The sequence below is a fragment of the Segatella copri DSM 18205 genome (assembly GCF_025151535.1).
Classification (GTDB): domain Bacteria; phylum Bacteroidota; class Bacteroidia; order Bacteroidales; family Bacteroidaceae; genus Prevotella; species Prevotella copri.
Map to the genome: position 1 here is coordinate 296,394 of NZ_CP102288.1, position 57,671 is coordinate 354,064.

Genomic DNA, 57,671 nt, shown 5'->3' on the forward strand with positions numbered 1-57,671 from the left:
CCTGAATGCTGCACGCACTTCAGCAATTGGAATGCCTGGGGTATCGGTCACGCCATGCCTGAGTTTGCAAAGAAGAGTTTTCATCAATTATGGAAGGAGGGAAAAGTAAAATGAAGAAAGAAGATTTCCTGAACAAGTTGCGTAAGAATACGCATGTTCAATTCGATATGCCTGCCGTAGATGTGAAGGGTATCCAGTATGAGGATACGCTGAAACAGTTTATTGAGATGACGGAATCGGTAGGTGCCCATGTGATAGAGGCGAAGGAGGGTGAGAGTCTGGATGAGCTGGTGAAGAAGGCTTATCCGGAAGCCAAGGTCTTTGCTTCTCATCTGCCAGAAATCACGATTGCCCAGAAGAATCCTGATACGGTGGCTGAGGCTAATGACCTGAATGGTACTGATGTGGGTATTGTTCGTGGTGAAGTGGGTGTTGCCGAGAATGGCTGCGTCTGGATTCCTCAGACCATGAAGGAGAAAGCGGTGCTTTTCATCTCGGAATACCTTGTGATATTCCTCGAAAAAGAGAAGATTGTGAACAATATGCATGAGGCTTATGCCCGTATTGAGATGGATCCGAAGTACAATTTCGGTACTTTCATCAGTGGTCCTTCCAAGACTGCTGATATCGAGCAGGCACTGGTAATGGGTGCGCAAGCAGCCAGAGGCGTAACCGTAGTGCTTTTGTAAAAGAAGTATTGAATCTTAATCTATACGAATAAAGCCCACCAAATCGGTGGGCTTTATTCTTATCTCTGCTCAGTTAGATTTCCCATTGGTATGTGTCGTAGATGACCCCTCTTCCTCCGAATCCTTCCTTTTGGTGGATGAGATTCTTGTTGAGATACTTGCCCGCATCTTCTGTGGATTTGCCGAAGTCGAAGTATGGGACATTCCATGGGCATTTGTGGAGGATAAAGTCGAAGAGGGCATCCAAAGCTCCCAGTTCCTTGCCCAATTCGTTGGCAGCGATATACTGGGTATGAATTACTTGGGGGGTAGTATATACGATGCTTCCACCAATAATCGTTTCATCTTTCTTTACCACAAAGCAGAGAATGTGGTCTGGAAAACGATGCATAAGTAATTGCAGTTCCTCTTTCGAGTGTACAGGATGAGTATTATGCCTCTGCCAAAGATTCTTGTCCAATAAATCCCAAAAGTCTGTGATGTCCTTTGGAAATTTTGTAAATCCAACACTTAGTCCATGGCTCACAGCTTTCTTGATGCCTCTTCTTCTCTGCTCGCTGAATCGTAAGGGGGCATTGAGAAAAATGGTAGTGGAAATCTCTCTAGCTATCAACTTTGCCTTCCCAATATAGGAGAGAGCATAGAGGTCCTCTTCCGAAGGGATGCTCTGGTATATCCATGGCATTGCCTTGTAGATACATAACTGGAAATCATTTTGCAGGAGATAGTCCTTAAGAGCCTGAAAGATGTCGATGCAAACTTCTGCTGTTACCTTGGAACAAGTCAGTAAGCCTCCATACGTCAGTCCTTGGTGAGAATAGAGAATCTTCTTGTCCTCATCCGCAGTTTCATTGGCAGGAAGAATGGCATACAAGCGTCCTTTATAATAGAACATCAAGGAATGGTCATGAAATCTGTCTTGATGATAGTCCATATAGTTTCTGTCGAAGAGGAAGGTGCCTTGTCTGGATTTCCAAACAAAGTTGTTCCATTCGGCAGCGTCTTTTGGGGTATATCTTTTGATTTCTATCATGGCTCTGATGTTGTGCTATGTGTGGTATGGATGTATTTCAGAAATTCATCGTATTCATACAGATAGTCTTCTGGCTCATAAAGTTCAGAGGCAAGCACCAGGCATACGGCTCCCTCGGAGAAATCATCCAGTGTGCGCCATATCTCTGTGCCGAGATAGAGCCCCATGCCAGGATTGCTGAGCTGGTATTTCTTGGTCTCCTTGCCGTTGTCTAGGGATACGGTAAATGATCCATGCACGGCGATGATGACTTGCTGGAGCTTTTTGTGGGCATGACCGCCTCGGTTGCCACCCTGTGGCACATCGTATATCCAGTAGGCACGTTTCAAGTCGAAGGGAAGCTCGATGTTCTCCTCTGATACGGTCAGGTTGCCTCTAGGGTCGGATATGGTATGTAATTTGATGATTCTACCTAATTCTTTCATAAAGTTGTATTCTTTTATTTGATAACGCTCTTTTTCTTATTTTATTGCTTATTGCTGATCCTTCTTGGGCAACTTGATGCTGGCATTGAACTTACGATGGCTCATTTCCTTCTTAATTTCCTTGGAGTAGAGGCTTGCACCTTCACGGTTCAGATGGTTGGCATTGTGGAATAATGCCCTGTGATGGGTGTAGGCAGTGTCGCAATAATGGTTAAGGAATGGGATGCCTTCCTGTTGGCAGATAAGCTTGAACCTGCGAAATACTGAGTCGCTTTGGTAGGATAGCTGTGGCGATGCTGTGAATATGAGGCTGGTATGGCTCCTTTTGCATTCGGCTATCAACTTGTGCAGATATTCATATTTCTTTCTGTCGTGTTTGTTTTGGGGTAAGGTCTCCTTCTCGATGGCTTGGCATCCCTCGTAGGGAGAGTAACCCTTGGTATAGCTCATGGCTGGATGACGCCAGTCGGCAAGCAGCTTGAGTAACCTCGAATTATACTGATAGAAAGGAAAGAGCATCTTGATGCGCTCGGTGGAGTCCACGTCCCAGAAAATCTCTCGTATGCCTGGTCGGTGGTAATAGGGGCGCAGGTTGGTGAGATAGGTACTGTTGTCATCTTGCAGCAGGTCATAGTCTGGTTCTACATCGTAGATGAGCATGTGGGGCATGCGTCTTTGCTTGAGTAGTTGCAGTCTGCCCATGCTGAAGATGATGCCCATGCGGTCTTCTCCCACATTATAATAGTTGCCCAAGATGTCTGGGTCGTAGTGATGCAAGGCTCTCGACGACCCCATGATGATGGAGTCGGCTATCAGCTCATTGTGGATATAGCGCATCCTGCCGCTCTCGCCTTTTACCTGAAGGTCGAGATAACGAAAGGTTTGTGCCGTGATGATATATATGATGGTCAGCAAGATAAGAAAGACCATGATTTTACTTAAGAACTTTTTCATATTTCAGCTTACGATTTGTTTCAACTTACGTTTATTTCAGCTTACGATTTAGAAACCTGCGTAGATGAATTGCCCCGAATCGAATACACCGAAGAGGAAGATGCTGGTAGTTACCACGACGTATGTACACCATCTCACCCAGAGCTTCGGATGATGGAATGGATTTTGACCTGGGGTTACTTCAACGATGAGATCTTTGGCGAATACCATCAAGATGAATAAGAGGATGAATTTTTCAAATACCCAGAAGTTCATGTCTTGCTCAGTGAATATCTTGCCGATTACATGGAAGGCATCGCCCACGCTTGGCATTCGGAAGAATATCCATAGGAAGTTGATGAGCAGGAAGTTGATGAGGATGCTTATTCCTCTCCTCATTCTCTGCCTAACTTTGTGCTCGGTATTTCTACTCTCTTTGGTGAAGCTTAGCATCTTCTCCATCACTTGGAAGAATCCGTGAAGAACTCCCCAAAGTATGAAGGTCCAGTTAGCCCCATGCCAAATGCCACTGATGAGGAAGGTGATAATGATGTTGAGATAGGTTCTCCCCTTGCTGCATCTGTTTCCGCCTATGGGGATGTAGATGTAATCGCGCAGCCATTGGGAGAGACTGATGTGCCAACGATGCCAAAAGTCGGTGACGCTATGGGCAAAGTAGGGATTGTGGAAATTCTGTTGCAAGCGGATGCCGAGCATGGAAGCCGAACCGATGGCTATGAGAGAGTAGCCGGCAAAGTCGGTGTATAGTTGGATGGAATAGAGGACGGAGGCTGCCAGCAGTTCTGATCCACTGTGCTGCATATAGCCATCCAGCACGGGATTCACGTAGAGCAAGAGACGGTCGGCAATAACCGTCTTCAAGAACATACCCCACACTATCATCTTGGCACCATTTGCCAACTGCTGATAGTTAGGACGCACCAGCTGGCTCAGTTGGCATCTCAGGGCATCGTATCGGTTGATAGGACCTGCCGTGATGGATGGGAAGAAGGATATATAGAGCATGTAGGTGGGCAGATGATGCTCTGCTTGATACTTATCTCTGTAAACATCGAAGAGATAACTCAATGCCTGAAAGGTGAAGAAAGAGATACCCAGTGGTACTATGAGGGTATGGTGAGATGAGAGGCTATCCATGTAGAGCACCTCTGTGAGGATAAAGTCTGTATATTTGTAGAAGAGCAGGGGGAGGGTGGTGAGAAGGGCTCCTAAATAAACAATGAGTTTGCTTCTGTTGTTTGAGGTGCTGTTTGTTCTCTCCTTTCCCTTATTTCTTTCTATCAATAGAGCGGAAGTATATGAGATGAGTGTTACCACCAAAAGTATAGCTGCCAATGACTGGTTGTAATAGTAGTATAGGGCATAGGAAATCGCCAACAAAAAATACTTTTTGATGGCTTCCTTCTTGATGGCATGGAGCAGCAAGAAGAGGAAGGGAAATAAGGTGATGTATAGAAATGAATTGTAAATCATTGGAATAGTGTGGGCGAGTTTTCAATAAAAGAAGTACAGAAAACGAACTGTTAACTGTTAACAGTTAACTTTTCGCTTTCTGTATTCTTTGTTGCTGGGCAGGTAACAAATCTGCCCTCTCGGTATTTTTTAATGGGGGATGATGTCTATTTCTTCATGTATGGGTCGGTTCCCAATACAGTCTTTGCCAGGCGCTTTGCCTTGTCGCGGAGCTGGTTGAGGTCATCGCCCTTCTCGCCGTAGCAGAGTACGACGCCCATGCGGCGGCCTACGTGAGCCTCTGGCTTGCCGAAGATACGGATGCGGGTGTGGTCTTCCTTCAGCGCATCGAGCATATTGTAGTTTAATGGCTCGGTGCTTTCCTCTGGCGAGAGGATGACGGCAGAACAGCCGATGTGCTCCAGATGGATTCCGGCGATAGGCAAGCCCATCACAGCACGGAAGTGGAGCTCAAACTCGCTCAGGTTGGTGGTGTGACCGAGGGTTACCATACCTGTATCATGTGGACGAGGACTCAACTCAGAGAAGATAACCTCGCCCTGCTTGCTCAGGAAGAACTCTACGCCCCAGAGACCGGCACCTGTCAATGCCTTGGTTACTTCACCTGCAATGTGCTCAGCCTTCTTCAAAGCCTCTTCAGGAATCTGGAATGGCTGCCAGCTCTCGCGGTAGTCGCCGCCCTTCTGTACGTGGCCGATAGGTGGACAGAAGAGGGTAGGACCGTCTTTCTGGGTGACGGTGAGGAGGGTGAACTCAGAATCGAAGTCGATAAATTCCTCGATGATTACTTCCTTCACGTCGCCACGACCTTCTTCCATTGCCTCCTTGTAAGCCTCCTTCAGTTCATCATCGTTGTGAACATAGCTCTGACCATGGCCACTTGAACTCATCAGAGGTTTCACTACGCATGGGAAACCGATTTCATCGGCAGCGTTCTTAAACTCCTCGAAGGTCTTGGCATAGAAATACTTGGCGGTTCGCAGACCCAGTTCCTTGGCGGCAAGGTCGCGGATGGCACGGCGGTTCATGGTGTAGTTTACGGCACGTGCAGAAGGCACAACCTGGATGCCCTCCTTCTCGAAGTCGAAGAGTCGCTCGGTGCGGATAGCTTCAATCTCAGGCACGATGATGTCTGGGTGATGTTTCTCTACCACTGCGGTCAATGCGTCGCCATCGAGCATCGAGAATACTTCCCGCTCGTCGGCTACCTGCATGGCTGGTGCATTGTCATACTTGTCGCAAGCGATGACGTACTGTCCTGCTCGCTTTGCGGCGATGGTAAATTCTTTGCCCAGTTCGCCTGAGCCCAAAAGCATAATCTTCTTCATTTATATGATGTTTTATATTTTATGTCCCTAAAATTAATCCCTAATCACTAATAATTAATCACTAAGTCCGAACTTCTTTCTGATAAATTCTGCGATAAACTTCTCTGTTTCTTCGATTCCCAGATGGCTGCTGTTGATGCAGAGGTCGTAGCTCTCGCTGTGTCCCCACTTCTTGCCTGTATAGTAATCGTAGTAAGAGGCGCGCTGCTCCTCGTGGCTTTCGATAAACTTGCGGGCGCTGGCTCTGTCGATGTCCTTTCGCTTGCATACTGCCTTGATGCGGTCGTCGATATTGGCGGTGATGAAGATATTGATCACGTTCTTGTAATCACGCAGCACATAGTCGGCGGTTCTGCCCACAAACACGCAGTTGCCCTCATCGGCAGCCTTTCTGATGGCGTCGCTCTGGAACTTGTACAGACCTTCCTGCGAGAAGTCGTTGTGATAGAAATTGTTATCGCTCAGGAAGGGCAGATGGGTATGGAAGAGAGACTTGAAGAATCCCTTCTGCTCATCGTTCTGCTCGAAGAATTTCTCAGAGAATCCGCTCTCCTTGGCTGCCAGGTTCAGCAGCTCCCGGTCGTAGCATTTGCAACCGAAATCCTCCGCCAATTTCTCGGCGATGATATGGCCGCCGCTTCCTATCTGGCGACCCACGTTTATGATAATCTTATTCATAATTTATAATTTATATTTTATAGTTTATAGGGCAATCTTGCTAAACGGCAAAGCTGCTATTAACTATTAACTTTTAGCTGTTCTTGGTGTTGTCTTTTCAGCTTGTTCATGTACCACATCATTACGACTCCGGCGATGACTGCGGCAGCGAAGTCGGAGATAGGCATACTGTACCATACGCCGTCGATATCCCAGATCATCGGCAGAAAAGCCAGGAGCGGCAGAAGGATGAGCAACTGTCTCGACAAGGAGAGGAAGATACTGATCTTCACCTTTCCGATGCACTGGAAGAAGTTGGTGATAACCATCTGGAATCCGATGACCGGGAAGCAGAACATCACCACTCTGATAGCCTTGATGCCCAGGTCTATCAGATGCTTGTCGGTAGTAAACATTCTCGCGCAGTAGTAAGGCAGGAACATCGCTATCAGCCAGCCTACCACCATGATGGCGGTGGCAGCAATGATGCTCAGGTTCAAGACGCGCATCAGACGGTCCAGTTTCTGGGCGCCATAGTTGTAGCCGGCAATAGGCTGCATTCCCTGGTTAATACCAAACACGAACATGATGAACACCATCGCAATACCGTTGGCTATTCCGTAAGCTCCCACGGAGAGGTCGCCTCCGAATTTCACCAGCTGGTTGTTGATGAAGATGACGATGATGCAGGCGCACACGTTCATCAGGAAAGGCGAAATGCCGATGGAAAGGATTTTGTCCACGAGCTTTCTCTTCAGTTTATAGATGCCTTTCTTCATGTGGAGCAGCTCGTTCTTGTTGCTGAAGAGCTTGAACTGCCAGCACAGCGCCATCAGCTGCGATAGGATGGTGGCGATGGCGGCTCCCTGTATTCCCCATTTGAAGACGAGGATGAAGAGCGCATCCAATATCACGTTCATTACCACCGTGAAGATGGTGGCGTACATCGCCTGCTTCGGCTTGCTTGCCACCCTGAGCAGGGAGTTCATGCCGAAATACATGTGGCTCACCACATTGCCCAGCAGGATGATAACCATATACTCATGTGCATAGATGAGCGTCTGGTCGCTGGCTCCGAAGAATCTCAGGATAGGGTCGAGGAAGAGCAGACAGATGATGCTCAGTACGATACCGATGATGAGATTCAGTGAAATCGTGTTACCCAGAATGTTTTGCGCTGTGGCATAATCTTTTTGTCCCAACTTCACGCTGATGGCGGTAGACGCTCCTACGCCCACACCGGCTCCGAAGGCGGCGGTGAGGTTCATGAAGGGGAAGGTGATGGCGAGACCTGAAATGGCCATGGCTCCCACACCCTGACCGATGAATACACGGTCTACGATGTTGTAGAGTGAGGATGCGGTCATCGCAATCATCGCTGGCAGGGCGTACTGAACGAGCAGCTTGCCCACCGGCTTCGTTCCTAATTCTAATGTCGCTTGTTTATTTTCCATTTATATCTGTTTTTTCCTCATAGACGCTCGCTCAGCTTCTTTCAGAATGCAATTGCAGCGGCTACTTGTCTGCAAAAGTACAAAAAATATCTGATACCTTATTATATATATGAGAAAAACTTGCATTTCATGATAAAAACTTCCCTTTTCCTTTGGCGTTTTCGTACAATTTCTGTACTTTTGCACTTCAGAATAAACAATTCAACTGATTAATAAATGCAATACAAAAATATTGCAGCAACAACAATAACAAACCGGACTACCGATATAATGATGAAAAAATATTTGATGCTTTATGCATTTTTAATGACCGCTCTTTCTTTGTTTGCTCGCGAAGACAGGGTTAGCAATTTTGAGCAACTGATGCGGTTGCCCCGCATCACCGAAACCGATATGGTGTCGTATCCGGGAGGCAAGTGTATGATGTATCGTCTTTATCTCAGAGACAAAGACCTCAGTCACACTCCCTTTTCGGTAAGTCGCCCTGCAGATTTTCTCTCTCCCCGTTCCATAGAGCGCAGAAAGAGACAGAATCTGCCCATCGATGTTACCGATTTGCCTGTGGCTCCTGCTTATGAGCAGGCTGTAAGCGAGGCAGGCATCGAGATTGTGGGCAAGAGCAAGTGGAACAATACCCTGCTGGTCCGCATTCATAAGGAGAAGGAACTACGGAAACTGGATGAACTCGATTTCATCACCCGGAAGATGAAGGTCTTCTCTGCTCCCGATTCTGTCAGTCAGCGCGTCAGAAGTAGCGTTCGCAGGGGATTGAACGATTGGACTGGTGGAGTAGGCGAATATGGTGCTGCCGATGCGCAGATTCAGTCGCTCAACGGCAAGCGGCTGCATGGAACCGGACATTTGGGCAGAGGAATGATGATTGCTGTCTTCGACGGCGGATTCATGAATGTGGATAAGATTCCGGCGCTGCATAATATCAGATTGGCGGGCATTAGGGACTTTGTGGTTCCTCAATCCAAGAATGTTTTTGCCGAGATGGAGCATGGAACGATGGTGCTTTCTACGATGGCTGCCAACGAACCCGAAAGATTCGTGGGAGTGGCGCCTGAGGCTCAATATCTGTTGGTGCGCTGTGAAGATGAGCGCACAGAGAGTCTGGCAGAAGAGGATTACTGGGCTTTTGCGGCTGAATATGCTGACAGTTGCGGCGTGGATGTCATCAACTCTTCGTTAGGCTATCATGGCTTCGATGATGCGTCTACCAACCATCATTATTATGAGCAGGACGGCAATTCTACCCTCATCTCCCGCACCGCTTCGATGTGTGCTGACAAGGGAATCATCTGTGTCAATTCTGCAGGAAACGACGGAATGGGAAGCTGGAAGAAAATCAATTTCCCTGCCGATGCACGCAATATCCTTACCGTGGGCAGCGTAAACGAAATGGGCGAGAATGCGGCTTTCAGTGCCGTGGGACCTACTGCTGACGGCAGAATCAAGCCTGATGTGATGGCTTACGGAAGTCCTACCTGTGTGATTACGGGCCGTGGAAATATCATCAATGATAACGGAACGTCTTTCTCATCTCCGCTCATCGCCGGAATGGTAGCGTGTCTCTGGCAGGCTTTGCCTCAGAAGACGGCTAAGCAGATTATGAAACTCGTGAGATTGGCTGGTAATAATCAGCATCATCCCGATAATGTATTCGGATATGGTGTGCCTGATTTCTGGAAGGCTTATCAGACGGGAAAAGCGATTAAGTAGGCACGGAGAAAAATAAGGCACGGAGAAAAAATAAGGCACGGAGAAAAAAGAATAAGGCACGGATTACACGGATTACACGGAGGCTCGCGCCCTTGTTTTCTGATAAAAAATCCGTGTAATCCGTGTAATCCGTGCCTAAAAAAACGTGCCTAAAAAAATCCCGTGCCTAAAAAAATCAGTGCCAAAAATATAAGAGTATGAAGCAAAGATTTTCTCTCTATGAATTAAACTCCATGGTCCGCGACGTCATTTCGATGTCCTTGCCCGACAGCTATTGGGTGGAAGCGGAACTCTCCGAGGCTCGCGAGGGCTACGGCGGGCACTGCTATCTGGAACTCATCGAGAAGGATGAGCGGTCTAATACGCCCATTGCCAAGGCGCATGCCTCCTGCTGGCGAAACCGATGGATATTTATCAAACCGAATTTCGAGCGCATCACCGGACAGCGCATTCATGCCGGAATGAAAGTACTGCTCAAGGTACACGCGCAGTTTCATGAGAACTATGGCTTCTCCTGGATAGTAGATGATATTGACCCTAACTATACGATGGGCGATATGGCGCGCAAGCGGCTGGAAATCATCAATACGCTGAAAGCAGAGAGCGTATTCGAACTGCAGAAGGAGTTGGCGCTCCCGATGTTCTGCCAGCGCATTGCCGTCATTTCCAGTGCTACGGCAGCAGGTTATGGTGATTTCTGCAACCAGCTTGCCGATAACGATTATGGTCTGCAGTTTCAAACCCGCCTCTTTCCGGCTACGATGCAGGGCGAGGGGGTAGAGCAGAGTGTGATAGCTGCCCTCGACAGTATCAATGCCGAATGGGAACAGTTTGACTGCGTAGTTATCATCCGAGGCGGTGGCGCTACGAGCGATCTCTCGGGTTTCGACACCCTGGCGCTTGCCGAGAATGTGGCAAACTTCCCGCTGCCTATCATCACGGGAATAGGACATGAAAGGGACGAGAGTGTGCTGGATATGATTTCTTTCCAGCGTGTAAAGACCCCGACAGCTGCTGCCGCCTTCCTCGTTAATCATCTTACTGAGGTTTATGCCCGTGTAATGAATGCGCAAGAGGCTATCGTGCAGAATGTGAAGCATCGTCTGCAGGTGGAGAAGATGAGGCTCGACAGATTGAGCAACACGATTCCTGTCCAGTTTTCGCTGGTGAAGACGAAGCAGGGAGCCTATCTCGACCGCTTGATGAGCCGTTTAAGCACAAATGTCCAGTCGAAACTATCGGAGGCCCAGCGCCATTTCGAGATTCTTTCTCAGAATATTCAGCCGATATTGGAAAGGAAGATGCTCAACGAGAGTCATCGTCTACAGCTTCTTTCCCAGCGCATCCAGGCACAAGACCCCGAATTGTTGCTGAAACGTGGCTACAGTATCACGCTGAAAGATGGCAAAAGTATCCGTTCTGCCTCGCAACTGAAGTCTGGCGACATCATCGAAACGAGGTTTGCCGAGGGCAGCGTGAAGGCAAAAGTTGAATAATAGTTTATAATTTATTGAAGTTTTGCATGTGGTTTAAGTACGGGCTGAAGGCCCAAAAGCTCTTAGCCTAGGGCATCGCCCTGGGTAATAAAGGACGCAATCTTGTCGCCCTGTAAGGGCAAAAGCTTTAAAATATCCACTGTTAACTCCAAAACAAAAATAAAAAAATGGAAAAAGAAGAAATGAAATACGAACAAGCCGTAAGAGAACTTGAAGAAATCGTAGAAAGAATGGAGAATGATGAACTCGATATTGATCAGCTCTCTGAGCAGTTGAAACGTGCCAAAACCTTGGTGAAACTCTGTAAGGACAAACTCACCAAGACCGATGAGGAAATCAAGAAACTCCTCAGCGAGGATTGATTTTCTGCATCTTCCTCTGAACACGAATTGCACGAATTACACGAATATGTTGTTTGAGAACGAAAAAATCCCAACCCATAAGCTTTTTAGGACTTATAAGCTGGGATGATTCTGAACACGAATAACTCGAATAGCACGAATTTCTGGGAACTGTCCGGGCTTTCTAGAGATGGAAGTCGATTTCCTTCAGCCATTCCTTGACATCGAAGCAAGGACAGCTCTTGCGAACCCAGGGAAGGTCGCGATGACCTAGGATCTCGGCATCGGGATAGTCGAGGACGAGACTGTAGAGGAGGTCTTCTAGAGATGCTTTCTGGGCTGGAGTGCGAGTATCGGCAGGCTTGCCTTTCTCGTCGAGACCACCCTCGTAGCAGATTCCGATGCTATGGGCGTTGTAGTGGCGGGCGTGAGCGCCCTCCTCGCTTTCAGGACGGCATGGATAGACTACGCCATCCTTCGTAATGTAATAGTGGTAACCGATGGAGTGGAAACCACGTGCCTTGTGGCAGGCTTCTAAGGCTTCTACTGGGAAGTCCTGGTTAATACGTGTGGCACTGCAATGTACCACGATCAAATCGATTTTTCTTTGATTCTTCATTGGATTCTATGGATTTTAAAGGGTTAATGTTTGTCTCCCACAGATTGCACAGATTTTCACAGATTCTTGACTCCTTCGGAGTTTTTTCATTGAGGTTTGGTGATAACCGTTGCTTGCAACAAGATTATCTGTGTATATCCGTGAGATCTGTGGGAGAACTAAAATATCACTTGCAGCTCTGCACACAGAAGGAGCTGAGGACGGCAGTGAGGACGGTGATGACGAAGTTGATGACTTTCTGGATAGTTTCCTTTTTCATTGTTGTTAGTGATTAGTGATTAATGATTAATTTTCCCACAGATTACACAGATTTTCACAGATTATAGACTCCTTCGGAGTTTTTTGCAGTGAGACCTGATAAGTATAAGACTGTTGCTTGCAACGAAGAATTATCTGTGTAAATCTGTGAGATCTGTGGGGGACCAAGAAGGAAGCGGGCAGGATGAGCAAGTATCCGTTCAGGGCGATGATTTGACAATGTTGAATGGTGAGTGATGAACTCATTCCTGATGGGGCCCTCGGATTACTCCGGACTGCATCCTGCCGATGCGCTTTCTCTTGTTTCAGATGCGAGGCGGGCAGGGCTACTCTAAGCCGTCGCCTCCTCCTTCTCCAGTGGTTCCGCTACCGCCCTGGTCGGTGTTTTCGCCACCAGGGGTATCCTTTCCGGTATCCTTCCCGGTATCCGGAGTGGTATCTGGGGTGGTGCCATCACCTAACAGAGCAGAGGCCTTCTTCAGCGTAGCTCCGAGGTTGATGGTCTTGGCGCTGAACTCACCGGTGCCACGAGCACGGAGACGGAAACCGTCGATGTTCTTGGCGATGGTGAACTCCTTCTCCGAGGCGGCTCCCTCCTTGTTGCGGATGCCGATGGAGAAGATGGCGAGGTCGTCAATCTTCACAGCGAAACCCTGCAAGGTGAGTTCCTTGATGCACGATACCATATCGGTAATCATGCCCTTGATGGCTCCCTTAGAGAAAGGAGTGTTGTGGCTAGCCATGTGTTCGGCCAGGCCGTCGATACCTACCGTCTGCGTGATGACTGGATAGGCGTAGTACTTGCCGTATGCCTCTGGCATCTTGGCGTTCTGATTTAGTTTTAGTACGTAAAGCAACATAAGTTTTTAAGTGTTTAAATGGTTAATGGTTAATGATGTGTGGGCGCTGCGCAGTGCCTGATTCTTGAACACGAATCTATCGAATCGAACGAATCTTTGACTCCTCGCGGAGGTTTTGTTTTCCCACAGATTACACAGGTTTTCACAGATTTTTGACTCCTCGCGGAGTCTTTGCTGTGAGCCTTAGTGAGTACCGTTGCTTGCAACGAAGAGAATCTGTGCAAATCTGTGAGATCTGTGGGAGACTCTTTCTGAATCACAATGCAAAGATACAACATTTCATTTTCCCAACTCACCGATTCTCATTGTTGCTCACCGATACTCACCGATTATCACTGATAAATATCAGGGTTCTCCCAAATGGAAGAAAATATAGGATACTTGCAGCGGATTGAACTCCTTGCAGCTCTTGTTGTATCCACTCTTCAGCAGCTGCTCGTAGAGCTGGGTGCATCTTACTATCCATCTCATCAGATGGGCTCTTGCCACGTCCGGGTCGGAATCCGGAAAATAGAGCAGGGCTAACTCCTGCTTGGTGTAACTTCGTAAATCCATTTTCTTTATAATGTTGAATTTTCCCACAGATCTCACAGATTTTCACAGATTTTTGACTCCTCGCGGAGTCTTTGCTGTGAGCCTTAGTGAGAGTACCTGTTGCTTGCAACAAGATTATCTGTGTAAATCTGTGAGATCTGTGGGAGACTAAAAATAATATTGAATGTTGAATTTTTCCCACAGATTACACAGATTATCACAGATCTGCTTTACTGTGAGAGTTGATGTGTATAAGACCGTTGCTTGCAACGAGAGTATCTGTGTAAATCTGTGAGATCTGTGGGAGACTAAGATACCATCCGTAAATATGATACTTAGCCATCGTAACTATGATACTTAGCGGTCGTAACCAAGATACTTAATCCTCCACGGTATCGTTAGGATCGATGAAGGAATCGTTGTTGATTTCGCTACCTTCCTTCTCTATCACAGCCCAGCCGTTGCCGTTCTTCTTGTGAATCTTCTTGAATCCAAGACGCTTCATCACGTTACCGATGTTCTGGTTGTTCAGGTTCTGGCGAAGGGCAGGGTTCACACCTATCCTCTCCAGTATCTCAGCACTGTAGCGGAACTTGATAAACTGTAGCGGCGTATCAGGCTCCGGCACCCGGTAGTAACGGAGTATCTGCTCCTCGGCATAGTTGGCTACCATGAAGAGGCGGTTGTGACTGCGCATCAGTTCGATGTCATCCCTCGTCAACCAGTATGTCCACTCCAGGGGCTCGCCCTTAGGATGGTTCATCACCTCCTTACCCAGTGCCACTGCCTCGGCAAACACGTGGTCGTAGTCTATCGGGTGCTCTATCGGACTCTCGATGCTCTTTACCAGCCAAGGACAGTAGCGGCGGTTCTCCTCGTCGGTGATGAACTGCTGGTTGTTGGTGGTGCCGCAGAGCGATCCGCGGTGGGGCATCTCCGAACGGTACTTGTCGTAAGGTCGGCGGATGGAGAATGTCACCTTGGTCATGTTGCTCTTGAAGGCACTCAGGTTCTTGCCGAATACCATCTCAAACTCGTCGAGACAGAGCAGAGCCTTGCTGCTGAAAGCCTCCATGAAGTCCTTGTCGGTATAGGCTCCCGTCGAGTCGTTGAGGAAGTACTGGCGCAACTGTGGGGGCAACAGCATGTTGAAGAACGTGGTCTTGAAGATACCGCCCTTGCCCACGAAGATGAGTATCATCTGGTTCACCACCTTCAGCGTTACCCACGCCACCACCATCGCCACCAGCCACTTCTTGAAGAAATAGCGGAAGAGGCTCTGCGTATGCTCGTAGTCGGGCAGGTTCTCCACCTCTATGCGGTCGGCGAGCTGGTCGATGTAGTCGGGATCCTCTCCCTTCTTCCATTTCGGCAGACTGCGCAGGTAATCGTCCAAGGGGTCGAACGGCTCGCTGAAGTCGCTGTTGATGATGTTGTGCAAGGTCTTCTCCGGGAGATGCAGTCCCGACTCGTCCATCTCACTCCAGATGGAGTTCTCGATGTTGTCATCGATGCGGACCCAGTCAGGATACTTGCCGTCTAAAACGATGCGGCTCTCCACCTCGTAAAATCCCGTCAGCTCGTTTCGGCGGAACAGATAGTGGGTGAGTAGCCACTGCTTGATGCTCCTTACCGATGGCTTGCCGCTGCGGCCCTCGCCCTGGCGATAGAAGTGCCAGATGCCAAACTTATGCAGATGCTTGTAGCGAGACTTGACGACGGAAGCCGTATCCTGGTAGCTGGTGCCAAACTCACGGTCGGCGTAGGACTGGGCTTCTTCCAGCGGGATGCCATAGTAGATGCAGATGTCGGCAAAGTGCCATACATACTCGTTGTGATGCTCAGGCTCGAACCGATAGCCCCACAGGTCGAGCAGTTCCTTGATGTGGGAAGCCGCCTCCTCGATGGTAGGCGCACCCTTTTCGCTTGACTTCGCCTCCTCTTTCGCCTTGATGGTTCGCTTGCCGCCCTTGGCGTTTCGCCTGGCAGAATACTTCGCCTGCAACGCCTTCTTCGTGTAGAGGGGCTTCAGGTCCTTCGGTCCCAAGGCAAAAGGCTCGGCATCCCAACGGAAATAGGCATCCGGGTCGTAGGCAAGACCTGCGCATCGGGTGATGTCAACACACTGCTTGTCGGGAGAGATACCCAGGAGCTGGGTGTAGTAAGCCATCGCCTTCTGCAGCACGGCATCGAAGAGTTCCAGCACGCTGATGTCGTCGTCATCCACAGGACGGTAGGCGCAGAACACTCTGAATCCCCTGCCGCTCACGGTGATATACTCTACCATCGTATGACTGTCGCCTCTCACCAGTTGGATAAGCTGCTCCATATCTTCCTTCTTCACATGGTCGAAGTCGAGCTGTAACATGTAGGTAGGTTTGAGAAAGTCGGCAAGTTGTCTGCCGTAGCCGTCCATGAGTGCCGAAACCGTGATGGCAGGCATCTCAGGCTTGTACTGGTCGGCAAACTGCTTGCTGATGGTGAGGCGCTTGCGGTAAGTCTCGGTCATCATTCGAAGCTCAGGGCTAGAGGTAATCACGCTCTTGAGATACAACCAGTCGGCGAGTGGATGGCTCTCCGAAGATTTGATACAAGGGAAGTACGATGGCATCGTAGCTGTCCCATTCATGCTGTTGTTAGGGTCTTTTTCCATTTTTTTTAATTCTTAGTTGTTTATATACTATTCAGTCGTTTCTAACGTTCTCTAATTAAGAGTGTGGGTGAACACTTGACGATGAAGTCGGTGAAGGGTGAACCCTGATGCCAACCTTTAGCGTTAATAATGTGTTAAAAACACTATATAACCCATTATAATAGAGACTCTTATATTTCTAGCATGCGCTGTATATACAAAGTTCTTTTTATTAGGGTTCACCCCTGAGCCGAAAAGGTGAATGCTTGGGGCAAGTGTTCACCCCGCTGTTCACCAATCGGTAACTGTCAGCAAAGTTACGACAAAAGGGCGATATAGGAAATCGAAAATTACCACATTGTGGTAAAAATAAATAATTTAATTATTAATTTAATTTAAAACTTTTAAGGATGGAAAAAAGAAATTCCTTCTTTCTGCCGATGAGAAGTTGAAGCTCGCGGCTGAGATTTCGTCGAAGACTGCTGAGCAGCGTTTCGACAAGTTGTCAAACCAGTTAGTGAAGTCTGCCAAGCACATTTATTCAGAGAAGGCGACTTATCATGAGTTGATCGAAGGCATGCGTGCCTGGGTGTTGAAGAAGAGTGACATCAAGAAAGCGTTTCACCTGACTCGCAGTTTCTTCACTCATTTGAACAAGGGTGAGCATATGTTGCTCTCCGAGTTTGTTCGTTTTACCAATTGGATTTTCACCCATTATGCTAGCGAGGAGGTGCGCCTTAAGGTATGGATGGGTATTGGCACGGTGTTGTTTTGTCACACGAAGGAGAACGCCGATTACGGTTGGCATCCATTCTCCCGTCCTCTCGACCAGATCTACGAGGACATGATAGAGAAGGAAGTGAAGAAGCGAGTAGAGAAGGAGGAAAGAATCCGCGCTTTGAAGAAAGCCCAGGACGAGATAGGAAAATACTGATTTCACTTTTTTTAGATTGATTTAGAACCATTAAGGCGCCGCCTTCCTGCTGGTGAAAGCTGGCTGGAAGGGGGTGCTGTAAAACCAAAAGCTGTAGAGTCTGGAAGTAGTTTGAATCCGTGAGATCCGTGTGAGCCTGATTAGATACGAAAAGTAAAGATTTTAATCCAAGATTCAAAACTCCATACCTCTTGTTTTGAGTAGCTGCACTAACTCATGGGGCGTGGAATATGTTTTTATAAACGGAATTCTTGTTGCCATATACCCATAAAAACAAAAAAGCCCCACGCATTTGAGCATCGTTGAGAGGCTTGGTGGGAACTGACGGTGCAAAGATACGAATAATCATTGATAATACAAACTTTTCAGCAAGAAAAATCAAGCAAAAGTGGAATTCTTTGACATATTCATATTTAATAATGTTAAATCAGACCTTAAAATCATACTTTTCCAGCCAAATAAAGTGGTTTCCAAGATAAAATTGTTACCTTTGTAACGTCTATACCCATACCGAAAGTCCCGATGGGCAGAGGTTGGGCAGACATACATATGGTAAAAGGCGTTTTTGTACGCTTTGGTTTTGACGTGTAGGAATCTGGCAGTTCACGACACAATTTGTCAAAAACAAAGCAATGCAGAACGCCTCATGAGGTGTATTATATATTGTCCTCATTGGCTTCGGACGTTTTTTCGTTCGTTGTCAAGGGTGCATTCTATATACTTACACAGGCGTGGGGCTTTCGGCGTTGCTCGTTTCGACAAATTGGGCGATGCCAGAGCCTCTACACGTGGAACGAGTGACAGAACAGGCTCCGCGCTTTTTTCGTATGTATAAACAAAGTACATAATTTTTGCCAAGGTAGCCAGCAGTATCAACTGAGCAATAATGAGTAATGACTACTATCAGATATTGAACTTACATAGGCGATGGGGAATTCTAATCGCCATTTTCTTATTTTCTTCTTTCGTACATGCACAAAAGATTTCAGTTTCACGTTTTGTGCTGGCAGAGTCTGACCTTACGGCTCAAAATAAAAGCACCTTGGTTGAAGACCAGAATGGAGATAAATGTGCATTGATTCGGGTGCAAACTACGCAAAAAGGATTTTCGTTTGATGTAGGATCTGCAGGTGTTCAAAAGGTTGATGACAATCATATTGGAGAAATATGGTTGTACGTGCCTTTTGGTGTACGGCACATTAGTATCCGACATCCACAACTTGGTTCACTTGTAAATTACAGTTTTCCTATAAACATAGAAAAGGCAAGGACTTATATCATGGAGATAACGTCAGACAAAGTGTTTGTGAACTATTATGATGACTCAAGAAAGCAAAAATTGAATATAAGAGTGTTTCCCGCAAATGCTTCAATTACGCTAAACGGTATGAACATCAAATTAAATTCCAAGGGTGAAGCTTCACAGGAATTGTCATTTGGAACGTATACTTATAAGGTGGTAGCCGATAGGTATTATTCCAAGGAAGGACAGGTCGTAATAAACGATTCTGTCCATATTCAGCAACTTGTCGTGAATGATTTAAAGCCTATTATGGGTAAGATAAGTGTACATACCAATCCCTACAATGCGGAGATTATGCTTGATGGAGTTTCTATCCCTTCGAACACCTCTCTAACACCATATGCAACACAGATTGGACATCATAAACTAATTGTGAAACAAATTGGATACAAGACAGAAGAACGAGACATTAAAGTAGAGCAAGACAAAATAACCGATATAAATATCATTTTGAGTCAATTAGCCATGTTCTCATTTAGAAGTGATCCAACTGGAGCCATAGTGTCTGTCAGCGGAGAAAAGTTAGGAACGACTCCATGCCAAAAAGAACTGAAAACAGGCTCTTATGAGGTTTTTGCCCAAAAAGTAGGATACAAAGATTATAAAAAGAAAATGGATTTAAGTAGTTCCAGTCCTAATGTCAATATTTCCTTGAGCAGAATATACAACTACAAGAATGAGTTTTACGCAGAGGCTGGGGTTCGTGTAGGAACTTTTGTCTCTTTCGGCGGAACTATTGGTGGCTATATTTCCAACGTAAACATAGAAGCATCTGCTTTTTATGGGACAGGGAATAGTGAAACTATTTATTGGAGTGGAAACGACACGAAACCTATTTCAAGCATCTACCACCCAGAATTTGTGGTAAGCGGTAAGGTCGGATATGGAATAGCTGCAGGAACAAGATTCAGGATTACCCCACAATTGGGAATCAATTATCTGAGTCTGAAAGAATCAATGCAAGAGGAGAGCAATGTGACACCTGCAAATGGGAGCAATGTGACGAGTGCGCTTTTCGGAGTGCGTTTTTCGGCTATCATTACCAATCATTTTGGAGTGAGTTTGTCCCCTGAATATTCTTTTGGAGTAGGAAAATCCAATGGCTATAAAGAGTTGGAGGCCGTGTCTTCAAAAATCAAAAATTGGGGACAAGGTTTTAATGTGAAATTAGGATTAATGATAGCGTTTTAAGATGAAACATATTGGTTTATACATATTGTTGGTATGCATAGTATTTGTTGGGTGTTCAGACAAATACTCGCCAGATTTGGGACTGAAGCCTACATTGACTCCAAGATACCTTAGGGTATCTCCTACGTCACTGTCGTTTTCTGCCAATCAGGCATCAAGCCAAAGTGTGGACATTGAAACGATGGAAACACCTTGGAAAGTTGACAATGCCATAAATTGGGTGTCTATTTCTGCAACAAGTGGTCAGAGTAATTCCAATATAAATGTCAGTGCGTCCGAGAATAAAGATGCCAATGCGGCAAGAACTGGTGTGTTTTATATAAAAGCGGATGTCAACGATTGGAATTATGAAAAGGGTATTTCCGTCTCGCAAGCTGCTGCAACACCTTATATTAATGTGTCTCAATCAAACATCACATTAAAAGGAACCGCTTGTACATCAACATTTGACGTAACATCAAACTGTTCTTATACGGTGACAAATGATGCAGATTGGCTTACACTATCCCAAAAGGACAATAGTTTTGTTCTCAATGCTACGGCAAACGAAACCAGTCAATATCGCACGACAACAATATTGTTTTCATACAATGGAATTGACCAGGCAAGCAACAAACTTGTTGTAACTCAGGCTCCAGCTTCCATCAATGCCTCTACAGAGACTTTGACGTTCGGGAATACAGCTGGAGAGATTAAGGTTGAAGTTACTTCCGAATCAAAATGGACCGCATCCACATCTTATAGTTGGATTGATGTAACACCAGAAAGTGGAGAAGCTGGAACGTCGTCCATAACAATTTCCGTATCCCCAAATACTTCTGTTAATGAGCGGACTGGATATGTAATTCTTTCCATAGGCTCGGAAGAAAGAATACAAATTCCTATCAAACAACGAGGCATTTATATTGAGACCGACAAATCACAATATGATTTTGAGGCATCATCTGGGACACAAACAATCCAAGTCAATAGTAATACTTCATGGCAGGTATCGTCTGTTCCGTCATGGGTAAAAGTAGACAAGACAAGCGGGACAGGGAATTCTGCAATAAAAGTCACAGTCGAAGACAATCCCAATACAACTGAAAGGAATGGTGAAATTGTGGTTTCTCAACCGGGTTTAAGTGCAATGGCTACGATTAAAATACATCAGAAAGGTAAAACATTCGATGTGGCTACCACGACATTGACATTCAATGACAAAGAAGAATCGCAAACAATCACCATTGCTACAGATGGAACTTGGCGAGCATTTAGTAATGCCGATTGGATTAAAGTCTCACCAGAGACGGCAACAGGAAATTCCATTTTAACCATCACCGTTCAAGAAAACTCTACGGATGGAGAAAGAAGCGGTTCTGTAAACATCCTGATGGGTGATGCTTCCGCAACAGTAGCTATCGTCCAAAAAGGTAAATATTTTACTATAGATAATAGCTTACTTGATTTTACAAGTAAAGGTGGCGAACTTAAAGTAACTTTGACTACTAATGCGCCATGGTCTGTGAGGAAAGATGATACGGTCAACTGGTTGTCTATATCACCGACTAACGGCACAGACAATGCTAACGTAAAAGTAACAGCTTCGGACAATGCTTCTGTCAACAAACGTTCTGCAAATGTTTATTTTGATGCTTTGGGTAGAAGTGTGAATATCCTTGTGTCCCAAAAAGCACGGTACTTGACTGTGGATGCAAATGAATTGTTGTTCTATTCCAAGGGTGGCACGTCAAATGCTGTGACCATATCCACAGATGGAACTTACTCCATAAACTGTTCAGATAATTGGTTGACAATATCAAGAAACGGAGACACCTTTACTGTCACTGCATCGGAAAATGACACAAAGGATGCCCGTATCGGCGAGATTACTATCTCGTTGACCGATTTGAAGGAAGGCTCTTATTCTGTCACGTTGACTGTCACCCAATTAAACTATGGAGGAACTTTTCTGCGTAAAGATTTTGAGGAAGACAAAGATTATGACAGCAATGGTTCTTCAACAGGAAGTCTGACTATAACAGATTATGGGAGCGATACCAATTATGACACGAGTAGCCAAAGTGGTACTAAGTTGTCTGTGGTAGGTTTTAAGTCGGATGCATGTTGGGATAGTTCTACAGCTTCAAGTGCCAAAGTAACGATAACGGGATATGAGCAAGACAAGAATCTTGATTCAGACACAAATTCATCGGGAACAGTAAATAAAGATGGTTACTCCGATGACAACAACTGGAATTAATAAACAAAGAAAATATAAATAGTAAGAAATATGAAACAAACAAGAATGATTACTCACAAGCTCATGGCAATGGCAATAGCATTGGTTATGGGTTCATGTTCGTCAGATGTTTTGTCTGACATGGGACAAGAAAGTCAAGGTAAGCATACTACCAAGATGGAGTTTGTAGGAAAGGTAATTGGTTTTGACCAACAAGTTTCCACTAAAGCTAAAATGCAATCAAGAGCAGCAAGTAGTAGCACTTCATGGAAAGATGGCGATAAAATCTACATAACTTTCTATAATGGTACCAACATTATACCTGGCGAAGCTACTTATAGCAGCACATCTGGTTGGTCTGTAAGTTACGATGGCGATTTGGCGACAGGAAGCAACTTGAAATGCGAAGCTCGTTATTTTGTCAATGCGACCTTCACAAGCTCTTCTCTTGTTTCGCTCAATTCAAATTCTGAGATTTATGAGGATTTAAATGCGACATACGCTTACAGTAATGGTTCTTTGACAGTAACAGCAACTCTATCACCAAAGACGGGACGTATCCGCTTAACAGGAAAAGCTGGGGAGAAGATTTACACAACTGGAATTTCCGTATATACCACATTTGCACCTGCCATTAATACTTTCTCCACCTCCAATGCTATAATAACATCGACGGTGGCTTCAAACGGCTCAACACCTTATATATATGGTTACTTTACAGATGATGACCGTAGTCTTGGACTTGTAGGCTCAGATTATGCATTTACAAGAACTTGTACAAGCAGTATGTTCAATAAGGGCGAAAGTGGTTATATGGCAATACCGTCAGAAGCATCTCATAATAATTGGCGAAGTGGATTGTATGTTAAGGCAAGCGGCGTGGAATTCAAAATGATTCCTGTTGCTGGGTTGGAAAGTGGTTTCTTTTTGATGGCAGAAACAGAAACTACAGAAGCTTTATATAAATCAGTCAATGGTACATCTTCAACCTCACAATTGCCTGTTGATGCAGTTTCTTATTCAGAAATATCCTCATTTATAGAAAAATTGAATAATGAAACAAAGCTGACTTTCTCCCTACCATCAGCAGAACAATGGAAATATGCAGCAAAAGGTGGAAACAAGTCTCAAAATTATACATACGCCGGGAGTAATACTCCTGGCGATGTCGCTTGGTATGCAGCCAATTGCACATCAAAGCAGAAGGTTAAGACTAAAGCTCCTAACGAATTGGGGATATATGATATGAGCGGCAATGTCGGAGAAATACGTTTAGGAGAGTACTATGATCATGGAGATTATTACATAGATAGTTATGGAGGTAATTACAAGAGCTCAAGTTCATCTATAGGAATAAATTCTTATGTAGAAAATAGAAGAGATTACAACACTTTTTCTGGTGTAGGTTTTAGATTAATATTAACTTGCAAATAAAGCCATGTTGAAATTGAAGCATTTACCAACATATTGTGTACTTATAGCAGTAGTACTGGTCATCGTATACTTAGCCAATTTCTCTCATGCGTCTTTATCTGACAACACATCAGATTGGGGTGCATGGGGAAGCTATGTGAATGTTGGAATAAGCCTCATCTCAATCTCACTCATTTACATAACCTATAAAGAGCAACAAAAAAGCAACAAGATAGCAAGATTTGAGGAACATTATCATGTTGCTTTAAAAACAGCAGGAGAGCTTTTTGAGCGTAAAAAGGAAATTATAAAAGACTCATACAACAGAATTGAGAATCATTTTAGGAATCCATTCGACCCTCTTACTGATTATACGCAACGCAATACGAAAAATGTATTAGGGTATTACTATTCTTCTGCTGTTTTTGATGTTCAGCAAGAATGTGATGAAGTCTTTCGATATTTCTATACCACTCTGAACTCTATCAAAAGCAGTCCAATCATTGATGCAGATGAAAAGGATAGATGTTATACAGAGATGTCTTGTCTATTTTCTGAAGAAGCAAGAATCTTGCTCCTCTTTTGGGGATATAATAAAGGAATAGATCTCTCAGACTACTACAACGAAGGAATGTTCCGTACGAGTATCATCAACAATGAAGCCCTTTTGAATATCATCAAATTTGTATGTACTGGCGAAAGACGGAAAAACGAGAAAATTAATATAGAAGATATAGATTTGGGAGATAATATAAACGAAAATTTTTCTGAAACATATAATAGATTGTTAAACAATAAAAACAAGCAACAATGAAAAAGATTATCATGTTTTTCATGGCACTCTGCATGGTATTGCCTGCATTGAATGCCCAAAACAACAAGGCGCTGAACAAAGCCTTGAAGAAAGAGTACAAGGTGAAGATGAAGGAATTCAAGAAGGGAGGCTGGATGCTTTATGGTTCGTCTCGTTCTCTTGATGTAGCCCTTCTCAACCATTATGGTAAGCTCAACAAAGAGGGAGAAGAAGCCTATGAGATAGTAGGTACTTGCTCAAAATTCAAGTCAAAGAATGTGGGTCATCAGACTTGTATCAACAATGCTTGTAACATCTATGCTCAACAGGCTGGCAGACAGTTGAAAGGACGTATTGTGAGTGATATTGCCGGTAATGGTGACGATGTATCAGGAGAGTTTGACCATTTCTATGCAGCCTACGAGAGCCTTGTACAAAAGGAACTCAACGGCGAGTTGCAGGAGTCTTTCTCCGTTATCCGCAGCAACAAGGATGGAAGTTACGAGATGCAGACATTCTTTGTGGTAAGCGAAAGTGCTGCCACCCGAGCAAGAATCCGTGCATACGAGAATGCTGCAAAAGAAAGTGCTGCCGCTCAAAAATATGCAAAGAAGGTAAGCGATTTTGTTCGCGAAGGATTCAAACCGACAACCGTATCTACATCCACCAATGACTAAACGAATAATTGTTTTACTGACAATGAACTTTTGCCTCATCTCAGCTTTCTCGCAAAGTTGGGATGAGGTAATACGTAATACCCAAACTTATCTCTCTGGAGAAGGTTGGGGAGCGACAGTAGAGGAAGCTGACCAACAGGCACTCGCTGCATTGATAAGCAAAATATCCGTTGTGGTAAGCAACGACTTCTCTATCACAGAAGACGAGCGTACAACCAATGGGAAACTTGATGCTGCAAGTTATACAACCTCGAAAGTACAGACATACTCAACCGCCACATTGACCAATACTGAGCGCATTGTCATAGATAACAATCCAGACCAAGCTCATATCGGTCGATTTATCAAACGAAGCGAACTGAACAAAATCTTTGAAGGGAGAATTCGTACGATAAAGGAGTATATCCGCTTAGGAAAGGTTGCTGAAGATGCTTGCAAGATAGATGATGCACTGAGAAATTATTACTGGGCCTACTCTTTGCTCAAATCTGTGCAACGTCCCTCAAGTGTTGTTTATTCTGATGAAGAAACAGGAGAAACAATGTATCCTTTAACCTGGCTTCCGCAGCAGATTACAAATATTCTAAAGGAATTAAGCGTTGAGGTTACTGGTAACGATGGCACAAATGTCGATTTAATGTTCAAGTATAAAGGTCAACCCGTCAGTACACTTGACTTCACCTACTTCGACGGACGCAACTGGAGCAATATCTGTAGTGCGAAGGACGGACGTGGAACGATGGAATTCAGTAAAGGCTTGGTTCCTGACAACGTTCAAATCAACTACGAATACGCCTATCGTGGTCAAGCGCACATCAATCAGGAAATACAAAGTGTTCTGAATGTCGTAAAAGGGCAATCTATACGTGCGGCAAGGGTAAACCTGCAAATGGGAAAGGCTAAAAAAAGTACAGATAATACACTATCTTTGGGTAAGTTACGGGCAAATGATACCATGTTGCCTGTTGCAAATGATGGTTCTTATAGAGCTGTGCTAACCAAAGTGCTTAATGCGATAAAGGGACATGACTATGATGCTGTACGCACTCTCTTTACTGATGATGGCTGGAGTATGTTTACAAGCCTTGTAAGATATGGCAATGCCAGAATACTCAATGCAAAGGATTGTCAGTTTAGCCAACTGCGTGACAATGTAATTGCAAGAAGCATACAAATGTCTTTCTCTTTCAAGAAAGGGTTAAGAAAGGACTTTGTAGAAGATGTGGTCTTTACTTTCGACAAAAATCAGAAAATAGACTGTATTGCTTTCGGTCTTGACCGCAAAGCCAAACAAGACATCATAAAACGTGGCGCATGGACTCCTATTGCTCGTCAAACAATTATGCAATTTCTTGAAAATTACAAAACAGCATACGCACTGAAGCGACTTGACTATCTCAAAACAATATTTGATGACGATGCCGTCATTATAGTAGGTCATGTTGCAGAAAGACTTGTTGCGAACAGACAGAGCAAGGATATGCCAGTAACATTCCATACGCAGAGGCATATCCGTCGAGTTCAGTATAGCAAGGACCAGTATATGAAGAACTTGGAGGCTTGTTTCAGAAGCAATGAGTTTGTAAACATACGATTTGCGAATAATGACGTTCGCAAGGCAAAGAATGGAGAGGAGTATGGCATACAAATTAAGCAGGACTATTATTCGACCAACTATGGTGATCAAGGCTATCTCTATTTGCAAGTTGATTTGGAGGATTCGCAAAAACCTATTATCAAGGTCAGGACATGGCAACCAGAACCTGATCCAGAGATAGGTTTGTTTGGGCTTGGTAATTGGTAAAATACAACATGACTGTTATGCGTAAGTACTTTTTTATATTATTGTTGTGCTCTTCTGCGATGATGGCACAAAATACATATTCAGACTATCAAGCATTCCGTAAAGGAGTGCTTGGTAGTTATGATAGCTTCCGAGAAACGATATTGGAAAACTATGCAGAATATCTCCAAGGTGTTTGGGTTGAATACGAGCAGTTCAGAGGAATCAGGAGAAACAAAAAACCAAAACCGTCAATAGCACCAAAGGCTGACGTAAAGCCCCAAGATGTCACTCCAATTCAATCTGACCCAGAGGTAAAGCCCACAATGCAACCAGTGCCAACAGATGATCCTATACCAGTGAAGCCTATTGCACCCAGTACTTTGCCGAATATGTCGTTTTCCTTTTATGGCATGAAGTTAAGTACAGTTTTATGTCATGTGCAAACGGTTAAAGGTGTTGAACATCAAGCAATAGCAAAGGCTTGGGACGCCTACCGACAAGATAGAGTAATGAAAGACATTATTCGCTCTTTACAATCATTGGCAATGATGTATGGTCTCAACGATTGGTTTACATTTGAGCTCGTCAGAAACTACACGGAAGCATCGTGTAAGAATTCCGCAAGTAAAATAGTATTGCAGCATTTTCTCCTCGTAAATATGGGATATGATGTTCGATTGGCAAGTTGCGGAAATCAACTTTTATTGTTGGTTCCATTCAATCAACAGGTATATGAGCGAAGCTATCTTGTTATTGATGGTAAAAAATATTATGCCTTTTATGACGATTCAACAAGCAAGGTTCAAAATGCTGGAGTTTATACATGTCGTTTGCCCGACGAAACAGACAAAGGGCGCAATATAGACTTAACCATTAGAGGTGGAAATATAGGGATAAAGACAGGTGTGGTACATAGGTTTAGTATGAGTGATGGCAAAATCTCATTACAAGGTTTTGTTGATGAGGGAACTATGGAGGCCGTCCGCCATTACCCACAGATGGATATTCCTTTTTATGCCATGTCAACTATTGATGCTAACTTCCACCAGTCTTTACTTGCACAAGTAAGTGAACAAATACGAGGTTGCTCAGAAAAGGAATCGGTCAGTAAAATCCTTCATTTCGTACAATATGCTTTTGGCTATGCTACAGACGGAGAACAACATGGATATGAGAAGCCATATTTCATAGAAGAAAACTTTTATTATCCAAAGAACGACTGCGAAGACAGAGCCATTTTGTTTGCATTTCTTGTGCGTAACGTCTTGGGACTTGACGTACACCTCGTACAGTATCCTGGGCATGAATGTACTGCCGTAAACTTCTCTACCTCTCAGATGAATGGAGATGGATATATGTACAAAGGCAAGGCTTTCTATATTTGTGATCCGACCTATATTGGTGCTTCGATAGGTCAATGTATGCCTAATTATAGAAATGTAAAGCCTATAGTAGAATAATGGTACTGATGTTGTTTCTCTTTTCAGTTCACTATTCGCACAGTTCTCATTCTTCACAAAGTTCTCACAACTCACATAGTTCACACTCGTCTCACTATTCAAGTCGTTACTAAGGATAGTGATTCGCAAGATTATTGCGAGTTGTAAAATAATTTGGGAGGGGCGTGTTCGAATGCGCTCCTCCCTTAATATTTTATCTACTCAAGCCTTTCCTCTTCATAGGCTTCATTATCTTTGTTGCCTGTTGCAAGTATCTTCTTATCCATTCTATCTCATCTTCGTCCTTCTCACGTCCCCAGTCTTTGGTATCGCTGTCACCGCCACTTTGGCTTTCAGCGAAGTTGGTAGCCTCGTTGACGTAGCCGATGTACAGGTACATTGCACAATAGATAATTTTATCGCCATGATTGATAGAATCCATTGCAAAGCTACCGTCAAATAGGCTGCTGTCGTGAATGCTCGTCATACGTGGATAGATGTCTGCTATCTCTGCCAACGCCTTCATGCCAGCCTGTGCCCAAATCTTATTGATCATCTGTGGCTTGCGGCAGAAATATAAACTAAATAATAGGAGATAAGATTATGGCATTAGCAATGTACCTTTGCACCATAATTTTAAATTATTCAAATTATGGTACAAGGCAAGAAACAATTAAACAGCAAACCAAAGTTTGCCGAGGTTGTAATCGGTGACAATGAGGCGAAGGAAATTGTTCTTTTCTCTTATTCTTCTGCCAGTTCTTTCATCGCATCGTTTAATGTGTTGAAAAGAACGTTGATGTTTTCTTCTTCATTCTTGCATGCCTCCTTGAAGAGGGCAACAGGATCTTCGGTGCTGCTCTTGAGCGGAGTCTCGTTGAGTAGGATGTTGACATTGTTCAGCAACATGCCGTGAAGGGTAGGCATGTGGAGCTGGTGCTGTTCGCCCTCCTTGCTGCCACATTTCAGTCCGGCTGCGTATGCCTTTACGATGATGCGGACCAGGAGATGGATGGCCATCGGCTCGTCAGCAAGACTGATGAGAATGCCGTGGGTGTAATCGCGTACATGCTCTTCAAGTGTGGTAAACTTGCCTTGAAGAAGCCAGGTGAAGTTGCGCTTGTATTCTGACTCCATAGCCTTGTAAAGCTGGTTCGATTTGCAGGCTATGCGCAGGTAGTCGAGCATGGTTGGCTCAAAGGTCGGGTCAGCCTGTTTCATGCTGTCGAAGTTCTTCTTCATGCGCTCGTTGGCTTCCTCGGCAGTCTTGTAGTTGAGGCGTACGAGGATAGAGAACATGATGTCGAAGAAGTATTGGTTTACCTCGCCATAGTGCTCCAGCATCATTTGCTTGATCTGTTTCGGGTCGTTCTTCTTACTGAAGTCATTGCCTTCGATGGTAGCATCGATGATGCCACGTGCGTAGGCTTCGAAGAAACCTCTTACAAATGCAGCTACTGCCTGATAACTGTTGATTCTTTTGCTCATTTCTTGTCTGTGTTTATTGGGCTGTTCCTGTTTGGGAATAACAGCTTCTTATTCAAAAGTCTTAAATTCATACCCCTGTTCCATGAGCCATTCTATGGCCTGAGGGAGCGCTGTCTTCAGCTTTTCAATGCTCTTCAGCGAGTCGTGGAAGGTGATGATGCTGCCATTGCGGGCATATCGCTTCACATTGTTCACCACATCTTCTGCCGTCATCCATTTGGAATAGTCGCGCGTCACCACGTCCCACATGATGACCTTGTAAGTGCGGTGCAGCCACCAATACTCACTTGGTCGCATCCAGCCGTGAGGTGGACGGAAGAGATGGGCATGGATGATATCGTTCGCCTTATTGGTGTTGAGCACGTAGGAGATGACACGGTGCTTGAAGGCACCGATATGATTGAATGTATGGTTGCCTACCTGATGACCCTCTGCCACAATCTGGTTGTAGAGGTCATGATGGCGCAATACATTCTCGCCTACCATAAAGAAAGTAGCCTTGATATTGTACTTTCTCAGGGTCTCTAAGATGAATGGAGTTGACTCAGGAATCGGACCGTCATCAAATGTAAGATAGACAGAATGGTCTTTCTTGTCCATTCTCCAGATGGCCTTTGGATATAACCATCTGAGCCATTTGGCTGGTTGCTCTATGAACATGGATAAAACAGGTTTATATGAATAATGAAAAGTTTGGTGTCGTGTTTCGCGACACCAAACTTTTTTCTATTTTTTACTGATTGCCTTCCGGCATTCTGCCACCTCTGCCATGATAGAGACGGTAGAGGTTGTTGAGCTGCTTCTCATACTTCTGCTCCAACTGTGGACTCACCATTCCGGCAGCCTCGCAGATGCTCTGCATGATCATGATCTGACGGATGCAGTCGTGCTCTGCCTGGAGGAAACGGTCGTTTGGCAGCGAGAGATAGTAGTTGAGGTATTGTGAAGCATTCTTCCATACCGCTTCTATATATTCCTTACCCTTGGCTTTCTGACCGGTCATCAGCCAGCCGCGAGCCATATCCAAGCCACCGCTCATGTAGTCGAGCGTAACATTATAGGCAGGAATCTCGGTATCAGCCTTCTTCAGAATATTGATAGCCTTCTGTTTCTTGCCTTCGGCGATGAGCTGGAGGGCTGTCTGGGCGAGCAGGCGACGGTGGGTATAGCACATACGCATGGTTGTCTCGTCGATGTAGAGTCCCTTCTGCTTCAGGTTGCCGAACTTGAATCGGGTCATGATGTTGTGATAAGCCTTCTCTGTATCGAAGTTCTTGGCACCTGGCTTGTTGGTGGTGAACGGAGTGATACGGTTCACAAGTCCCTCCTGTACGAAGTTGTCGCCGAGGTTCATATAGTTCTCTTCGCCTACGGTGAGTGCTACGTAGAGCGGACGGGTCCAGTTACACTGTGCCAGCATTTCGAGCATCATGAGGTCGCCCTTGTAGAGTGCGCTCTTGCCGGCAAGCGAGATGACCATCTTGTCTGGAATAGAATCTGATGCCATCATCATGCCGCTCTTCTTTACAGCCTCCTTGTCGATGGTGACATAGAGGGTGTCCGTAGGGATGAAGTGCATGTCAGGGTTCTTGCTGCGTACCCAGTTCTTCAGGATGTTCTTGAGCTCGAACGGTTCGTCACCAAACTGCTTTTTGGCGTTCTCAGGATCCTGCTTGTAGAAGTCGAGAATCTGCTTCTTTGCCTCAGGCTCAACAGATACATATTCGTTGGTACCTGAACAGAAGTCGAGACGTGGCCAGGTGATTGGCACAGATGGTGAGTTGTATGCAGGACGCATCATCTGATCGATATACCAGTCGGTCTGCAGGTAGCTCAGGTTACATACGCGGGCATCTGTTCCAACGCCTTCTACCTCCTGGTTGTACCAGAGTGGGAAGGTATCGTTATCACCATTGGTAAAGATGATAGGGTTGCCCTTCTCCTGGAGTGACATCAGGTAGTTCTGACCGAAGTCACGGCAGGTGTAACGGTTTGAACGGTCGTGATCATCCCAGGTCTGTGATGCCATCTGGATAGGTACGAGAAGTGTGATGACTGCTACGATGGCTGTTACGGCAGTACCGCTGAGCTTCATCTTGCGCTTCAGAATGTCGATGATGGCGAGTACGCCGAGACCGCACCAGATAGCGTATGCATAGAATGAGCCGGCATAAGCATAGTCACGCTCACGTGGCTGCATAGGTGTCTGATTCAGGTAGATGACGATGGCAAGACCTGTCATGAAGAACAGGAAGAATACAATCCAGAACTGCTGGATTCCGATAGGGATGAGCACTTCCTCTTCCTTGCCGTTCTTCATTACCTTCTTCTTTCGGGTATACCAAGCCTGCCAGAAAAGTCCGATGAGACCGAGAATCAGCGGCATGCAGTAGAATACATTGTGGCCCTTGTTCGCCTTCAGATCGTCTGGCAATTTGCTCTGGTCGCCATAGAGTGAATCATCAATGAATGAGAAACCGGTAATCCAGTTTCCGTGCTCTGGCTCACCATTGCCCTGGATGTCGTTCTGACGGCCGGCAAAGTTCCACATGAAGTAGCGCCAGTACATGAAGTTGCACTGGTAAGAGAGGAAGAAGCGGATGTTGTCAAACTGTGACGGCATCTTCACCATCATACTCTCTCCGCAGCGGTCGTAAGGAATCTCTGTGCCTTCAACACCGCCCATCCAGTCTTCGTATGCCTGGGCATGAGCCGAACTGTACATACGAGGGAAGAGCATGTTCTGGGCATAAATATACTTATTCTTGTGACTTACTACAAAGTAAGAGTCCTTCTCATCAGCCGAAGCCTTCTCCTTGCGCTGGTAAACCGGTGCGCCTTCTTTCATGACAGGCTTGCACATGTTGCCGTCTACTTCGAGGGCTACCTGTGATGTATAAGCCTGGCCATAGAACAGAGGGCGGTCGCCATACTGGTCGCGGCTCAGATAACTTCCCAGGGTAAAGATGTCCTCAGGAGAGTTCTGGTCCATAGGAGGGTTGGCAGAAGAGCGGATCACGATGAGTGCGTAGCTGGAATAACCAATCATCAGCATCAGCATGCAGAGCAAGGCTGTGTTCTTGACGCGTGCTGAGATGAGCGGCAGGAGCTGCATCTTCTTCTTGGCGATGCCTGTAGATTCGTCAACGCCTGTTACTACTTCCTGCTTGCGCTTGTAGCCGAGTACGAACCAGAGGATAACCAGCACGATGATACCGGTGATGGCAGCTGTCCAGCCATATCCGTAGAATGGGATGCCGAGCATGCCGAAACCGAGAACGAAGGCGATATTCTGCTTCTTCTCGTTCCTCTCTGATGCATTACAGGTCTCGTAGATGCCCCAGATGACAGAGGCTACAAGACAGATGATGTATACGATTTCACCGGTATTGAACGGACAGCCGAGGGTGTTGACAAAGAACAGCTCGAACCAGCCGCCTACGGTGATAATACCAGGAACCACACCATACAGTACGGCTACCACTACGAGGAATGAAAGGAACAGCGCCAGGAGCGAGCCCTTGAGGTTGGCATGTGGCACCTTCTTGTAGTAATAAACCAATACGATGGCTGGGATACAGAGCAGGTTGAGCAGGTGGACACCGATACTCAAACCGGTCATATAGGCGATGAGCACAAGCCAACGGTCGCTATGAGGCTCGTCAGCATGGTCTTCCCACTTCAATATCAGCCAGAATACCACAGCGGTAAAGGCAGAAGAGAACGCATAAACCTCACCCTCGACAGCAGAGAACCAGAAGGTATCGCTGAAGGTGTAGATGAGTGCGCCCACCATACCGGATGCCTCGATGGCAATCAGCTTGCTGGTGGTCAGTTCTTTCCAGTCGCTGATGACGAGTCGGCGAGCCAGGTGGGTGATGGTCCAGAAGAGGAACATGATACAGACGGCGCTCAGCAGGGCGCTCATCGTATTTACCATCTTGGCTACCTGGGTAGTGTCGCTGGCGAAATGTGTGAAGAAATTGCCTAAAAGCATGAAGAATGGTGCCCCAGGTGGGTGACCGATCTCCTGCTTGTAAGCAGTCGTAATAAACTCAGGACAGTCCCAGAAACTGGCTGTCGGTTCAATTGTGGAACAATAAGTGAACGCCGCAATGATGAATGCGACCCATCCGAAGATATTGTCCACTAATCTGTACTGTTTCATTATTGTTTAAACTTTAATGTATTATATTTCTTTCTGAATGCTTTCTCTGTTTCTGAATGCTTTCTCTGTGCCTTTCAAAAAGGCACATTCCAGTTGCAAAGATAATAAAAAGATGAGATAATATGGATTTTTGCACCTGTTTTTTAGGCATTATTATATAATAAGCCTATACATTTAAGAAATGCTCTTCCAGTTTCTCTCTCGGCATATCTGCCGTATCGTGGTAGTGGAGATGATGATTTACGCAGGCGATGTGCTTTACGTTATTGAGCACTTCGGCTACATCATGGCTTACGATGATAATGGCGCACTCCCGGTTGATCTGTTCCAGCATCTCGTACATCTGCTTCTGGAAACGGCGGTCGATGTAGGTGTTGGGCTCATCCAGTATCACTACATCGGGTTTCGAAACAATGGCGCGGGCGAGGAGTACTCGCTGCAACTGTCCGCCGCTCAAGGCTGCGATATGACGGTCTTTCAACTCCGTGAGCTGCATCTGTTCCAGACAGTCGAGAACCTGCTGGTGCTGTGCCTGGGTGTATCTCGAAAAGAGACTTTTGGTCTTGCTGAGTCCTGAGAGTACCACTTCATAAACGGAGATAGGGAACTGTTTGTCGAGATGGTTGTATTGGGGCAGATATCCCATACTGATTTCCCTTACTTCCTCCCCATCTTTATAAAAGCGGATGCTGCCGTCTGTGGGTTTCATCAGTCCCAGAATGAGGCGCATGAGGGTTGTCTTGCCACCACCGTTGGGACCGATGATGCCAAGATAATCGTCTTTGTAGACGGTGAGGTTGATATCGTGGAGCACCTCCTTGCCTTCGTAACCAGCCGAAAGATGCTCGATTTTTATGATTGGAGTCATATTATTGTAGTTTTTACTTCCCAACAACGATTTTCTTGCCTTGTACCGCTGCTGCCGCTTCCTGCATCGCCCAGTTCCAATCGCCTTGCAATGGGTTGATATTCATTGGCTTGGTGTGGCTTTCGTTGATGAAAGTTGTGGTGTTGCGGTTGGCAAATTCTGCTTGTATGAGGCAATATTTGATCTTCTCTTTTCTTGCTCTCTGGATGAGGCTCTTCAGCTGGGCGGCACTAGGCTCCCTGCCTTCTTCCTCTATGGCAAGCTGCTCCAGCTGGTAATCACGGGCAAAGTAGGTGAGGATAGGGTGATAGATCACAAACTTGCGTACCATCTCGGGATGATTCTTGAAACCCTCTCTGATGGTGCTGTCTCGCTTATCGATGATCTTCAGCAGCGACAGATAGTTCTTCTCAAAGAATGCCTTGTTTTCCGGTTCCAGTTGGCAGAGTGCCTTGAAGATGTTGCTGGAGATGATGCGGGCGTTTTTGCAACTCATCCATACATGCGGGTCGGTATTGCCGCCTGGTGTCTTGGCAGGCGTGATGCCTGTGGAGGTATCTATCACCTTCATGTCAGGAGCGTTGTCCTGCAGCTTCTTCATCCAGGTCTGTTCGAAACCGATGCTTCCCACTTTCAGATAGAGGGTACTCCTGGAGAGTTCCATCATCTGCTGGGCATAAGGCTCGTAAGTTTCAGGATTGTTGCCGTTGGATACCATCACGTTGACATCCACCTTATCTCTGGCAATCTTATCAACGAAAAACCTGTAGGGAGGGATGGTTACGGTAACTGTAGGTTTGCCATCGCTGTTGGCGACAGATTCCTTTCCGTTACTTTCTGCGGTGTTGCCTTTCTGCTGGCTGCCTTTACAGCCCGCGAAAACCACGCATAATATAATAAGGTATAAATACTTTCTCATAAGCAGTCAATCTATATAAATCAATTCTTTGTTTTCTTTGCAGCTTGTTTAAAAGATAAAACTGAGTCCGTAAACCAGCAGTACATATCTCAACACCTTTCCGATGGTGATGCTGATGACAGAAATCACGATGTTGGCTCTCGTCAGTCCCAAAACGATGGTGATGGCACTTCCCAACAGGGGCAGGAAGGCGAAGAATCCCATCCAGGCTCCTCTGTCGGCCATGAAGTTCTGAGCCTTGTCAAGACTCTCTTTCTTTACATGCAGATATTTCTCAATCCATTCCAGCTTGCCCATCCGTCCTACGCCATAGTTGAACATAGAACCGAGCACATTGCCGATGCTTCCATACAGTACGAGCTGGATAGGTTCCAGTCCGGCAGCCTGTAAGCCCGACATGACCACCTCGCTGCTGAAGGGAAAGAAACTGCCGGCAAGGAAGGCTGATACCAGCATGCCCCAGTAGCCCCAGCTCATTAAGAAATCTATAATCCAACTCATAGTAATATGCTCTCTGGTACGAGTATGTTGTAAGCCATGATAAGTACCAGCATGATGAGCAGCAGGATGAAGGAGATGTTGGTAAACTTACCTCTGGTGAATGTGATGAAATGGGCGATAAGCGGTGCTGTATTCACAATCAGGATGCCGCCCAGTTCCTGTATATGTTGAGGCTGGAGGACGATGAAGATGATGCAGGCAACCGATATCATGATAAACGTTTCGTAGATCATGCGGGTTCGTATCTTATCGCCGTAGCTGGTGCGTATGAAGTGGATGGAACCGATGATGGTGAGCAGGATAACGAAACTCAGGTTCAGAATCTGATGGTCGGTAACCTGTGAATAATCAAAGAGTTCGCTGTAGTTGATGAATTCACAGAAGTGGTCAGCCAGCCCCTGTATGTTGTCGGTATAGAAGAAATAACCGGCTGCAAACCAATAGGGCACGATGAGACCTACCAGGGATGCAAAGAATGTCTTTACGCTAAACGAGAGGGTAAACACCATCATCATAATCCATAGGATAGGCATGAAATAGCCTATCTGCACGAAAACCATCGATGCCAGACCGATGCAGGCAAAGGCGTAGAAAGTCCAGCCTGTAGAGCGTTTATCCTGATAGCAATTCCAGATAATGAGATAAAAGGCGATGAAACACATCGTCACAATACTGCTTTTTAAAGAGAGGTGGGGGAGTCCTGCCATCGTCATTAATGCCAGAAAACTGCAGGATACCATTCGGCTGTAGGTACGCATCAGGGCATTACGGTTGTTCAGTTCCACCATCAGCAGGGTAGACATGGCTGTGAAAGCAAATTCTACCCAGATATTGGATACCAATAAACCTACTGCAACCCAAACCAGTGTGGCAAGGGTTGCAGTAATAGGTAAAGAGTAGCGGCTAGCCGCTACTTTATTTTGAAAAGTTTTCTTTCTTAACATCTAATTCAACATTAAAAAACTAAAGGTCCTGTCCGATATCAGAACGGAAGTACTTGTCGGTGAACTGGATCTTCTGTGCCTCAGCAAAGCTCTTCTTCAAGGCTTCTTCCTTGTTCTTGCCGTAGCTGCTTACGCAGATGACACGACCACCGTTGGTTACTACCTGACCATCCTTCATGGCTGTACCGGAGTGGAATACTACCGAACCTTCTACATCATCGATGCCCTGGATAGGATACCCCTTCTTGTAAGCCTCTGGATAACCGCCGCTTACGAGCATCACACAGACTGCTGCACGCTCATCAAACTCGATGCTGCGCTTGTCCAGATCGCCTGCTGCTACACCCTCAAAGAGATCCACGATGTCGCTCTTCAGACGGAGCATCACGCTCTCAGTCTCAGGGTCACCCATACGGCAGTTGTACTCGATGACCATAGGCTCGCCTTCTACATTGATCAGACCGAAGAAGATGAATCCCTTATAGTCGATGTTCTCCTCAGCAAGTCCCTCTACGGTAGGACGGATGATGCGCTCGTCAACCTTCTGCATCCACTCCTTGGTAGCGAATGGTACAGGGGTAACGCTACCCATACCGCCAGTGTTCAGACCGGTATCGTGCTCGCCGATGCGCTTGTAATCCTTAGCCTCAGGCAGAATCTTGTAGTTCTTGCCATCGGTCAATACGAATACAGAGCACTCAATGCCGCTGAGGAATTCCTCGATGACTACGCGTGCAGAAGCGTTGCCAAACATACCGCCGAGCATCTCCTTGAACTCTTTCTTAGCCTCTTCCAGGGTAGGGAGGATGAGAACGCCCTTACCGGCGCACAAACCGTCAGCCTTCAATACATAAGGAGCCTTCAGTGTCTCCAGGAATTTCAAGCCTTCCTCTACGTGCTCGCCGTCGAAAGTCTCATACTGGGCAGTAGGGATGTTGTGGCGCTTCATGAACTTCTTGGCGAAGTCCTTGCTGCCTTCCAGTACGGCGCCAGCCTTTGATGGACCGATGACAGGGATGTTCTGGGTGCGAGGATCGTTCTTGAAGTCATCGTAAACACCCTTTACCAATGGGTCTTCCGGACCAACTACCACCATATCAACGCCATTTTCTACTGTGAAGTTCTTGAGCGCCTCAAAGTCGTCTGCCTTGATATCTACGTTCTCGCCGACATTCTGAGTACCGGCATTACCAGGAGCGATGAAGAGTTTCTCACACTTCTCGCTCTGAGCGATTTTCCATGCTAAGGCGTGCTCGCGGCCACCGCCTCCTAACAATAAAATTTTCATTTGCTGTAAGTTATTGTTTGTTACTAAACTTTCGCAAGTAAGCCCCACACGCCCTGAAAGGGCAGAAGCCCCTAGCCCAGGGCATCGCCCTGGGTAATTACGGACGCAAACCTGTCGCCCTGTAAGGGCAAAAGCTTTAAAACTCCAGACAAAACATAAAGCTTTTGCCCTTACAGGGCGCCTTACTGATTGCCATTATACCCAGGGCGATGCCCTGGGCTAGGAGCTTTTGGGCCTTCAGCCCGTTCTTGAACCACTTGCGAAACTTGAATTTGTTATTTCAAATAATCGAAGAAATAATTGCTGATGCGCTCATGCAGATGAGTGCTCTGATGACCTCTCATGTTGTGAGGCTCGCCAGGATAGACGAAGAAGTCTGGCTGGGTGCCTGCTGCGATGCAAGCCTTGAGGAAGGTGAGGCAGTGCTGTGGCACTACGGTCACATCGTTCAAGCCCTGGATAATCTGCAGCTTGCCCTTCAGGTTCTTTGCCTGATAGAGCAGAGAGGTCTTCCTGTAACCCTCTGGGTTGGTCTGTGGGGTGTCCATATAGCGCTCGCCATACATCACCTCGTACCAGTGCCAGTCGATTACCGGACCGCCTGCTACGCCTACCTTGAACACATCAGGGTGGTTGGTCATCAGTGAGATGGTCATGAATCCGCCGAAGCTCCAGCCGTGAACGCCAATCTTGTCAGCATCTACATAAGGAAGCGTCTTCAGATATTCCACACCCTTCATCTGGTCTTGCATCTCAATCTGTCCGAGCTGGCGGAAAGTAGCCTGCTCGAAAGCCTTGCCACGGTTCTCGCTTCCACGGTTGTCGAGGATGAAGAGCAGATAACCCTTTTCTGCCATGTAGGTTTCCCAACCACGGCTAGAGTAGTTCCAGCGTGCATCTACGTTGTGGGCATGAGGACCACCATATACATATATAATGGTAGGATACTTCTTGTTCGGATCGAAGTTTACCGGTTTCACCATTCTCCAGTAGAGGTCTGTTTCGCCATCGGCAGCCTTGATGGTACCGCAGCTGTACTCAGGCACATTGTAGCCCTTCCAAGGGTTCTCGGCTGTGAAGTAAGCGGTGCGCTTGCCGTTCTCGGTATTCACGAGGGCAATCTTGCGAGGAACGGTAGGAGTAGAGTAGTTGTCGAAGACATACTGTCCGTTCTCGCTCAAAGTGGCGCTGTGCCATCCCTTGCCGCAATCATCTACCAGCGTACGCTTGCCGGTTTTTGTATCTACGGCAAAGATGTTTCTCTGGATAGGCGATTTCTCGTTGGATGCGATGATGATACTCTTGCGCTTGGTGTTGAAGCCGAGCACTTCCATCACCTCCCATTTTCCGGAAGTCAACTGCTTGATTTCAAGCGATTCCGTGTTGCTGGCCATGCGGCTTCTGTGCTTGCCCAGGGTGCAGAGATAGAGGTGGTTGTAGCCATCCTTGCGGCTCTGCATGATAAAGCTGTTGCTGTCCCAAGGCAGGAACTGGATAGGATGACATGGTTCTACATATTTCTCATCGGTCTCGCGATAGAGTTCGCCTGTCTTCTCGCCGGTTTCTGCATTGTAGGCAGTCAGACGGCAGTCGTTCTGGTCGCGGTTCAGTTCGAACATATAGATGGTCTTGCTGTCCGGACTCCATGCGATGTTGGTGAAGTAGCGGTCGGTTGGATCGCCAGCCTTCAGATAGATGGTCTTGCCGGTCATGCAGTCGAACACGCCTACGGTTACCTTGTGTGATGTCTCGCCAGTCATCGGATACTTGTCTGGTGCAGGAGTAGCAATGCAACTCTGTGTTTCAGAATGATTGAAACCGATTTCTGGGATGTCGACCTGCGGATAGTCGGTTACCATACTCTGGTCCATGCGATAGAAGGCGAGCAGTTCGCCGTTCGGACTCCAGAAGGTTCCCTTGCTGATACCGAACTCATCGCGGTGAACACTCTGTCCATAAACAATTTCGCGGCTTCCGTCCTTTGAGAGCTGGAAATCGTGAGATTTCTTCTCTTTTGTCAGGGCGTTGCTGGTTACATCGAAGGTACGTACATAGAGGTTGCTGCCCTTCAGATAGGCGAAGGCGTTCTGCTGGGCGTTGGCCTCCAGGAGGTTCTCGCCGTCAGCAAAATCCATCTCGCTCAGCAGCTTATGCTTCTTGAAGTCTACGGTATAAGTCTTGCTGCCGTTGCTTACCATCACGATGCTCTTGCCTGCAAAAGGGAAGAGAGCATTGTAGAGGGCTCTTACCTTGATGTCTTTGGTAGGAGCAATCCACTGGTTAATGTCATTGATGCCGAAGAGTTTGGTCTCCTTGCCTGTCGTCTTGTTGACGAGATAGCAGGCATCCACATCCTGGCGAACGAGTTCATTGCCCCACCAGGTGCACCAGCGGTTCTTAGCTACCATGTTACGATAGTTGTTGCCGCCGAAGTTCAGGTCTTCCAATGTAAAGGTTTTCTCGCCTTTCTGAGCAGGAACCACGCCCTGAGCCTGTAAGTCGGTTGCATTCATAGCCATCATGATCATAGCAGCAAAAGATAATTTATAAATTGAATTCTTCAGATTCATTATATTCTTTACTTTATCGGGTTTAACACCCATGCGTCGTGAAACACGACGTATGGGTCGATATGTCTTTAATCCTCGTCGTCGAAGTCAACGCTGAAGTTCTTCTTGCCTCCGCGCTTGCCTCCGAAATCACGGCCACCACGTTTGTCGCCCTTGAAGCCACCACGCTTGTCGCCTTTCTCGAAACGCTTTCCACCGAAGTCACGGCCACCCTTGCGGTCGCCCTTGAAGCTGCGGCTTCCACGCTTGTCATCGTCGTCATCATTGCGTCGACCGCCGCCGATACGTGAACGGCCGCCCTTATGGAACTCAGCACGCTTCTTCTCGAAGTCTTCCAGACGGTGAGTATGGAACTTGAAAGAACGGATATCGTCCTCCTCGTTTTCAGTCTCCTCGCTAACACGCTTCTTGAATTCACGCTCCTTCTTGAAACGGTGCTTCTGAGCCATCTCGCTCTTCTCGCGCTCAGTCTTCACAATACCGCCTTCAGAACGGAAGTCCTTCATCTTGCCGTCGAACATCACATACTTGCGGAATTCGCACTCCAAGCTTCCGTTGAATACAGGAATCTTGATAGATGGTTTCAGACCAATCTGCTCGAAGCACTCCTCGCGGTAGCTCAATACCCAAGCCTCGTTGCCGGCAAAAGCCTTCTTGAAGCGCTCACCTATCATCTTGTAGGTGTTCAGAAGGTTAGGGGTAGAGATGCGCTCGCCGTATGGAGGGTTCATCACGATGATGCTCTTCTCGGCTGGCTGGGTGAAGTCCTTGAAATCAGCCTGTGAGATGGTGATGTCCTTGCTGAGACCGGCAGCACGAACGTTGAGATTAGCTGTATTGACAGCCTTCATGTCAACATCGTAACCATAGATATGGTGCTCGAACTCGCGCTCCTGAGAGTCGTCGTTATAGATCATGTCGAAGAGATCCTGGTCAAAATCGTTCCACTTCTCGAAGGCAAACTCCTTGCGGAATACACCTGGAGAGATGTTGCGGGCGATGAGGGCAGCTTCGATGGCGATGGTACCTGAACCACACATCGGGTCGATGAAATCGCATTCGCCCTTCCAGCCGGTCATCAGAATCATACCTGCAGCGAGAACCTCGTTGAGAGGAGCCTCTACCTGCTCCTGGCGGTAGCCACGGCGGTGCAGACTCTCACCACTCGAATCGAGACTCAAGGTGGCATTGTCTTCTGCAATGTGGATGTTGAGGCGGATATCTGGGTTAGATACGCTGATATTTGGACGTGTACCCTGCTTCTCGCGGAACCAGTCAACAATCGCATCCTTTACCTTGTAGGTTACGAAGCGTGAGTTGCGGAACTCCTCTGAGTAGACTACTGAGTCAACAGAGAAAGTCTTCTTCACGTCTAAGATGTCATCCCACTTGATCTTCTGAATCTGATCATACACCTCTTCAGCGCTTCTCGCCTTGAAGTGCTTGATAGGCTTTAAGATACGGATGGCTGTGTGCAACTGGAAGTTAGCACGATACATCATTTCCTTGTCGCCTGTGAAAGACACCATGCGGCGACCGATCTGTACATTATTGGCACCCAACTGGGTGAGCTCTTCAGCCAAGACAGGCTCGAGGCCCATGAAGGTCTTGGCAATGAGTTCAAATTCCTGTTCCATTATTGAATTCTATATCTAATAAACTTTGTTTTTCTTTTTTATATTTCTTTGTTTTCGGTTTCATATCCTTGGTAACCCATACGTTGGCTCCCACTACGCAGCCTTCTCCGATGGTGATGCGACCGAGGATGGTGGCATTGGCGTAGACGATGACATCATTTTCGAGGATAGGGTGGCGAGGGATTCCCTTGATAGGATTGCCGTCCTTGTCGAGAGGAAAACTCTTGGCTCCGAGGGTTACACCCTGGTAGAGTTTCACATTGTCACCGATGATGCAGGTAGCTCCAATCACCACACCCGTACCGTGGTCGATGGTGAAGTGCTTGCCGATGGTAGCCTCCGGGTTGATATCAATACCGGTTTCTGAATGCGCCAGCTCGGTCATCATTCTCGGAATGAGCGGCACTCCCAGTTCGTGCAGCACGTGAGCGATGCGGTAGTTGGTAATCGCCTTGATGACCGGGTAGCAGGAGATGATTTCTCCGTGGCTCATGGCAGCTGGGTCGCCCTCGTAGGCAGCCTCTACATCGGTAGCCAGAATCTTGCGCAGTCTCGGGAATTCCATGATTGCCTTGGCTGCAATCACGCCTGCCTTGGCACGCTGGTGCTGCAGTTCAGCCTGGGTTTCCGTTTCGCAGTCGTTGGCGAAGCAGAGACCGGCGAGAATCTGCTCTGACAGCATCTCATAGAGTTTCTCTACTCTTACTCCAATATGATATTTGATGGTTGAGATATTTACCGAAGAATTGCCGAAATATCCCGGAAAGAGGATAGAACGGGACAAACTGATGATTTCTTCGAGCGCCTTGCCCGAAGGAAGTGGATTCCCGTATCGATGCTGATGGAAGAGACCCTTCATAGATTCGGCGCTCGAAAGCTCCTCGATGGTCTCTGTCAGCTGATGAGTTAATGTATCTTTACTCATTTTCTTAATGTCTCAATAAAATTTGAGTGCAAAGATACGATTATTTTCTTGAATGACAAAGAAATAGCTACGGTTTTTTGTATTTTTTAGAGTGATTTTTTGAGGGATGAAAGACGGAAAGACCCATGTACAGTGTTTTACCGTACATGGGTCTGGCTTGTCTTATTTTGTGATGCTGTCCAGGAAGAGGAGTAGTCGGTTGGTGACGTTTACCTCTGAAACACCGGAATCGAAGTCGAGCGATACGAGGTTGAGTGTAGGGAAACGGTCGTGGAGACGTTTCTCGATACCCTTGGAAATCACGTGGTTAGCGATGCAGCCGAAAGGCTGGAGCGAGATGATGTTGTTCACGCCATCACGGATGTAACCTACGATGTCGGCAGGCAGAAGCCAGCCTTCGCCAAACTGGGCTGCGAGCGAAACCAGTCCCTGTACGTCCTTCGCATCATCATAGATATTGGTGAACGGACGGAAGTAGCGGAACTTGCCGGCTGCCTTGTTTACCTGGCGCAATCTTCTGCCTATCAGCGCCTGATAAGCGCCCTTGATGATGAAATCGGGCACTTTGGTGCAACTCAGCCGCATGTGTTTCTGTATCTCCACGTTCACAAATTCCTGCAGGAAGAAAGGGGCAAGCAGAGGCGGAACCACCTCAATGCCGCGCGAGATGATGTTCTGCTCCAGGAACTGGTGGGCGAAAGGATTGAACTTCAGGAAGATTTCGCCTACGATTCCTACCTTCGGCAGTTCTCTTTCGAGGGTCATCTGGTTGAATTCTTCGGCTGCCTGTTCCAGGAGTCGGATGAGTCCTTTGGCTGAATTCTGGGCGATAGGTCCGTCTATCAGCTGCATGTATTTATCGCGCAACTCTCTGGCAATGCCCGGTTTTCGCTCTCTTACGATGCAGGCGTTGTACATCTCGTTGATTGCATCGCCATAGAAAATGGCGGTAACGATAATCTGACTGTATTTCAGCCAAGGCACATTGAATCCGTCCTGCTCGTTGTAGTCTTGCTTGTCGTCTGTTGAGCCTGATGCTTCGCCTGTTGAGGCTGTTACACCGAGCGTGAGCAGCGGAATATCCTGGAATCCATTGGAAATCATCGCACGCTTGATGAGACCGGCGTAGTTGGTTGCGCGACACTGGCCGCCCGTCTGACTCATCACTACTGCCGTATTGTTCAGGTCGTATCTGCCTGATTTCAAGGCTTTGATGATGTCGCCGACGATGAGCGTTGCCGGATAGCAGACTTCATTGTTGGCAAACTTCAAGCCGAGTTCGGCGCTTACCTCATCGCTCATCGGAAGTACCTCAACATCATAGCCTATCAGTTTCAGGATAGGCGGAATGATAGGGGTGAGGTATTCGGTCATGAAAGGAGCGAGAATCTTGCGATGAATATCCTGCTTGGTGAATACCTTGGTCTGCTGTAAATGTTGAGTGTTAAGTGTTGAATGTTGAATTTCTTCTGCTGTTGAATTTTTCACTCTTCGTTCTTCACTCTTCACTTCCTTTACTCCCTTCAGGCTTTCTATGAGCGAGCGGACACGGAGCTTCAGGGAGCCGATATTGCTCACATCATCTATCTTTAGCAGCGTGAACGGCTTGTTGTGGCGCTTCATGATGTCGCGAATCTCGTCCTGGATAAAACTGTCAGGACCGCAGCCGAAGCTGGTCATCTGGACGAAATGAACCTCATCGCCCTGTTCGGCTGCCCATTGCGCTGCCTTCAGAATGCGGTTCATATACGCCCATTGCTTCACGAGATAAGTCTCTGGCTGACAGTTGTATGCTTCGTTGTTGTCTTGGCTGGCTAATGCAGCCTCATTTCTTTCTGCCGCCAGGTTCTCCAGATTGAATTCTTTGAAATCTGCAAAGAGATTACCCCGGGCGATGTCTTCGCTGATGACGTTGACTCCCAGATTGGCAATCATCTCGCTCAGTTTGTGCTGAATCAGCGGGTCAGTATGATAAGGACGGCCCGCCAGTAGAATCGTAAGTCCCTTGTTTGGCTTCAGAATCTCCCAGCCCTGTTTCTTAATCTCAGCTGCATATACTGCCTGAGCATAGAGGGCCTCTCTCAGCGCTTTATGGGCAGCCTTCTTGCTTACTCCCAGTTGCTTGAGATAATCGGTAATCTGCTTTTCCAGCGCCTTAGGCTGGGCAAAGTTGATGACGGGCGTATCGATTGGTTTCTTCAGATTGATGACCGACTTGATGACATCGCTGTAGCCCGAAACGACCGGACAGTTGAAGCTGTTCAGCGTATTCTTCGGGTCGTCATTATGTTCATAAACCACGTATGGCATGAGGATGCGGTCAACCTTCGGGTTCTCGTTGAGTTCCTTCAGATGACTGTGAGCCAGTTTAGCCGGGAAGCAGATATTGTCGCTCATCACCGTATTCAAGGCTCCTTCATACTGGCTGAAAGTGGAATCGGAAGAGAGAATCACGCCCAATCCTGCTGCCCGGAGCAGCGCATTCCAGAACGGATATTCCTCGTACATGTTGAGGATGCGAGGAATGCCTACTTTGACGTTGTGTTTTACAACGTCAAGTGGGTTAACTTCTTCTCTATCAAAGAGTAAACTATATTTGTATTCGTAGATATTCTTGCCTTTTTCCCCGTTTGCTCCCTTGTTGTTGAATACACGCTCGCACTTGTTTCCGGAGTAGAATCGGTTGCCGCCGGCAAAGGTGTAGCGGGAAACATAACAATGGTTTTCGCAGCCTTTGCATTGCAGCTGCTTGGTTTCATAATGAGCCAAATTCTGCAGCTCATCGATGGTTCTTGATGAGGCAGGGTGCTCGTCTTCTGCAGATGTGCGATGCTTGTAATCTGCCGCCGCATGAAGGGCACAGCCGTAGGCGCCCATCAGTTCAGGCATGTTGCTTCGTGCCACTTCTGTATGGGTGAGTAACTCAAATGCTCTTACCACCGCATCGTTTCTCATCGTACCACCCTGCACAACGATTTTGCCTCCAAGGTTCTCATTACCATGGAGTTTCAATACCTTATAAAGACAGTTCTTGATGACCGAATAAGAGATTCCGGCAGAAATATCAGCAACAGATGCGCCCTCTCTGAGCACCTGTTTCACCTTCGAGTTCATGAAGACGGTGCAGCGGGTTCCCAGGTCGCAGGGAGCCTTCGACTGGCAGGCGAGTTGGGCAAAATCGCCTACAGAATAACCCATGTTGTTGGCAAAGGTCTGGATGAATGTTCCGCAGCCCGAACTGCACGCCTCGTTGAGTTCCATGCGCACCACAGCCCCTTTCTCCACGAAGATAGCCTTCATGTCCTGTCCGCCGATGTCCAGGATAAAACTCACGTCAGGCATGAGTGAGGCAGCAGCTCTTTCGTGCGCCATTGTTTCTATAATGCCGCTGTCGAGGCCGAAAGCCGCCTTGATGAGTTCTTCGCCGTAACCTGTAGAGCAGGAGCCTACGATTTCCAGTTCAGCGCCTCGCAATGCAGCTTCCTGCTTCAGGGCGTTCAGTCCATCCGCTACTGCCTTGATTGGATTTCCCAGATTCAGGCGGTAATTGGTAAAGACAATATCTCCCCTAGGCGTCTCCGCATTCACCCTTACCGCAACAATCTTCGTCGTAGTAGAGCCCGAGTCAATACCAATCACAACCTGCTGTTTTCCTTTGTTCAGCGGTTGGGTTTCGGTAGCGAATTTCGCCTTTGATTTGAGCCATTCCTGGTGCTCTTTCTCATTCTTGAACAGAGGCAGCAGACTGCTGGTCCATTCCGTTTGTATTTCTTTTTTCATCCGGCTTCTGAGGGCAGATACTGAGGCTGCAGAATCTGCCGATTTAGCCCGGTAAGCACAGCCCAGAGCCGGAATGAGATTGCTGTTTTCTGATACGATGAAATCGTTTGGAGAGAGATGGAGATATTCGCAGAAAGCCTTGCGGAGAGCCGGAAGAAAGGTCAGCGGACCGCCGCAGAGCAGGATAGGAGCCTCGAAACTGATGCCGTGAGAAAGCGTTACCACCGTCTGTACGGCGATGGAATGGAAGATGCTGGCTGCAATATCTGCTTCGGGCAGATTGCGCGCCATCAGGTTCTGGATGTCGGTCTTGGCGAACACGCCGCAGCGGGCAGCCATCGGATAAACGTGTTCTGCCTTCATCGCCAACTCGCTCATCTTCAGGTTTTCTACGCCCATCAGCACACTCATCTGGTCGATGAAAGCACCCGTTCCGCCGGCACAGTTGCCGTTCATGCGCAGTTCCATATTTCCGTTTTCCTTGAAGAAGATAACCTTCGCGTCCTCGCCACCAATATCGATGAGCGCCTTTGCCTCAGGATGAGCCGTACGGGCATAGACCGATGCAGCCACCACCTCCTGTACAAACTCCGCCTGGAGCTGCTCGGCAGTAGCCATTCCTACGCTTCCCGTTACGCAGATTCTTGCCTCTGCATCGCCGGTAAGGGCTAAAATCTCATCGAAATATTGCGACACAAGTTCGTTGACACGAGCGTTGTGGCGTTCGTATTTTGAGTAAATTACCCGGTTATCGCTGTCGATAACGGCTATTTTGGCTGTCGTAGAACCAACGTCCAATCCTATGTAATAAATCTTCTCCATTTCTCTTATCTCAAGTATTTTCTCTTATCTTCTAGTATCTTCTTATCTTCTAGTGGCTTTTCCCAAGTTCCATCTGCTCTCTTCTCATATCCCTGAAAGCGCTCCAGGCTATCAGAACCGCAACGGCAAACGAGCAGCAATCTGCCCACATCTGACACATCTCCACGCCCAGCAGTCCGAAGAAATAGGGGAGGATGAAGATGAGCGGAATGAAGAAAAGTCCGCTTCGTGCTGCCGCTACGATGTTGGCTCTCACCGGTTTACGGATGGTCTGCATCAGCATGTTGGTGAGCACGATGCTGGCTACGAGCGGAAAACTGAGCACCTGCCATCGCAAAGCCACCGAACCTACGGCTACAACCGCTGCATCATCGCGGAAGATGCTGATGATGGAAGTTGAGAAGATGAAGCCGAGAAGGGCACAGACGCTGAGGAAAACCGTGCCGCATCTGATGCAGAAAAAGAAGGCTTCCTTTACGCGCCCATAGAGTTTGGCACCGTAGCAGAATCCGCAGAGCGGCTGGAATCCCTGACCCAGACCAATGACCATCGCATAGGTGAAGAAGGAGATGCGGGTAACGATGCTCATGCCCGCAATGGCTGCATCGCCAAACGCACCTGCTGCCACATTGAGCATCAGCGTAGCGATACTTCCCAGTCCCTGTCTTGACAGCGAAGGGGTTCCGCCGAAGATAATCTCCTTGGCAAAGGCGCGGGTAGGGGTGAAATTGCAGAGACGGATGCGGATGTTCTCGCCTTTATGCGTCATCCAGAAGAGCATGGCGCAGCCGAAACACTGGCTGGTGAGGGTGGCTACGGCGGCTCCGGTAATGCCCAGCTGGAAGTAGAGAATGAGCAGAGGAGCCAGAATCAGATTGAGCAGCACACCCGACATGATGCCTTTCATCGCATACATCGTATTGCCCTGAAATCGCATCAGATTATTCAGCGTAAGCGAGGTGGTCATAAAGGGAGCACCCAGCAGGATAATGCCCAGATAGCGCTCTGTATAAGGAAGAATGGTGGGCGTAGAACCCATCAGAAGACAGAGCGGAGTGAGGAAAAGATGACCCAGAATGGCGATGAGGAGACCGGTAAGAAAACTCAGCACAAAGCCCGTTGTTGCCATCTTCTGTGCCTCTTCCGTATGCTTGGCGCCCAACTGGCGCGAAACATAATTGCCCGCTCCGTGACCGAAGAAGAAACCAATCGCCTGAATCACAGCCATTGCTGCAAAGGAAACGCCTACCGCTGCCACACTCTGCGTGTTGATGCTGCCCACGAAATAAGTGTCGGCGAGGTTGTACATGCTCGTCGACAGCATACTGATAATCGTTGGTATGGCCATCGTGAAAATCACATGATGCACAGGGGCATGTGTGAGGAACGTATAGTTGTCTCTTTTCTCTTTCTTCATTACTTTATGATGCTCTTTTGGGGCATTTTATCCTGCAAAGGTACATAAATATCCACAAAGTTGGACAATTATGAACAAACTTTTATAAATTTATAAGAAAAGAGTTGCATTATTCATAAATTTATTGTATTTTTGCACCGCAATTGAATATATATACATAAAACAATATACTAATGAATGATGAGATAAGAATCATACCGATAACGACTAAAAAAGGGCTGAAAACCTTCATTCAGTTTCATTATGATCTCTACAGAGACCATAAGTTTGCCATTCCTTTTTTGCGTTTCGATGAGATGAATACGCTGGACCCAAAGAAGAATCCTGCCTTCGAATTCTGCGAGGCTCAATACTTCCTGGCGGTTGACAGCGAGGCTCGTATCGTAGGTAGAATTGCTGGCATTATCAACCATCGTGCCAACGAAGAGTGGAACAAGAAGCAGGTTCGCTTCGGCTGGTTTGATTTCGTGGATAATGTAGCGGTTTCCTGTGCCTTGTTGCGCGCGGTAGAAAACTGGGGCAAGAGCAAGGGAATGAACGAATGCGTAGGTCCGCTCGGCTTTACGGATATGGACCGTGAAGGCTTGCTCATCGAGGGCTTCGACCGGAAGTCTACGATGTATATCAATTACAATTATCCTTATTATAAGACGCATCTGGAGAGTTATCCGCTCTATGAGAAGGATAACGACTGGCTGGAGTACCGCATCAGGATTCCGGAAGTGACGCCGGCTAAGTTTGCCAAGACTGCCCAGATGATAGAGAGCCGATATAATCTGCATGTTCATAAGTTCACCCGCCAGGAACTGACCTCGGGAGGAATGGGCAGGAAGGTGTTCGAAATCGTGAACGAGACTTACAAGAATCTCTATGATTTCCAGCAGCTTACGGAGAAGCAGATAGATGAATATGTAAATACTTATATCAAGAAGGCTGACTTGAACCTGGTAACGGGTGTAGTGGATGGCAACGCTGGCAACAAGCTGGTTGCCTTTGGTGTTTCCTTCCCTTCGTTTACCGATGCGCTGCGCGAGATAGGCGATGGCAAGCTTTTCCCTACGGGTTGGCTGAAGGTGCTGAAGGTTCTGAAGTGGCACAAGACGGATACGGTAGATTTGCTCTTGATAGGTGTTCTTCCGGAATATCGCAAGAAGGGAGCCAACGCGCTTATTTTTGCCGATCTGATTGAGCAGTATCGACGTTATGGCTTTAAATGGGCTGAGGCAATGCCGCAGATGGAGACCAATACCGGTGTTCAGAGCCAGTGGCAGTATCTGGAGAGTGAACAGCATCGCCGTCATCGCTGCTATAAGAAGAAGATTTAAAAGTCTCTGTTTTGAGCCGTTTAGCGGTAAAAAAGCTAGAAAATGGGCTAAAAAGTTAAAAAAACTAACTCATAGTTTTGTGGTTCTCAACTCATAGCTTTCCGGTTAGCAACCCATAGCTTTCCGGTTAGCAACTCATAGCTTTCCGGTTGAGAAAATGTAAAATGCTAAACTTTCTCATGCCCGTTCAAGCAACGGGCTGAAGGTCCACAAACTCCGGAAGCAGCACGCCCTGAAAGGGCAGAAGCTCCTAGCCCAGGGCATCGCCCTGGGTGTTTATGGGCGCAAACCTGTCGCCCTGTAAGGGCAAAAGCTTTAAAATACCTGGCAATATACAAAGCTTTTGCCCTTACAGGGCGCCTTGCTGATTGCCATTATACCCAGGGCGATGCCCTGGGCTAGGAGCTTTTGGGCCTTCAGCCCGTACTTGAACCACATGCGAAACTTCAGTAACCGAAGTTAAATATAATATTCTGCCGAATCAACCAAACCGGCTCTCAGCGCATATTTCGTTGCCTCGTGAACGTTGTTTACGCCCAGCTTGCGGAAGATGTTCTTGCGGTGGGTATTGACCGTATGGAAGCTGGAAAAGCGCTTCTCGGCTATTTCTTTCGTCGTCATTCCCAGCGCAATGTCCTTCAGAATCTCTGTCTCGGTCTTGGTGAGGTTGATTTTCTCCTGCTCCTCCTGTTTCGGAGCCAGAAGAACCTCCATCATGCGCTGGCAGACAAAACGGTTGCTTGCCACACAAAAACGTATCGCCTCCTTGATTTCCATTAGCGAACACTCCTTCAGCAATACGCTGAACTGCGTACTGCTGGCGATGAGAATCTTCACGAAATCGGCACTCAGATCCTCACTGAACAGTAGCCAGCGCGTGTATGGGAAACGCTGGTTTAAAATAAGTAATTCGGCAGCATCATTGATGTCGAAAAGGGTGTAATCGAGTATTACAACCGTATCCTCATTCTCCTTTAAGGCAAGCATCAGGTCTGCCTTGTCTTCGATGGTCCGGGTTTCCAAACCCTCTATCTTACTGATCACATAGCTCAATCCGGCTCTTGTGATGTCCTGTTTGTCTGCTAATAGAATCTTCATTGTGTTTACTCTCTTATATGTAGTTTATATATGTACGCAGATGCCTTGATGCAGTAAAAATACTGCATCAAGGCATCTTTTTTCTTATTAGAATGACATGAGGAAGCCCATACGGATGCCCCATTTTGAAATGTTTGCATGGTCATAATAGTTGAGGCGGCGAACATAATCGATTCCGAAGAACTTGAAGATGTTGTGCACGCCGGCTACAAACTCCCAGTATGGCGTCTTGCCAAAAGTATAGGAGTTGGTAGGGAACTTGAAGAGCTTCTCATCATTGAGGTTCTTGCTCGGGTCGTTCTTGCTGGTCAAATCGCCCCAAACACCCTTGATGGCTACATATTCACGCCACTTCAGCTTCTTGATGAGCGGAATGCGGTTGAGCAGCTTGCCGTTCATATCCCAGGCTACTGACCAGAACAGCTGGCGGTCGCTCAGGAACTCCCAGTCCTTCATCATGCTGATGGTTGCCTCCTGCTCAAAGATAGAGAGGTTGACCGGTGGCTGGATGAGCATGGTGAAAGGCACTTTGCTCCACTGCGCCTTGCCCACGATGTTGAAATCCATATAACCGAAGCTTCCCAGCCACTGGCGCTTGTAAATGCCCAGCGTGGTGAGGTTGCTCTGATACTGGCCGCCCATGAATCCGTCTAAGCCCATGGTGTGGCGAAGCGAGATTTCAGGACTGTCGAGGTTGATTGGCAGGCGCTGCTGCTTGGTGTTGACATAGGTGACCCCCGGGTTGTAATCTAAGCCTACACTTGCCTCTGTGGTGCGTATCTTGCGTATTTCCTCGCCGTCGCTCACCCTGTAGTAGTGGAGATTGCCCACGGTGCGGTTGCTCTGCCAGCGGAGGCTGGTGTCGAAGCGGAAGCCCCAGTCGGTTTCGTAGGTGAAGGTCACCTTCTGGCGATGATACTGATACATCTGGTCCTGCGTGGTGGCACGGAGGGTCATGAAGAAGTTGTCCTTGTTGTGCAGCAGGTTATCATCGGATGGAGATGTAATATCATGCCCCAGCTCGAAGGTAAGCTTGCGCATCGGGAACTCGAACGGACTGTTTTTCTTCTTGTTGAACGAATAGGTGAGCACATGGCCGTAATACCACTTGTTGCTCTTCAGACCGTAGGCGCCGTAACCATCCCAGAAGAAGTGAGGGTTGAGGGCAGCCATCGTTCTGCCCGCCAGACGCAGGCGCACACCGTCTACGTAGTTGTTGGAGAGGAACGTGTTGATAGGTCCCAGGTCGAAGAGGCTGCGGCGGTCGTTGATGATGCTGTCTCTTTCAACACCCAGACTGTCTTTCACCGTTACCTTCTTGCCCTTGGTATGAGCCACTTCCACATAGTTCTCCATCAGGGCCCTCACACCGAAGATGATGTATTTGAATCCCTTGGAGTTCTCCATGCGGTGGATAAAGCTGTCCATCGACGATTCGCTCTTCGTGAGGCCCACCTGCCGGTATTTGTTCCAGTAAGCCTCATCGCGGTTCATCGCATCCATATCGTGCCTGATCTTCGCCTTGCCCTTGAAGAGCTGCTTCGGCAAGGCATCGAAGGCATAATCGGTGATTCGCGTGTTTCGCACCACCAGCAGGTCCTGAAGGAGCTTGTTGACGTGCAGTTCGGCTATCATATCGTCTTTAGTGAGCACCCACTCGCCGTTGTCGAGCTTGGTGTACTCCTGTTCAATCTTCATGTCAGTAACCCAGTTTACATCGCTGTTGTGAGGCATGTAGAGGTTACATTTCTTCACGTGCAGGCTGCTGTCGGCAAGCACATAGAGTTCGCCTCGGAATCCGAAGTCCTGGCTGTTGGCTGGGATAAACTGCAGATGGTAGCACAGGTCTCTTTCTACATACACCGTATCTTCGATGTAGTAATGGTAGAAGCTGATGGCTGTTCTGCCGATAGGAGATGGGAAGGGATACTGCAGCAGGCGCACGTAATCATCGTAGATGTCCACATCGGTGAACACCTCTTTCAGGGCGGTGTTGAGAATCTCTCCGGTCTGGATGACCTGTCCGATTCCATTACTTTGCTGACCCTTGATGATGTCCTTTTCGGTCTTCGGATCTTTGCGGTAAATATGCTGTGAAACCGTTTCGTCGATGCTGACAGGCAGGGTGAGCTTTCCGTTGTACGGAGAGGTTTCTACCTGGTCGAGGAGATACTGGCGGCGCTGGAAGAACTTGCTCTCCAACTGCTCTTTCTTCAGGTCGTTGAGCGCGAGCGTAATCTTCTGATACTTATCATATTGCACATAGTCGTGGTTGCTCAGATCGCTCTTTTTCTTGGCAGCAATCACGCGCCGCATCAGTTCTACGGCAGGATTATCCTTACGTTTGTAGCGGCCTTTTTTCGATTTTACCACCACTTCGGTAAGTTTGTGCGTATCGTCTTTCAGTTTGATTTCCAGAAAGTTGGTCTTTTCGTCAACCTTCACCGATGTGCTCTTGTAGCTCAGTGCGCTTACGGTGAGCATGAGTCCCGGCTTCTTATCAATGGTAAACTTACCTTCTCCGTTGCTTGAAACCGCAATTTTATGTCCTTTGTATTGCACGCTTGCATACGGTACGGCAAAACCGTCGTCATCGATGACACGGCCTGTTATCTTCTGCTGAGCCATCATCTGAAGCGTAGAAATCATCAGAAGGATGACTGTAAAATACAACTTTTTAATACCTTTCATTTTTTATACCTTATTATATATATAGGGGCTCTCCGCCCATGATTTAATTTATTATCTAAACCGCAAGTAAGCTCCACACGCCCTGAAAGGGCAGAAGCTCCTAGCCCAGGGCATCGCCCTGGGTAATTACGGACGCAAACCTGTCGCCCTGTAAGGGCAAAAGCTTTAAAATACCGAGCAATATACAAAGCTTTTGCCCTTACAGGGCGCCTTGCTAATTGCCATTATACCCAGGGCGTTGCCCTGGGCTAGGAGCTTCTGCCCTTTCAGGGCGTGCTGCTTCCAGGAGCTTTTGGGGCTTTCAGGATGCAAAGTTATAACATTATTCGTAAATAGACGCAAAAACCTATTCATTATTTCAGTTTTTTATGAGATTTTCAGAAAAAGGCTTCCATACAGTTCCTTCTGCTGCCTGTTCTTGCTCTTCGCCGTGCGAGCCTGAGTGGTATAAAACTCCTTCATATTGCTCTATTTCACCTGTTTATCTGTCAATATCTGATGAAATTCAGAAAAATATAAGAAAACTATTTGGTTAATTTAATTTTTTAGCGTAATTTTGCACACTGAAATTTAAAGAAGAAACGCCCTTCTGCGGGCTTATTAAACATCAAGAGAATGAATAACAAGGGAAATCTTACCGACGAGCGGCCTCCTTTGCTGCCCGTCATCATAGGAACCGGTTTCGGCAGTGGCTTCTGGCCTTGGGGACCGGGAACGGCTGGCTCTGTATTGGCAACCCTCATCTGGGCAGCCCTGGCTTACGGACTCGGCATTACGGGTGAGAGTCTGCAGAGTATCACCTTCTTTCTCGTTATTGTTTCTACCATTCTGGGCACTTGGGCAACAGCGCAGTTGCAGCCTTACTGGGGCGAGGATCCCAGCCGTGTGGTCATCGATGAGATGGCTGGCGTGTGGATTCCCCTGTCGTTGCTGACCCCGCTTACGGCACAGGGCGAAGTGAAAGATGCCTGGTGGTGGGCATTGGTGGCACTTGTTCTCTTCCGCTTCTTTGATATGGTGAAACCGCTGGGCATCAAGAAACTGGATAACAGGCAGGGCGCCTTCTATGTGATGGCTGATGATCTGCTGGGCGGCTTCTATGCAGCCGTTTCTTTAATCATCATCAAAATCATACTGGTTTCGGCTGGAATCATCTAGTCTGGCATTTCTTAAAGAAACAAATTCTTAAACAGACATTTCTTAAACAGACAATAAAAAATAGATTAAAACATGAATTATAGAGATTTCTTACAAAAAGTTATCTATGCCATCATCAATCCACTTATCAAGGGGATGATAGCAGTAGGTATTACTCCTAACATTGTCACCTTCGTAGGATTCCTGGGCAATATTGTGGCAGCCGGTTTCTTCCTTGATGCTGCATGGATGCTCGGAACAGAGCAGGCTGATTATGCATCTTGCATGGTTACTGTAGGATGGGGTGGATTCATCATCCTCGCAGCCGGTCTCTTCGATATGATGGATGGCCGATTGGCACGTATGAGCGGCAAGAGCAGTCTCTTCGGTGCACTCTGGGATTCTACACTCGACCGCTACAGCGAACTGGTAAGTCTCTTTGGCATCTGCCTCATCTTCGTACGTATGCAGGGCGATATGATCTGGTTCTGGATGGGCGTAGTCACCTTTGCAGCGATGATCGGTTCTGTGATGGTAAGTTATGTCCGTGCCCGTGCTGAGGGTTTGGATATTGAGTGCAAGGTAGGTTTCATGCAGCGTCCTGAGCGCGTTGTGGTTACCGCTGTTACTGCGATGATTACCGGCTTTACAGGCAATATCTGGTGGCTGGCTGGCGGCATGATTCTGATTGCCGTTCTGGCAAACATCACCGCTTTCTGGCGCATCTGGCATTGTTATGTTGTGATGAACACTCATAAATAATAAACTGAACTTTCGCATATCAGGAAGTTAAAGGAGTTAAGGAAGTTAAGGAGTTAAGACGTATGTCTTTCAGCTTAAAAAATACGCCCAAAAGACTATTGTCTTAACTCCTCAGCGACCGTAGGGAGCGATAACTTCTTTAACTTCTTTAACTCCTGAACTTGCAAAACTTGAATAAAAAAAGTAGAAAAAAGTGTTTAGTATCTATCTGATTATCCTCCTGGCGGTACTCGTAGCCTGGAAGAAGACACGCCGTTTTGCCTTCTATTTTCTGCCTTGGTTCCTCTTTGGAATCATCTACGATTCGATGCGCCTTTATCCTAACTATATGGTGAACGATATTGATGTGGCGAATCTCTATCATGCAGAAAAGTCGCTCTTTGGTATTGCTGCTTCATCCAGCGCAGAACTGCAGGCTGTAGCCGACCATAGCCAGCTGATGATTCCGGGCGAATACTTCAAGGTTCACCATTGCGGTTTTGCCGATTTCTGGGCAGGCATCTTCTATCTCTGCTGGGTTCCGGTGCCTATCGCCTTTGCCCTTTATCTGTATCTTACGAAACAGCTTAAATGGTTCAGACGTTTCTCCTGGGCTTTCCTGCTGGTGAATGTCATCGGCTTCATCGGCTATTACATCTATCCGGCTGCTCCGCCCTGGTATGCGATGAACTATGGCTTCGAGGCTGTGCTCAATACACCGGGTAATGTGGCTGGTCTGGGCAGATGGGACGCAATGACCGGACTGCATGTGTTCCACGGACTCTATGGCAAGAATGCCAATGTCTTTGCTGCCGTGCCTAGCCTGCATGCTGCCTATATGTTCCTCACCACGATTTATGCTGTGATGAGCCGTAAACGCTGGTATACGGTGGTGCTCTTCGCCTGCATCTGTCTGGGCATCTGGTGGACGGCAGTCTATTCCGGTCATCATTATATCATCGATGTCATGTTGGGTATTCTTACTACGATAGTAGGCGTACTGCTAATGGAATCCAAGAGAATATGGGCAAGATTAAAGAAGAACTCGTAACCTTCGGCAAGGCGGAACTGACCGCCTCCTGCGCCTCTGTGGTAGACTTCGGACTGGCATTCTTCC

46 protein-coding genes (2 of these 46 cut by a window edge) are annotated in these 57,671 nt (G+C 47.1%); 18 read left to right on the top strand and 28 right to left on the bottom strand.

Features of this window, described 5'->3' with window-relative positions:
- Together NQ544_RS01175 and NQ544_RS01180 are read left to right on the top strand one after the other, a co-directional pair.
- Nucleotides 1-114: the 3' end of a lactate utilization protein B gene (locus tag NQ544_RS01175; protein WP_006847771.1), read on the top strand. It extends 1,260 nt beyond the left edge of the window; only the last 114 of its 1,374 coding nucleotides appear in the window; its start codon lies beyond the left edge, outside the window; it ends in the stop codon at nt 112-114.
- Nucleotides 111-689: a LutC/YkgG family protein gene (locus NQ544_RS01180; RefSeq protein WP_040553133.1), complete on the top strand. Its 579-nt coding sequence runs from the start codon at nt 111-113 to the stop codon at nt 687-689. Before NQ544_RS01175 ends, NQ544_RS01180 begins: the two co-directional genes overlap by 4 nt.
- Before the next feature lie 73 nt (nt 690-762).
- Here the strand turns inward: NQ544_RS01180 and NQ544_RS01185 are convergent, their stop codons facing one another.
- The 7 genes from NQ544_RS01185 to NQ544_RS01215 all read right to left on the bottom strand — a co-directional run bounded on the left by NQ544_RS01185 (nt 763) and on the right by NQ544_RS01215 (nt 8,013).
- Nucleotides 763-1,722 carry a GNAT family N-acetyltransferase gene (locus tag NQ544_RS01185; RefSeq protein ID WP_006847769.1) on the bottom strand — a complete coding sequence of 320 codons (960 nt, stop codon included), beginning with the start codon at nt 1,720-1,722 and terminating at the stop codon, nt 763-765.
- On the bottom strand, nt 1,719-2,147 hold the full coding sequence (locus NQ544_RS01190; protein WP_006847768.1) for a sugar 3,4-ketoisomerase: 429 nt from the start codon (nt 2,145-2,147) through the stop codon (nt 1,719-1,721). Before NQ544_RS01190 ends, NQ544_RS01185 begins: the two co-directional genes overlap by 4 nt.
- A gap of 48 nt (nt 2,148-2,195) precedes the next feature.
- On the bottom strand, nt 2,196-3,101 hold the full coding sequence (locus NQ544_RS01195; protein WP_006847767.1) for a hypothetical protein: 906 nt from the start codon (nt 3,099-3,101) through the stop codon (nt 2,196-2,198).
- Nucleotides 3,102-3,149: 48 nt separating this feature from the next.
- Nucleotides 3,150-4,574, bottom strand: coding sequence for an MBOAT family O-acyltransferase (locus NQ544_RS01200; protein WP_006847766.1), 1,425 nt, complete (start codon nt 4,572-4,574; stop codon nt 3,150-3,152).
- A 146-nt stretch (nt 4,575-4,720) separates the two neighbouring features.
- Entirely contained in the window at nt 4,721-5,902 is a 1,182-nt protein-coding gene (purT, locus tag NQ544_RS01205) for a formate-dependent phosphoribosylglycinamide formyltransferase (protein WP_006847765.1), read from the bottom strand.
- A 54-nt stretch (nt 5,903-5,956) separates the two neighbouring features.
- The gene (locus NQ544_RS01210) at nt 5,957-6,580 is read right to left on the bottom strand and encodes a cytidylate kinase-like family protein (RefSeq protein ID WP_022121486.1); all 624 of its coding nucleotides are present in this window, start codon (nt 6,578-6,580) and stop codon (nt 5,957-5,959) included.
- Between the two features lie 59 nt (nt 6,581-6,639).
- The gene (locus tag NQ544_RS01215; protein WP_006847763.1) at nt 6,640-8,013 is read right to left on the bottom strand and encodes an MATE family efflux transporter; all 1,374 of its coding nucleotides are present in this window, start codon (nt 8,011-8,013) and stop codon (nt 6,640-6,642) included.
- A 270-nt stretch (nt 8,014-8,283) separates the two neighbouring features.
- On the opposite strand from NQ544_RS01215, the gene NQ544_RS01220 reads away from it, so the two are divergent.
- The 3 genes from NQ544_RS01220 (at nt 8,284) to xseB (ending at nt 11,596) form a co-directional block, all read left to right on the top strand.
- Nucleotides 8,284-9,738 carry a S8 family peptidase gene (locus NQ544_RS01220; protein ID WP_422784784.1) on the top strand — a complete coding sequence of 485 codons (1,455 nt, stop codon included), beginning with the start codon at nt 8,284-8,286 and terminating at the stop codon, nt 9,736-9,738.
- A 197-nt stretch (nt 9,739-9,935) separates the two neighbouring features.
- Nucleotides 9,936-11,234, top strand: coding sequence for an exodeoxyribonuclease VII large subunit (gene xseA, locus NQ544_RS01225; RefSeq protein WP_006847760.1), 1,299 nt, complete (start codon nt 9,936-9,938; stop codon nt 11,232-11,234).
- A gap of 167 nt (nt 11,235-11,401) precedes the next feature.
- A complete protein-coding gene (xseB, locus tag NQ544_RS01230) occupies nt 11,402-11,596 on the top strand; it encodes an exodeoxyribonuclease VII small subunit (RefSeq protein ID WP_006847759.1) in 195 nt (64 codons plus the stop codon).
- Between the two features lie 163 nt (nt 11,597-11,759).
- On the opposite strand, the gene NQ544_RS01235 is transcribed toward xseB, so the two are convergent.
- From NQ544_RS01235 to NQ544_RS01255, 5 genes are all read right to left on the bottom strand, one after another.
- Nucleotides 11,760-12,194 (bottom strand): N-acetylmuramoyl-L-alanine amidase, encoded by a 435-nt coding sequence (locus tag NQ544_RS01235; protein ID WP_006847758.1) that lies wholly within the window; start codon nt 12,192-12,194, stop codon nt 11,760-11,762.
- Nucleotides 12,195-12,360: 166 nt separating this feature from the next.
- A complete protein-coding gene (locus tag NQ544_RS01240) occupies nt 12,361-12,453 on the bottom strand; it encodes a smalltalk protein (protein WP_153073602.1) in 93 nt (30 codons plus the stop codon).
- A 325-nt stretch (nt 12,454-12,778) separates the two neighbouring features.
- Nucleotides 12,779-13,312, bottom strand: coding sequence for an HU family DNA-binding protein (locus NQ544_RS01245; RefSeq protein WP_006847756.1), 534 nt, complete (start codon nt 13,310-13,312; stop codon nt 12,779-12,781).
- 345 nt (nt 13,313-13,657) lie between these two features.
- On the bottom strand, nt 13,658-13,867 hold the full coding sequence (locus NQ544_RS01250) for a DUF4248 domain-containing protein (protein WP_082231238.1): 210 nt from the start codon (nt 13,865-13,867) through the stop codon (nt 13,658-13,660).
- A 358-nt stretch (nt 13,868-14,225) separates the two neighbouring features.
- The gene (locus NQ544_RS01255) at nt 14,226-16,499 is read right to left on the bottom strand and encodes a VapE domain-containing protein (RefSeq protein ID WP_006847754.1); all 2,274 of its coding nucleotides are present in this window, start codon (nt 16,497-16,499) and stop codon (nt 14,226-14,228) included.
- A 427-nt stretch (nt 16,500-16,926) separates the two neighbouring features.
- Here NQ544_RS01255 and NQ544_RS01260 point away from each other — a divergent pair, with 427 nt between their 5' ends.
- The 8 genes from NQ544_RS01260 (at nt 16,927) to NQ544_RS01295 (ending at nt 28,256) form a co-directional block, all read left to right on the top strand.
- Nucleotides 16,927-17,412 carry a hypothetical protein gene (locus NQ544_RS01260; RefSeq protein WP_006847753.1) on the top strand — a complete coding sequence of 162 codons (486 nt, stop codon included), beginning with the start codon at nt 16,927-16,929 and terminating at the stop codon, nt 17,410-17,412.
- Nucleotides 17,413-18,298: 886 nt separating this feature from the next.
- Nucleotides 18,299-19,906: a PEGA domain-containing protein gene (locus NQ544_RS01265; protein WP_006847751.1), complete on the top strand. Its 1,608-nt coding sequence runs from the start codon at nt 18,299-18,301 to the stop codon at nt 19,904-19,906.
- A gap of 1 nt (nt 19,907) precedes the next feature.
- On the top strand, nt 19,908-22,148 hold the full coding sequence (locus tag NQ544_RS01270) for a BACON domain-containing protein (RefSeq protein WP_040553125.1): 2,241 nt from the start codon (nt 19,908-19,910) through the stop codon (nt 22,146-22,148).
- A gap of 30 nt (nt 22,149-22,178) precedes the next feature.
- Entirely contained in the window at nt 22,179-23,561 is a 1,383-nt protein-coding gene (locus tag NQ544_RS01275; protein ID WP_006847749.1) for a formylglycine-generating enzyme family protein, read from the top strand.
- A 4-nt stretch (nt 23,562-23,565) separates the two neighbouring features.
- On the top strand, nt 23,566-24,354 hold the full coding sequence (locus tag NQ544_RS01280) for a hypothetical protein (protein WP_006847748.1): 789 nt from the start codon (nt 23,566-23,568) through the stop codon (nt 24,352-24,354).
- Complete coding sequence (locus tag NQ544_RS01285) at nt 24,351-25,010, top strand: hypothetical protein (protein WP_006847747.1); 660 nt, start codon at nt 24,351-24,353, stop codon at nt 25,008-25,010. The genes NQ544_RS01280 and NQ544_RS01285 overlap by 4 nt, the downstream gene beginning before the upstream one ends.
- Before the next feature lie 22 nt (nt 25,011-25,032).
- Nucleotides 25,033-26,814: an LPP20 family lipoprotein gene (locus NQ544_RS01290; protein ID WP_167529929.1), complete on the top strand. Its 1,782-nt coding sequence runs from the start codon at nt 25,033-25,035 to the stop codon at nt 26,812-26,814.
- Nucleotides 26,815-26,831: 17 nt separating this feature from the next.
- Nucleotides 26,832-28,256: a hypothetical protein gene (locus NQ544_RS01295; protein WP_208855001.1), complete on the top strand. Its 1,425-nt coding sequence runs from the start codon at nt 26,832-26,834 to the stop codon at nt 28,254-28,256.
- Nucleotides 28,257-28,449: 193 nt separating this feature from the next.
- Here the strand turns inward: NQ544_RS01295 and NQ544_RS01300 are convergent, their stop codons facing one another.
- The 14 genes from NQ544_RS01300 to NQ544_RS01365 form a co-directional block, all read right to left on the bottom strand.
- A complete protein-coding gene (locus tag NQ544_RS01300; RefSeq protein ID WP_006847744.1) occupies nt 28,450-28,791 on the bottom strand; it encodes a hypothetical protein in 342 nt (113 codons plus the stop codon).
- 188 nt (nt 28,792-28,979) lie between these two features.
- The gene (locus NQ544_RS01305) at nt 28,980-29,723 is read right to left on the bottom strand and encodes a hypothetical protein (RefSeq protein WP_006847743.1); all 744 of its coding nucleotides are present in this window, start codon (nt 29,721-29,723) and stop codon (nt 28,980-28,982) included.
- Nucleotides 29,724-29,771: 48 nt separating this feature from the next.
- Nucleotides 29,772-30,383: a polysaccharide deacetylase family protein gene (locus NQ544_RS01310; RefSeq protein ID WP_006847742.1), complete on the bottom strand. Its 612-nt coding sequence runs from the start codon at nt 30,381-30,383 to the stop codon at nt 29,772-29,774.
- A 73-nt stretch (nt 30,384-30,456) separates the two neighbouring features.
- Complete coding sequence (locus NQ544_RS01315; RefSeq protein ID WP_006847741.1) at nt 30,457-33,891, bottom strand: glycosyltransferase family 117 protein; 3,435 nt, start codon at nt 33,889-33,891, stop codon at nt 30,457-30,459.
- A gap of 166 nt (nt 33,892-34,057) precedes the next feature.
- Nucleotides 34,058-34,759 (bottom strand): metal ABC transporter ATP-binding protein, encoded by a 702-nt coding sequence (locus NQ544_RS01320; RefSeq protein WP_006847739.1) that lies wholly within the window; start codon nt 34,757-34,759, stop codon nt 34,058-34,060.
- Between the two features lie 13 nt (nt 34,760-34,772).
- Entirely contained in the window at nt 34,773-35,678 is a 906-nt protein-coding gene (locus NQ544_RS01325; protein WP_006847738.1) for a metal ABC transporter solute-binding protein, Zn/Mn family, read from the bottom strand.
- Nucleotides 35,679-35,726: 48 nt separating this feature from the next.
- Nucleotides 35,727-36,179: a YqaA family protein gene (locus NQ544_RS01330; RefSeq protein ID WP_006847737.1), complete on the bottom strand. Its 453-nt coding sequence runs from the start codon at nt 36,177-36,179 to the stop codon at nt 35,727-35,729.
- Entirely contained in the window at nt 36,176-37,123 is a 948-nt protein-coding gene (locus tag NQ544_RS01335; RefSeq protein ID WP_006847736.1) for a hypothetical protein, read from the bottom strand. Before NQ544_RS01335 ends, NQ544_RS01330 begins: the two co-directional genes overlap by 4 nt.
- 19 nt (nt 37,124-37,142) lie before the next feature.
- Nucleotides 37,143-38,411, bottom strand: coding sequence for a phosphoribosylamine--glycine ligase (gene purD / locus NQ544_RS01340; RefSeq protein ID WP_006847735.1), 1,269 nt, complete (start codon nt 38,409-38,411; stop codon nt 37,143-37,145).
- Between the two features lie 275 nt (nt 38,412-38,686).
- Nucleotides 38,687-40,981, bottom strand: a complete 2,295-nt coding sequence (locus NQ544_RS01345) for a S9 family peptidase (protein ID WP_040553200.1) — start codon at nt 40,979-40,981, stop codon at nt 38,687-38,689.
- A 68-nt stretch (nt 40,982-41,049) separates the two neighbouring features.
- On the bottom strand, nt 41,050-42,618 hold the full coding sequence (locus NQ544_RS01350; RefSeq protein WP_006847733.1) for a THUMP domain-containing protein: 1,569 nt from the start codon (nt 42,616-42,618) through the stop codon (nt 41,050-41,052).
- Nucleotides 42,602-43,543 carry a serine O-acetyltransferase gene (locus NQ544_RS01355; protein ID WP_006847732.1) on the bottom strand — a complete coding sequence of 314 codons (942 nt, stop codon included), beginning with the start codon at nt 43,541-43,543 and terminating at the stop codon, nt 42,602-42,604. The genes NQ544_RS01350 and NQ544_RS01355 overlap by 17 nt, the downstream gene beginning before the upstream one ends.
- A 162-nt stretch (nt 43,544-43,705) precedes the next feature.
- On the bottom strand, nt 43,706-48,145 hold the full coding sequence (locus NQ544_RS01360) for an acyl-CoA dehydratase activase-related protein (RefSeq protein WP_006847731.1): 4,440 nt from the start codon (nt 48,143-48,145) through the stop codon (nt 43,706-43,708).
- 49 nt (nt 48,146-48,194) lie between these two features.
- A complete protein-coding gene (locus NQ544_RS01365; RefSeq protein WP_006847730.1) occupies nt 48,195-49,562 on the bottom strand; it encodes an MATE family efflux transporter in 1,368 nt (455 codons plus the stop codon).
- Between the two features lie 173 nt (nt 49,563-49,735).
- Between NQ544_RS01365 and NQ544_RS01370 the strand changes: the two genes are divergently transcribed.
- Nucleotides 49,736-50,887 (top strand): GNAT family N-acetyltransferase, encoded by a 1,152-nt coding sequence (locus tag NQ544_RS01370; protein WP_006847729.1) that lies wholly within the window; start codon nt 49,736-49,738, stop codon nt 50,885-50,887.
- A gap of 459 nt (nt 50,888-51,346) precedes the next feature.
- Here the strand turns inward: NQ544_RS01370 and NQ544_RS01375 are convergent, their stop codons facing one another.
- Nucleotides 51,347-51,985 (bottom strand): helix-turn-helix transcriptional regulator, encoded by a 639-nt coding sequence (locus NQ544_RS01375; RefSeq protein ID WP_006847727.1) that lies wholly within the window; start codon nt 51,983-51,985, stop codon nt 51,347-51,349.
- An 87-nt stretch (nt 51,986-52,072) separates the two neighbouring features.
- Entirely contained in the window at nt 52,073-54,676 is a 2,604-nt protein-coding gene (locus tag NQ544_RS01380; protein ID WP_006847726.1) for a DUF5686 and carboxypeptidase-like regulatory domain-containing protein, read from the bottom strand.
- Nucleotides 54,677-55,291: 615 nt separating this feature from the next.
- Between NQ544_RS01380 and NQ544_RS01385 the strand changes: the two genes are divergently transcribed.
- From NQ544_RS01385 to NQ544_RS01400, 4 genes are all read left to right on the top strand, one after another.
- Nucleotides 55,292-55,834, top strand: a complete 543-nt coding sequence (locus tag NQ544_RS01385; RefSeq protein WP_006847723.1) for a phosphatidylglycerophosphatase A family protein — start codon at nt 55,292-55,294, stop codon at nt 55,832-55,834.
- Between the two features lie 72 nt (nt 55,835-55,906).
- Nucleotides 55,907-56,575, top strand: coding sequence for a CDP-alcohol phosphatidyltransferase family protein (locus NQ544_RS01390; protein WP_006847722.1), 669 nt, complete (start codon nt 55,907-55,909; stop codon nt 56,573-56,575).
- A gap of 193 nt (nt 56,576-56,768) precedes the next feature.
- Nucleotides 56,769-57,605 (top strand): phosphatase PAP2 family protein, encoded by an 837-nt coding sequence (locus tag NQ544_RS01395; protein ID WP_006847721.1) that lies wholly within the window; start codon nt 56,769-56,771, stop codon nt 57,603-57,605.
- Nucleotides 57,578-57,671, top strand: the beginning of a protein-coding gene (locus tag NQ544_RS01400; protein WP_006847720.1) for a GtrA family protein. Its footprint extends 320 nt past the window's final position; the window shows 94 of its 414 coding nt (coding positions 1-94); its start codon is at nt 57,578-57,580; its stop codon lies beyond the right edge, outside the window. Before NQ544_RS01395 ends, NQ544_RS01400 begins: the two co-directional genes overlap by 28 nt.

Bases quoted from the DNA above. Each gene is read 5' to 3' on its own strand.
- NQ544_RS01190 (WP_006847768.1), bottom strand. From the start codon at position 2,147: ATGAAAGAATTAGGTAGAATCATCAAATTACATACCATATCCGACCCT.
- NQ544_RS01295 (WP_208855001.1), top strand. From the start codon at position 26,832: ATGCGTAAGTACTTTTTTATATTATTGTTGTGCTCTTCTGCGATGATG.
- NQ544_RS01330 (WP_006847737.1), bottom strand. From the start codon at position 36,179: ATGAGTTGGATTATAGATTTCTTAATGAGCTGGGGCTACTGGGGCATG.
- NQ544_RS01195 (WP_006847767.1), bottom strand. From the start codon at position 3,101: ATGAAAAAGTTCTTAAGTAAAATCATGGTCTTTCTTATCTTGCTGACC.
- NQ544_RS01250 (WP_082231238.1), bottom strand. From the start codon at position 13,867: ATGGATTTACGAAGTTACACCAAGCAGGAGTTAGCCCTGCTCTATTTT.
- NQ544_RS01245 (WP_006847756.1), bottom strand. From the start codon at position 13,312: ATGTTGCTTTACGTACTAAAACTAAATCAGAACGCCAAGATGCCAGAG.
- NQ544_RS01215 (WP_006847763.1), bottom strand. From the start codon at position 8,013: ATGGAAAATAAACAAGCGACATTAGAATTAGGAACGAAGCCGGTGGGC.
- purT (WP_006847765.1), bottom strand. From the start codon at position 5,902: ATGAAGAAGATTATGCTTTTGGGCTCAGGCGAACTGGGCAAAGAATTT.
- NQ544_RS01220 (WP_422784784.1), top strand. From the start codon at position 8,284: ATGATGAAAAAATATTTGATGCTTTATGCATTTTTAATGACCGCTCTT.
- NQ544_RS01385 (WP_006847723.1), top strand. From the start codon at position 55,292: ATGAATAACAAGGGAAATCTTACCGACGAGCGGCCTCCTTTGCTGCCC.
- NQ544_RS01370 (WP_006847729.1), top strand. From the start codon at position 49,736: ATGAATGATGAGATAAGAATCATACCGATAACGACTAAAAAAGGGCTG.
- NQ544_RS01390 (WP_006847722.1), top strand. From the start codon at position 55,907: ATGAATTATAGAGATTTCTTACAAAAAGTTATCTATGCCATCATCAAT.
- NQ544_RS01200 (WP_006847766.1), bottom strand. From the start codon at position 4,574: ATGATTTACAATTCATTTCTATACATCACCTTATTTCCCTTCCTCTTC.
- xseB (WP_006847759.1), top strand. From the start codon at position 11,402: ATGGAAAAAGAAGAAATGAAATACGAACAAGCCGTAAGAGAACTTGAA.
- NQ544_RS01210 (WP_022121486.1), bottom strand. From the start codon at position 6,580: ATGAATAAGATTATCATAAACGTGGGTCGCCAGATAGGAAGCGGCGGC.
- NQ544_RS01255 (WP_006847754.1), bottom strand. From the start codon at position 16,499: ATGGAAAAAGACCCTAACAACAGCATGAATGGGACAGCTACGATGCCA.
- NQ544_RS01315 (WP_006847741.1), bottom strand. From the start codon at position 33,891: ATGAAACAGTACAGATTAGTGGACAATATCTTCGGATGGGTCGCATTC.
- NQ544_RS01235 (WP_006847758.1), bottom strand. From the start codon at position 12,194: ATGAAGAATCAAAGAAAAATCGATTTGATCGTGGTACATTGCAGTGCC.
- NQ544_RS01275 (WP_006847749.1), top strand. From the start codon at position 22,179: ATGAAACAAACAAGAATGATTACTCACAAGCTCATGGCAATGGCAATA.
- NQ544_RS01285 (WP_006847747.1), top strand. From the start codon at position 24,351: ATGAAAAAGATTATCATGTTTTTCATGGCACTCTGCATGGTATTGCCT.
- NQ544_RS01300 (WP_006847744.1), bottom strand. From the start codon at position 28,791: ATGATCAATAAGATTTGGGCACAGGCTGGCATGAAGGCGTTGGCAGAG.
- NQ544_RS01325 (WP_006847738.1), bottom strand. From the start codon at position 35,678: ATGAGAAAGTATTTATACCTTATTATATTATGCGTGGTTTTCGCGGGC.
- NQ544_RS01375 (WP_006847727.1), bottom strand. From the start codon at position 51,985: ATGAAGATTCTATTAGCAGACAAACAGGACATCACAAGAGCCGGATTG.
- NQ544_RS01180 (WP_040553133.1), top strand. From the start codon at position 111: ATGAAGAAAGAAGATTTCCTGAACAAGTTGCGTAAGAATACGCATGTT.
- NQ544_RS01240 (WP_153073602.1), bottom strand. From the start codon at position 12,453: ATGAAAAAGGAAACTATCCAGAAAGTCATCAACTTCGTCATCACCGTC.
- NQ544_RS01270 (WP_040553125.1), top strand. From the start codon at position 19,908: ATGAAACATATTGGTTTATACATATTGTTGGTATGCATAGTATTTGTT.
- xseA (WP_006847760.1), top strand. From the start codon at position 9,936: ATGAAGCAAAGATTTTCTCTCTATGAATTAAACTCCATGGTCCGCGAC.
- purD (WP_006847735.1), bottom strand. From the start codon at position 38,411: ATGAAAATTTTATTGTTAGGAGGCGGTGGCCGCGAGCACGCCTTAGCA.
- NQ544_RS01380 (WP_006847726.1), bottom strand. From the start codon at position 54,676: ATGAAAGGTATTAAAAAGTTGTATTTTACAGTCATCCTTCTGATGATT.
- NQ544_RS01365 (WP_006847730.1), bottom strand. From the start codon at position 49,562: ATGAAGAAAGAGAAAAGAGACAACTATACGTTCCTCACACATGCCCCT.
- NQ544_RS01345 (WP_040553200.1), bottom strand. From the start codon at position 40,981: ATGAATCTGAAGAATTCAATTTATAAATTATCTTTTGCTGCTATGATC.
- NQ544_RS01265 (WP_006847751.1), top strand. From the start codon at position 18,299: ATGAGTAATGACTACTATCAGATATTGAACTTACATAGGCGATGGGGA.
- NQ544_RS01310 (WP_006847742.1), bottom strand. From the start codon at position 30,383: ATGTTCATAGAGCAACCAGCCAAATGGCTCAGATGGTTATATCCAAAG.
- NQ544_RS01290 (WP_167529929.1), top strand. From the start codon at position 25,033: ATGAACTTTTGCCTCATCTCAGCTTTCTCGCAAAGTTGGGATGAGGTA.
- NQ544_RS01320 (WP_006847739.1), bottom strand. From the start codon at position 34,759: ATGACTCCAATCATAAAAATCGAGCATCTTTCGGCTGGTTACGAAGGC.
- NQ544_RS01350 (WP_006847733.1), bottom strand. From the start codon at position 42,618: ATGGAACAGGAATTTGAACTCATTGCCAAGACCTTCATGGGCCTCGAG.
- NQ544_RS01360 (WP_006847731.1), bottom strand. From the start codon at position 48,145: ATGGAGAAGATTTATTACATAGGATTGGACGTTGGTTCTACGACAGCC.
- NQ544_RS01305 (WP_006847743.1), bottom strand. From the start codon at position 29,723: ATGAGCAAAAGAATCAACAGTTATCAGGCAGTAGCTGCATTTGTAAGA.
- NQ544_RS01335 (WP_006847736.1), bottom strand. From the start codon at position 37,123: ATGTTAAGAAAGAAAACTTTTCAAAATAAAGTAGCGGCTAGCCGCTAC.
- NQ544_RS01355 (WP_006847732.1), bottom strand. From the start codon at position 43,543: ATGAGTAAAGATACATTAACTCATCAGCTGACAGAGACCATCGAGGAG.
- NQ544_RS01280 (WP_006847748.1), top strand. From the start codon at position 23,566: ATGTTGAAATTGAAGCATTTACCAACATATTGTGTACTTATAGCAGTA.
- NQ544_RS01185 (WP_006847769.1), bottom strand. From the start codon at position 1,722: ATGATAGAAATCAAAAGATATACCCCAAAAGACGCTGCCGAATGGAAC.